The 42,658-nt window shown below is 61.0% G+C and carries 41 protein-coding genes and 2 pseudogenes (1 of these 43 running past the window's edge); 27 read left to right on the top strand and 16 right to left on the bottom strand.

The window, feature by feature from the left end; translation table 11 throughout:
• The first annotated feature begins 162 nt into the window (after positions 1–162).
• Complete coding sequence (locus L6963_RS09660; protein WP_237207490.1) at positions 163–774, top strand: GNAT family N-acetyltransferase; 612 nt, start codon at positions 163–165, stop codon at positions 772–774.
• A gap of 65 nt (positions 775–839) precedes the next feature.
• Positions 840–1,928, top strand: a complete 1,089-nt coding sequence (locus L6963_RS09655; protein WP_237207489.1) for a glutathione S-transferase family protein — start codon at positions 840–842, stop codon at positions 1,926–1,928.
• 47 nt (positions 1,929–1,975) lie between these two features.
• Here the strand turns inward: L6963_RS09655 and L6963_RS09650 are convergent, their stop codons facing one another.
• Together L6963_RS09650 and L6963_RS09645 are read right to left on the bottom strand one after the other, a co-directional pair.
• Complete coding sequence (locus L6963_RS09650; protein ID WP_237207488.1) at positions 1,976–3,862, bottom strand: hypothetical protein; 1,887 nt, start codon at positions 3,860–3,862, stop codon at positions 1,976–1,978.
• Positions 3,863–3,864: 2 nt separating this feature from the next.
• The gene (locus L6963_RS09645; protein WP_237207487.1) at positions 3,865–4,410 is read right to left on the bottom strand and encodes a hypothetical protein; all 546 of its coding nucleotides are present in this window, start codon (positions 4,408–4,410) and stop codon (positions 3,865–3,867) included.
• 266 nt (positions 4,411–4,676) lie between these two features.
• Here L6963_RS09645 and purB point away from each other — a divergent pair, with 266 nt between their 5' ends.
• Positions 4,677–6,110 carry an adenylosuccinate lyase gene (gene purB, locus L6963_RS09640; RefSeq protein WP_237207486.1) on the top strand — a complete coding sequence of 478 codons (1,434 nt, stop codon included), beginning with the start codon at positions 4,677–4,679 and terminating at the stop codon, positions 6,108–6,110.
• A 92-nt stretch (positions 6,111–6,202) separates the two neighbouring features.
• Positions 6,203–7,273, top strand: coding sequence for a hypothetical protein (locus L6963_RS09635; protein WP_237207485.1), 1,071 nt, complete (start codon positions 6,203–6,205; stop codon positions 7,271–7,273).
• Positions 7,274–7,352: 79 nt separating this feature from the next.
• On the opposite strand, the gene ypfJ is transcribed toward L6963_RS09635, so the two are convergent.
• Both ypfJ and L6963_RS09625 read right to left on the bottom strand, forming a co-directional pair.
• Positions 7,353–8,300: a KPN_02809 family neutral zinc metallopeptidase gene (gene ypfJ, locus L6963_RS09630; protein WP_237205207.1), complete on the bottom strand. Its 948-nt coding sequence runs from the start codon at positions 8,298–8,300 to the stop codon at positions 7,353–7,355.
• An 11-nt stretch (positions 8,301–8,311) separates the two neighbouring features.
• Positions 8,312–9,115 carry a di- and tripeptidase gene (locus L6963_RS09625; protein ID WP_237207484.1) on the bottom strand — a complete coding sequence of 268 codons (804 nt, stop codon included), beginning with the start codon at positions 9,113–9,115 and terminating at the stop codon, positions 8,312–8,314.
• 730 nt (positions 9,116–9,845) lie between these two features.
• Between L6963_RS09625 and L6963_RS09620 the strand changes: the two genes are divergently transcribed.
• A complete protein-coding gene (locus L6963_RS09620; protein WP_237207483.1) occupies positions 9,846–10,109 on the top strand; it encodes a hypothetical protein in 264 nt (87 codons plus the stop codon).
• Here the strand turns inward: L6963_RS09620 and L6963_RS09615 are convergent.
• The 5 genes from L6963_RS09615 to L6963_RS09595 form a co-directional block, all read right to left on the bottom strand.
• Entirely contained in the window at positions 10,106–10,915 is an 810-nt protein-coding gene (locus L6963_RS09615) for a spermidine synthase (protein ID WP_237207482.1), read from the bottom strand. The genes L6963_RS09620 and L6963_RS09615 overlap by 4 nt on opposite strands.
• Before the next feature lie 26 nt (positions 10,916–10,941).
• The gene (locus L6963_RS09610) at positions 10,942–11,886 is read right to left on the bottom strand and encodes a cation diffusion facilitator family transporter (RefSeq protein WP_237207481.1); all 945 of its coding nucleotides are present in this window, start codon (positions 11,884–11,886) and stop codon (positions 10,942–10,944) included.
• An 11-nt stretch (positions 11,887–11,897) separates the two neighbouring features.
• Positions 11,898–12,215: an acylphosphatase gene (locus tag L6963_RS09605; RefSeq protein WP_237207480.1), complete on the bottom strand. Its 318-nt coding sequence runs from the start codon at positions 12,213–12,215 to the stop codon at positions 11,898–11,900.
• 17 nt (positions 12,216–12,232) lie between these two features.
• The gene (locus L6963_RS09600; RefSeq protein ID WP_237207479.1) at positions 12,233–13,048 is read right to left on the bottom strand and encodes a carbon-nitrogen hydrolase family protein; all 816 of its coding nucleotides are present in this window, start codon (positions 13,046–13,048) and stop codon (positions 12,233–12,235) included.
• A 124-nt stretch (positions 13,049–13,172) separates the two neighbouring features.
• On the bottom strand, positions 13,173–13,844 hold the full coding sequence (locus L6963_RS09595) for a DsbA family protein (protein WP_237207478.1): 672 nt from the start codon (positions 13,842–13,844) through the stop codon (positions 13,173–13,175).
• Between the two features lie 223 nt (positions 13,845–14,067).
• On the opposite strand from L6963_RS09595, the gene pta reads away from it, so the two are divergent.
• The 3 genes from pta to L6963_RS09580 all read left to right on the top strand — a co-directional run bounded on the left by pta (position 14,068) and on the right by L6963_RS09580 (position 18,246).
• Complete coding sequence (gene pta / locus L6963_RS09590) at positions 14,068–16,179, top strand: phosphate acetyltransferase (protein ID WP_237196175.1); 2,112 nt, start codon at positions 14,068–14,070, stop codon at positions 16,177–16,179.
• Between the two features lie 19 nt (positions 16,180–16,198).
• Positions 16,199–17,335 carry an acetate/propionate family kinase gene (locus tag L6963_RS09585; protein WP_237207477.1) on the top strand — a complete coding sequence of 379 codons (1,137 nt, stop codon included), beginning with the start codon at positions 16,199–16,201 and terminating at the stop codon, positions 17,333–17,335.
• A 413-nt stretch (positions 17,336–17,748) separates the two neighbouring features.
• Positions 17,749–18,246, top strand: a complete 498-nt coding sequence (locus tag L6963_RS09580; RefSeq protein WP_237209129.1) for a hypothetical protein — start codon at positions 17,749–17,751, stop codon at positions 18,244–18,246.
• A gap of 111 nt (positions 18,247–18,357) precedes the next feature.
• Here L6963_RS09580 and L6963_RS09575 read toward each other — a convergent pair whose 3' ends face one another.
• Both L6963_RS09575 and relB read right to left on the bottom strand, forming a co-directional pair.
• Complete coding sequence (locus L6963_RS09575) at positions 18,358–18,627, bottom strand: type II toxin-antitoxin system RelE family toxin (protein WP_237198327.1); 270 nt, start codon at positions 18,625–18,627, stop codon at positions 18,358–18,360.
• Positions 18,624–18,869 carry a type II toxin-antitoxin system RelB family antitoxin gene (gene relB, locus L6963_RS09570; protein WP_237198326.1) on the bottom strand — a complete coding sequence of 82 codons (246 nt, stop codon included), beginning with the start codon at positions 18,867–18,869 and terminating at the stop codon, positions 18,624–18,626. The genes L6963_RS09575 and relB overlap by 4 nt, the downstream gene beginning before the upstream one ends.
• A gap of 341 nt (positions 18,870–19,210) precedes the next feature.
• Between relB and L6963_RS09565 the strand changes: the two genes are divergently transcribed.
• From L6963_RS09565 to L6963_RS09550, 5 genes and pseudogenes are all read left to right on the top strand, one after another.
• Entirely contained in the window at positions 19,211–19,702 is a 492-nt protein-coding gene (locus L6963_RS09565; RefSeq protein ID WP_237198325.1) for a hypothetical protein, read from the top strand.
• Between the two features lie 283 nt (positions 19,703–19,985).
• Positions 19,986–20,309: pseudogene (locus L6963_RS11925) on the top strand (transposase family protein); the annotation flags it as partial.
• Between the two features lie 79 nt (positions 20,310–20,388).
• Complete coding sequence (locus tag L6963_RS09560) at positions 20,389–20,811, top strand: hypothetical protein (RefSeq protein ID WP_237198324.1); 423 nt, start codon at positions 20,389–20,391, stop codon at positions 20,809–20,811.
• Positions 20,812–20,873: 62 nt separating this feature from the next.
• On the top strand, positions 20,874–22,325 hold the full coding sequence (locus tag L6963_RS09555; RefSeq protein ID WP_237207474.1) for a M48 family metallopeptidase: 1,452 nt from the start codon (positions 20,874–20,876) through the stop codon (positions 22,323–22,325).
• A gap of 201 nt (positions 22,326–22,526) precedes the next feature.
• Positions 22,527–23,498 carry a bile acid:sodium symporter family protein gene (locus tag L6963_RS09550; protein ID WP_237207473.1) on the top strand — a complete coding sequence of 324 codons (972 nt, stop codon included), beginning with the start codon at positions 22,527–22,529 and terminating at the stop codon, positions 23,496–23,498.
• Positions 23,499–23,560: 62 nt separating this feature from the next.
• Here L6963_RS09550 and L6963_RS09545 read toward each other — a convergent pair whose 3' ends face one another.
• Positions 23,561–24,520 (bottom strand): LysR family transcriptional regulator, encoded by a 960-nt coding sequence (locus tag L6963_RS09545; RefSeq protein WP_237207472.1) that lies wholly within the window; start codon positions 24,518–24,520, stop codon positions 23,561–23,563.
• A gap of 82 nt (positions 24,521–24,602) precedes the next feature.
• On the opposite strand from L6963_RS09545, the gene L6963_RS09540 reads away from it, so the two are divergent.
• Complete coding sequence (locus L6963_RS09540) at positions 24,603–25,322, top strand: LysE family translocator (RefSeq protein WP_237207471.1); 720 nt, start codon at positions 24,603–24,605, stop codon at positions 25,320–25,322.
• A gap of 114 nt (positions 25,323–25,436) precedes the next feature.
• On the opposite strand, the gene L6963_RS09535 is transcribed toward L6963_RS09540, so the two are convergent.
• On the bottom strand, positions 25,437–27,542 hold the full coding sequence (locus L6963_RS09535) for a glycoside hydrolase family 15 protein (protein ID WP_237207470.1): 2,106 nt from the start codon (positions 27,540–27,542) through the stop codon (positions 25,437–25,439).
• Positions 27,543–27,699: 157 nt separating this feature from the next.
• Between L6963_RS09535 and L6963_RS09530 the strand changes: the two genes are divergently transcribed.
• The 4 genes from L6963_RS09530 to L6963_RS09515 all read left to right on the top strand — a co-directional run bounded on the left by L6963_RS09530 (position 27,700) and on the right by L6963_RS09515 (position 31,615).
• A complete protein-coding gene (locus L6963_RS09530; RefSeq protein ID WP_237207469.1) occupies positions 27,700–28,047 on the top strand; it encodes a metal-sensitive transcriptional regulator in 348 nt (115 codons plus the stop codon).
• Positions 28,048–28,122: 75 nt separating this feature from the next.
• The gene (locus tag L6963_RS09525; protein WP_237207468.1) at positions 28,123–28,338 is read left to right on the top strand and encodes a heavy-metal-associated domain-containing protein; all 216 of its coding nucleotides are present in this window, start codon (positions 28,123–28,125) and stop codon (positions 28,336–28,338) included.
• A gap of 395 nt (positions 28,339–28,733) precedes the next feature.
• A complete protein-coding gene (locus L6963_RS09520) occupies positions 28,734–31,010 on the top strand; it encodes a heavy metal translocating P-type ATPase (RefSeq protein WP_237207467.1) in 2,277 nt (758 codons plus the stop codon).
• A 29-nt stretch (positions 31,011–31,039) separates the two neighbouring features.
• Positions 31,040–31,615, top strand: coding sequence for a YdhK family protein (locus L6963_RS09515; protein WP_237207466.1), 576 nt, complete (start codon positions 31,040–31,042; stop codon positions 31,613–31,615).
• Positions 31,616–31,712: 97 nt separating this feature from the next.
• On the opposite strand, the gene L6963_RS09510 is transcribed toward L6963_RS09515, so the two are convergent.
• Positions 31,713–32,720 (bottom strand): LLM class flavin-dependent oxidoreductase, encoded by a 1,008-nt coding sequence (locus L6963_RS09510; RefSeq protein WP_237207465.1) that lies wholly within the window; start codon positions 32,718–32,720, stop codon positions 31,713–31,715.
• A 135-nt stretch (positions 32,721–32,855) separates the two neighbouring features.
• Positions 32,856–33,815, bottom strand: coding sequence for a helix-turn-helix domain-containing protein (locus tag L6963_RS09505; protein WP_237209128.1), 960 nt, complete (start codon positions 33,813–33,815; stop codon positions 32,856–32,858).
• A gap of 141 nt (positions 33,816–33,956) precedes the next feature.
• Between L6963_RS09505 and L6963_RS09500 the strand changes: the two genes are divergently transcribed.
• The 8 genes and pseudogenes from L6963_RS09500 (at position 33,957) to L6963_RS09470 (ending at position 41,462) form a co-directional block, all read left to right on the top strand.
• Positions 33,957–35,372 carry an aldehyde dehydrogenase family protein gene (locus L6963_RS09500; RefSeq protein WP_237207463.1) on the top strand — a complete coding sequence of 472 codons (1,416 nt, stop codon included), beginning with the start codon at positions 33,957–33,959 and terminating at the stop codon, positions 35,370–35,372.
• A gap of 216 nt (positions 35,373–35,588) precedes the next feature.
• Entirely contained in the window at positions 35,589–36,914 is a 1,326-nt protein-coding gene (locus L6963_RS09495) for an MFS transporter (RefSeq protein ID WP_237207462.1), read from the top strand.
• 129 nt (positions 36,915–37,043) lie between these two features.
• A complete protein-coding gene (locus tag L6963_RS09490) occupies positions 37,044–38,252 on the top strand; it encodes a thiolase family protein (protein WP_237207461.1) in 1,209 nt (402 codons plus the stop codon).
• A complete protein-coding gene (locus tag L6963_RS09485; RefSeq protein WP_237207460.1) occupies positions 38,252–39,010 on the top strand; it encodes an enoyl-CoA hydratase/isomerase family protein in 759 nt (252 codons plus the stop codon). Before L6963_RS09490 ends, L6963_RS09485 begins: the two co-directional genes overlap by 1 nt.
• A 9-nt stretch (positions 39,011–39,019) precedes the next feature.
• Positions 39,020–39,886, top strand: coding sequence for a 3-hydroxyacyl-CoA dehydrogenase family protein (locus L6963_RS09480; RefSeq protein WP_237207459.1), 867 nt, complete (start codon positions 39,020–39,022; stop codon positions 39,884–39,886).
• A gap of 87 nt (positions 39,887–39,973) precedes the next feature.
• The gene (locus tag L6963_RS09475; protein WP_237189394.1) at positions 39,974–40,279 is read left to right on the top strand and encodes a helix-turn-helix domain-containing protein; all 306 of its coding nucleotides are present in this window, start codon (positions 39,974–39,976) and stop codon (positions 40,277–40,279) included.
• Positions 40,269–40,532, top strand: a pseudogene (locus L6963_RS11920) (HipA N-terminal domain-containing protein); the annotation flags it as partial. The gene L6963_RS09475 and the pseudogene L6963_RS11920, both read left to right, overlap by 11 nt.
• Positions 40,533–40,598: 66 nt before the next feature.
• Entirely contained in the window at positions 40,599–41,462 is an 864-nt protein-coding gene (locus L6963_RS09470) for a type II toxin-antitoxin system HipA family toxin (protein ID WP_237225460.1), read from the top strand.
• Between the two features lie 97 nt (positions 41,463–41,559).
• On the opposite strand, the gene L6963_RS09465 is transcribed toward L6963_RS09470, so the two are convergent.
• On the bottom strand, positions 41,560–41,988 hold the full coding sequence (locus tag L6963_RS09465) for a PaaI family thioesterase (RefSeq protein ID WP_237207457.1): 429 nt from the start codon (positions 41,986–41,988) through the stop codon (positions 41,560–41,562).
• Between the two features lie 130 nt (positions 41,989–42,118).
• Here L6963_RS09465 and paaZ point away from each other — a divergent pair, with 130 nt between their 5' ends.
• Positions 42,119–42,658, top strand: the beginning of a protein-coding gene (gene paaZ / locus L6963_RS09460; RefSeq protein WP_237207456.1) for a phenylacetic acid degradation bifunctional protein PaaZ. Its footprint extends 1,542 nt past the window's final position; the window shows 540 of its 2,082 coding nt (coding positions 1–540); the start codon lies at positions 42,119–42,121; its stop codon lies beyond the right edge, outside the window.

The following is a 42,658-nucleotide window of genomic DNA, read 5'->3' as shown; positions in this document are numbered from 1 at the left end:
ACACACGCAGACGACACTCCTGGTGCAACCTTCTAGCCCCCGATGACTTCGAAGCACTCACATCAGCTACACTGACCCAAGCAGCATAGCTAACCCCCGACGTGTCTACTTTCCAGGGGTCAGGCCCAGGGTAGTGACAGTGATGTGAAAGGACGGGTACGCATGGGTTTTGTAGCTGATGGCAGGTATGTGGTGGCGCCGGTGGGCGCTGAGGACGCAGAGAAGTATGTTGACCTGCAGTTACGGTGCCTGGCGGAGACCTATAACGGGCTGGTAGACCCCGGTTTTGGGGCCCGGCAGGCGGCTAACCGGGATGGCTGGCTGGAAGAGTTTGCTGAGAATATCGCAGCGCCCGGTGCCCGCGCCTTTTTTGCCTACGAGAATCCGGCATGGACGCCCGCCAGTGGTCTGAGCTGTGCGGTGGGAGGCGAGATTGATTGGGAGGCCCCGGTCGGTTTTGCGCTGTCCCGCCCCGGCCCCCTGGCCTGGGAGCTAGAGATTGGCCTACCCCCGGTTGATGAGGGGACGCGGGAGCTCACCCACCTTTATACTCTTGCATCGACTCACGGCACGGGCTTGGGGGCGGCTCTTTTTGATGCTGTTCTCTACCCTGATGAACCTGCCTACCTCTGGTACATCGTGGGCAATGAGCGGGCTCGGGAGTTTTATGGCCGCCGGGGCTTTGAGGACGAGGGGCTCCCCATTGACTGCGGTGGCGCCTGGGCTCACGCGCGAACAGCTCGTATGTACCGCGGGCTGACGCTGCCCTCTTAGGTAGAGCCTTCAGGACGCCCCACACGATGCTTTACTTTGAAAGTATTGTGTGGGAAAGTTCTTATATGAGCGCTACCGAACAGACAGAGCATTCAACCCGCGGCTCCTACGTGCACGCCGGGGAAGAATACAACCGCGATACCACCTACATTGAAGACCGCATTGTTGCAGACCCCGCCGCTACTGCCCAGCTTGACCCCAACCACCAACTCTGGCCAGTCAAGCCCGGTGCCTACCGCCTGGTAGCCGCCCGCGCCTGCCCCTGGGCTAACCGCACCCTGATCGTCCGCCGTCTGCTAGGTCTCGAAGATGCTCTCTCCATTGGCTTACCCGGCCCCACCCACGACGCCCGCTCCTGGACCTTTGACCTCGATGAAGACGGCAAGGACCCGGTACTGGGCATTGAGCGCCTGCAGCAGGCCTACTTTGCCCGCTTCCCCGACTACCCCCGCGGCATTACGGTGCCCGCCATTGTCGATATTGAATCAGGTGGCGTAATCACCAATAACTTCCCGCAGATTACCGAGGACTTCTCGAAGGAGTGGAAGGCCTACCACCGCGAGGGAGCCCCTGACCTCTGGCCCGCTGAGCTCGAAGAGGAAATGCGGGCGGTGATGAAGCGTATCTACACCGAAATCAACAACGGGGTGTACCGTTGCGGTTTTGCCGGTTCCCAGGAGTCCTACGAGGCAGCCTACGACCGCCTCTGGACGGCCCTAGACTGGGTTGAAGAGCGCCTGGCCACCCGCCGCTACCTCATGGGGGACCACATCACCGAAGCAGATGTGCGCCTCTTTACCACCCTGGTACGCTTTGACGCGGTCTACTACAGTCACTTCAAGTGCAACCGCCAGACCCTGACCTCCATGCCTAACCTCTGGGGCTACGCCCGCGACCTCTTCCAGACCCCCGGGTTTGGCGATACCGTGGACTTCCAGCAAATCAAAGAACACTATTTTATTGTTCACGAGGACATCAATCCCACCGGCATCGTGCCCGCCGGCCCTGACCTGGCCGGCTGGCTCACCCCGCACGGGCGTGAGGCGCTAGGCGGCTCCCCCTTCGATACGGACGCCGGCGCCACTGCCCCTGCCCCGGTACGGGAAGCCGAGCGGGTAGCGTCCGGCCATAACCCCCTCTACCCGGCAGCTTAAGCGCCCGCCGGTTCGTCCGTCTCGTAGCCTGGCTCCGCCCCGGTAGCTCACTCGGGCGGGGTCGAGCTGGCGGGCAAAAAGACTCTCACCCCCTCATCGATTGCTTCGTCACTGATGAGGTCACCCACCCCAGCTAGATTGGTCAGGTTGCGCACCTGCTGCTGGGCGGTGGGTTCATACACCCGGATACTGCTATCGGGCAGGGGCGCAGGCGGCCGCTCCCCCACCGCTGGCAGGGTGATGGTGGGGTTATAGAGCTGCACACCGCCAATTTCTACCTTGCGCAGCTGGGTATCGAGCCAGCGATCCCCCTTCTGTATCACCTCGGTATCTAAGGTGCGCAGGGCTGCGTCGGCATCCTGGTAGAGGTCAGAGGGGTTAATGCTGGAACTATTGATCAAGCGGTTGCCCAACCCTATTTTCTGAGCCCCCGCGTGCACAGCGTTACCAACTCCCGCTATAGCCATCTGTTCCTGTTCGGTGCGGGTGATGTCGGGCTTCTGGGTCGTGCCGGCGGTAATCGTCGTTTTTACCACGCTGTAGCCGCCCATCAAACCCTGCAGCTCGGGTATCACCCGCTCCGTACCGGGGTTTGCGCCCGCAATCTTCACGTAGTCCGCAGCCCCGTGAACCGAGGCATCTGCAGGTCTGTGCTGCATCACGGTAGACGCATCGGGCGCGTAGTCGGGGCGGTCACCCTGAAGGTAGGGGACGGGATCGCCCTTATACCGGGTATCAACGTGGGTCACCGAGGCAGGTACCTTGATCTCGTCCACCGGACTGCCCTGGGTGATGAGCCCCTTGACCCGGTAGCGGGAACCGAAGGACGTATTGGCCGCGAGCGCACCGGCAGCTAGCCCGCCCTGGCTGAACCCGGCCAGAATCACGCCGTTGCCCTCAGCCGCCCCTGCCTGTTCCAGGGCTCGCTCTACCTGGGTCATCAGGGCCGTGTACTGGTTAGGGGCCAGGTCGGAGCCATACCCCGAGGTAGCACTTCCGGCGGTACCGGCCCAGGTGTTTGTGCCCCCGCGCCAGGGTTGCAAGAAATCCTCGCGCTCGCTGTCGCCGTCTGTGCCGGGAATAGTGACCAGGTACTGGGTTTCACCGGTTTCTGGGTTGTGGAGGGTTTGAACCATGACATGGTCCCAGGCCCCCTGGTAGTGGGCGGCTTCAAAGAGCTCATCACCCCGGCTCTCTATGCCTTCCATGCGCTGGAAGTGCTCGGCGATTCCGCGGGCGCTCAGGGGTAGCTCCTGGCCGTAGTGCGTGGGGTGTGAGCGAGGGATGCTCTTACCGGGGTCTAGATTATCGACGCGCAGGCTGGGGCTGATGACGTCCGTCATGTCGCGGGTAGCCCGTAGGCGCCCGTTCGCACCCGTTACCTGCACCAGCTTATTAAGTCCCTTAGTCGTATCCTGCATGACCTTACGCCCATCGGGAGTAGTGCGAGCCAGCAAGAAGGCGTCCTTCGCGTAGACCACCGCCAGCACCGCTCCCCGCTTAACAACCAGCTTAAGCAGGTCAACCCGGTAGCCGAAGGCCGACTGGGTGCCACGCAGCACCGCCATGCCCAGGGTCTGAGCCTGATTCGTCTGGTTAATAACCCGATTGGCGAAGTCCTCCGCCTGCCGGTAGTTCTCAGCGGCGCTCTGCACGCCTCGGGCTAGGCCCCGCATACCCGCCACCATGGTGGTGAGCGTTAGGGTGCTGGTACCCAAGGACGCCAGGGCGCGGCTACCTGCCCCCGTCAGGTCGAGGGATGCCAAAAGAGCCACACGCGCAGTGAGACCACCCAGTTCCCGGCTCGCTTCTTCGTACCGCCCAGCCACGGCAGCAAGCTGGTGAGCTAGGGGCTCTAGCTCAGAGAACTCCACCGAGATACGGCCACCCGAAGGGCCTGCCCCCGGGGCACCAGAAACGTATGCTGCGACCACGCCTACCACCCCTCTCCTGCCAAAGTAGCGCTCACACGGGCAAGCAGAGGGTTACCCATAGCCGAAGTAAGAGCCCCCTGCAGGGCAGGTAGATTAGCCCGCTCGGCGTGCACAATAAAGTCGTCAAAGTCGATATCGTCCAGCACCGCCATACCCGCTAAGGCGGCATCAAAAGCAGCCCCGGCAGCACCGATAGCAGAAGCCACCAGCTCAAGCTCAGCAGCAACAGCCTCACCGGCCAACCGCACCTCCTGGGCACCGGCCTCCAACTCCCCCTGCAGAGCCCTAGCTGCACCCCCTTCTGCCTCCAAAGCCCCCTGAAAGGCACGGCCAGCCACAGAATCCCACTGCACCTGCCCCGCAGCTAAAGCCTGCCCAGAGGCCTGCCCGATGGCGTCCGCCTGCCCCAACACCTGCTGCGCCAGCGCAGCAGACCACTCCCGCACCCGCTGAGCCAAACCCAGTGCACCCGCGGACGCGCTCGCAGCTCCCTGACTTCCCAGGCCAACCCTGCCCGCAGCCGCGACAAGCTCATACACCGAAGGCATCGCTTTTCCTCCTCACTTCTTTCACGGGCGATTCCTTAGCCCACACCCTAAAAGCAGCACCCGGCGGGACACCAGCGTCCGCCCGCCTGTGGATAAGCCCCGCCCCGGCCGTCCGCGCACACCACCCCAAAATTGGTGCAGCCGTGACGCACAATGACGCAGTGAGTTCACACCCCTTGACGGCAGCCACCGCCTACCCGTAAAAGCCCATCTCACACCCCCGCTAAAACGTGCGCCACCCCACCTAGCCGTGAGAAACTAGAGACATGTCTCATCGCGAAAACTGCACCACCCTGCCCTCTGGCCGTCACTCCCTCACCGGCGCGGGTCTTGCCCTCGGCGCCCTCGACGGACGCTACAAGGCCGCCACCGAACCCTTGGTCGACTACCTCTCAGAAGCCGCCCTCAACCGCGACCGCATCCACGTTGAGGTCGAATGGTTCATCTACCTCTGCGACCACCAGGTACTGCCCGGTCTTGAGCCCCTCACCGACGAACAGCGCGCCGGCCTGCGCGCCATCGTCACCGACTTCACCGAAGAATCTGCCGCCGAGCTGGCAGAAATCGAAGCCGTCACCGTGCACGATGTGAAGGCCGTAGAATACTTCATCGCCCGCCGCCTCGAGCCCCTGGGCCTGGGCCATCTCAAGCCCCTGGTCCACTTCGGCTGCACTAGTGAAGACATCAACAACCTCTCCTACGCCCTGGGTATCAAGGACGCCGTCACCAACGTCTGGCTGCCCGCCGCCCGCGGCCTGGTTGAGCAGATCATGAAGCTGGCCGAAGAAGCCCGCGACGTGCCCATGCTTTCTCGCACCCACGGCCAGCCCGCCACCCCCTCAACCCTGGGCAAGGAACTGGCTGTTTTCGCCTACCGCCTCAACCGCCAGATCAAGCACGTTGAAAACGCTGAATTCCTGGGCAAGATCAACGGCGCAACCGGCACCTACTCCGCCCACGTCGTCTCTGTACCCACCGCCGACTGGCAGAAGATTTCAGAAGAGTTCGTCACCGGCCTGGGCCTGGACTGGAACCCCCTGACCACCCAGATCGAAAACCATGACTGGCAGGCTGAGCTCTACTCCTCCATCGCCCACTTCAACCAGGTGCTGCACAACCTCTGCACCGACGTGTGGAGCTACATCTCTATTCGCTTCTTCCGCCAGATTCCCGTAGCAGGCGCGACCGGCTCCTCCACCATGCCCCACAAGGTCAACCCCATCCGCTTCGAGAATGCCGAGGCCAACCTGGAAATCTCCAACGCCCTGCTGAACACCCTGGGGGCAACCCTGGTTCAGTCCCGCTGGCAGCGCGACCTGACCGATTCATCCTCCCAGCGCAACATCGGTGTGGCCTTCGGCCACTCCGTACTGGCTATCTCAAACGTGGTCAAGGGCCTGGAGCGCCTAGACATCGCTACCGACGTCATCGCCCAAGACCTCGACGAGAACTGGGAGGTGCTGGCCGAGGCGATTCAGATGGTCATGCGCGCCGAAGCAATCGCGGGCGTCCCCGGCATGGAGGACCCCTACGAGCGCCTCAAGGAGCTGACCCGCGGCCACCGCGTCGATGCCGCCCGCCTCAAGGAATTCGTCGCTGAACTCGGTCTGAGTGCGGACGCCGAAGCCCGGCTATCTGAGCTCACCCCGGCTACCTACATCGGTCTGGCTCCCTCTCTGCTAGAGCACGCCACCCGCTAAAGACTGACTCGCGCAGGTCACATAGAAAACCCCGTCATACCTGGCGGGGTTTTCTACTCCCCCGAGAGGCTTTCACTTTTAGGATAGAAGGTATGACCGAGAACTCCCGCCCCACAGACAGCTCACCCGAGCAGACCCCGCTGGCTGTGCGCCGCCTGCGCAAGCTCCGTGCCCGCTACCCCGACGCCACCCCCGCCGACCTAGCAGAGCGCCTAGGCGGAATCTTCGTGCGCGACTTCACCCTGGTCGGGTCAGCCCAGGCAGGGGCACAGGAGCTGACCCCCAACGTCCTCGGCAGCGTTACCCGCAACCGCCGCGTCGCCGGGATCACCCAAGCAGCCGCCCACCTGGGCGCGGTGCAGCAGGGCATGGCCACCTACAGCCGAGCCGCCAACAAGGGCATTAACACCACCGCCCACGTGGGCAGTGCCCAGGCCGTCAAAACCTACCTGCACGGCATGGCCCTGCTACACGGTCTTCACGTTGAAAGCAGCGACGAGGCCGCAACCGCTATCTTGGGAGCCGAAGTCAACGATATTCTCACCCAGATGCAGGAGGCCCCCCGCGATGGTGGAGCCACCCAGCAGATGAACATTCTGGGAGCCGTAGCCGCCATCGGCCTGCGCAACCCTCAGACCCTGCTGCTGGTCAAGGCAGGCGAACAGCTAGTCAAGGCAGGAGGCGCTGTTTTCGCTAGTCAGAAGATGCGCCGGGATTTTGCCCAGCAGATTATCGCCCAGGTAGACCAGAACCTGGGGGCAGCTCCCGACCAGCTACCTGCCAGTACCCTCACGGTCTTGAACAGCGGGCAGGACGCCGGCAGCCCGGCAGGCGGGTCGGAGCAGGGCAGCGGGGGCTCGGCACCCGCCGACGATGACGCTGACCTGCTAGAACTTTCCGCCGAAGAGGTCAGTGCCATTGAAGCACCTGAGCCGGTAGCGCCTTCTGCTCTGGAAGAGCCCGAGCCGGTCGAGCCCTCCCAGATTGAGGTACCCGAGCCGGTGACGGCGTCCGCCATTGAAGACCCGGCCCCGGTGGTGACCGAAACTCAGGTACGGCCCAGTACCGAAGCGGAGCTGGCGGCAGCCGACGGGGCAACCGCCAAGGGTGCCCGCCTAGCTGCCCGCGCGTTCGTCCGCGCCCGTTCTCGTTTCAAGGGTTAAAAGAAGGGACCAGATTCCTCCCGTATACCGTGTGGACGTTAGGTACTTTGGGAGGAATCTGGTCCCTACCTGCTACTAGCTAGGAGTTGAAGGGCTGGGCGCACGCTGCCATGGTGCCCTCGGTGTAGCCCTTGGTAAACCAGCTGACGCGCTGTTCTGACGAACCGTGGGTCCACAGGTCGGGGTTAACCTCTTGACCCGAAGAACGCTGAATCGCATCGTCACCAATGGCGCGGGCCGTATCGATGGCCTGCTGAATCTGGCTCTCGGTCAGGGGGTCCAGCAGGGCGTTTTCACCCTTATCAGCCTGGGAAGCCCAGACGCCGGCATAGCAGTCGGCCTGAACCTCAACCTGTACAGCGCCCGAATCAGCGCCCGGATCCTGGTAGTTGGAGTACTTCAGGGTGCCCATGGTCTGCTGAATGTGGTGGGCGAACTCGTGGGCGGTCACGTACATGACCGCAAAATCACCGTTCGACCCGCCCATAGCCTTGAGCTGGTCAAAGAAGGGAACCGACATATACACGGTCTGGTCAGCCGGGCAGTAGAAGGGGCCGGTCTGCGAGATATTGGCGGTACCGCAGCCGGTAGAGAGCTGGCCCTCCCCCAGCACCAGGTCGGGTGCGGTGTAGGAGATACCCGCCTCTGCTGGGAGCTTCTCTTCCCACACCATATCCAGACTCACGCCGGTCGCCAGAATACGGCAATCATCGTAGCGGTTGGCGTCCTCATAGGTCTGGCAGTGGTCGAAGTTCCCGGCGCCGGTAACCTGGTCCTGCTGGGCTTCGGTGCCGTACATGGAGTTAGAACTACCGCCAGTCAGGCCACCAAGGCTGCCCGAGGCAAAGAGGAAGATAGCACCAAGAACAAGCACGCCGGGAATACCGAACTTCCGAGCTACGCTACCCATGAGCATCATCATGAGCGGGTTCGCACCACCGCCACCACCGCCACCACCGGAGCGGCCGTTGCCGCCCGATGAGCCTCGCTGGGAGTAGTTGTTATTTAGGTTGTCGTTAAAACCCATGGCAGTTCTCTTTACTTCTCAAGCTGCGCGGTCTCACTCTGCGCACCCTCGGAGGTGCCGGCGTCCTCGCCCTTGCCACCCTCAAACTTGGGAGCCCGGTCGGAGTTAAGGGCATCGGGGAAGACAGCGGGCAGGGCACCGAAGGTCTGCTCGACCGACTTGACCACGTTCTTACCCAGGGCCAGGTTGGCACCGCCACCCACCACAGCACCAATACCAAACGGCAGGGCACGGCCGAGCAGGGCGCCAGACTGGCGGGTCAAGAAACGCTTAATGAACATATTGCGAATGGTGCGCTCAATGCTGAAGATCTTGCCGGAGTCCTTGGAGCCCATCATCATGCCCCACTTACGGGAGACACCGCCGGTCTTACCGGTGTGGGCCAGAATCGAGTTCATGAGCACGGAGCCGTCCTCACCCAGCATGATCGCCATGACCATGAGACGGGACTTTTCGGGATCATCAACGTGCACGCCGTGCAGCTCAGCCATAGCCTGCGCGTAGATAGCGGTGCGTTCCAGGTAGCCGCCCACCGCCAGGGCAGACAGGCCGACGGACGCCGCAGTACCCAGACCGGGCACGAAAGCGGTTGCGCCCACGGCGCCGCCACCAACGGTCACATCGCGCAGGTAGGCCTTTTCGAGGCGCTTGGCAATCTGGTCGGGGGTCTCGTTAGGGTGCTTCTCACGCATCTTCTTGAGCATGGAAACAATCAGGGGGCGCTGAACCTTCAGCACAGTGTCGACAGTGCGGGTAACTGCGGGCTTGGGCTGACCGTTAGCGTCGAAAGCGCTAGATGCGTTGAAGTTGAACATAGCTTTTAGTTTACCGGCAAACGGCCCTAAACACAGTGTGCTTGCTATCGTGTATGCCCTGGGCATGACAGGTTACGCAGCACCTCTAGGTGGTAACTGTGGCACCGGCCGCCACATGTGTGAGCGGCACCGTAACATTTGGCGGTCAGCGCCACCCCTACGGCAGGCAGCCACCTACACTGTTTGCAGTACCCCTCGCGAAAGAAGGCACCTGTGCAGGCAGTTCGTTCTCGTTTCACCGACTCCGATAAGACCACCGGCGTGCTTCTCGTGATCGGCTCCTGTATCTCTCTACAGATAGGCGCGGCTTTTGCGGTGCAGCTCTTCCCCCAGCTGGGTGCCTGGGGCGTCACTACCCTGCGGCTAGGGGTAGCTGCCCTAGTCATCTGCGCTCTTACCCGGCCCCGTTTCTGGGCCTGGGACCTACCCCAGTGGATTGCCGTGGCCCTACTCGGGGCATCTTTTGCCTTTATGAACGGGGCCTTCTACCACGCCATCGAGCTGCTGCCTTTGGGACTGGCGGTGTCTGTAGAATTTATCGGCCCGCTCGTGCTCGCAGCGGTGCTTTCCCGCCGTCTCATTGACGGGCTCTGGATCGGGCTAGCCACCATCGGTATGGCCCTCATCGGAGTTGAAAAGGCCTTCGGGGCCGAACATATCTCCACTCTAGGCCTGGCCTTTGCCCTGGTCGCAGGCTTTTTCTGGGCCTGCTATATTCTGGCGAGCTCCCGTGTGGGCAGGCTCATCGACGGGGCTGGCGGCCCTGCGCCGCCTGCCCAACAATGTCTTCTCTATTCTGCTCAGCCTGGAACCCGGCATCGCGGCTATCGGCGGCTGGCTGTTACTCTCCCAAGACACCGGGGCTCTGCGCTGGACGGCAATTCTACTGCTGACGGCAGCCTCCATGGGCATCACCATCACCTCACGCCCTCAGCGGGCAGCGGGCGAACCCGCTCCCGTCACCAGCACTATCGCTCAGGTAGACGCACCCTAGCCCAGCTTCCCCAGGAGCTCCACCAGCTCGTCAGTGCCCAGGGCGGACGCTGGGTGCGGCCCGGCGCCGACCAGGTAGGTCGCTGCGTCCTGGGTGAGGGCCACGTGGGAGCCCACCAGAATAAGGTTGCCCGCATGGCGGCCACCCAGCATGGTGGTATCAGCCAAACACCAGACGTGCTCAAAGACCTCTAATAGGGTTCGGGCCTGGGCCACGAAGAAGCTGAGACCGGCATCGTCGCCCACATTGACGGCCAGCAGGCCGCCCGCACTATCACCGGTTGCCGGGGCCAGGGCCTCGCGCAGGTCGGTGTAAAACTCGGTGGTGGTCAGGTGGGGCGGGGCCTCCCAGCCCGAGAAAATATCGAGAACGACCACATCCAGACCGCCCGGGGCGCCCAACTCATCCCTCAGCCGGGGAGCTGCCGCGGCGGCGTCCTCAATCAAAATTGTGCAGTTAGTACCCTCTGGCAGGGGTAGCTGCTCCATCACAAAACCGGGCAGCTCCCGCTCGATGTCAACAGCCAGCTGGGCTGAGCCGGGCCGGGTGGCCTGAATATAGCGCACCAGGGTCAGAGCCCCTGCCCCCAGGTGGGCAGCGGTGATGGGTGCCCCGGGCTCAGCCTGAAGATCAACCAGGTTGCCGATCCGGCGTAGGTACTCGTAGAAGATGAAGTCGGGGTGGGCTAGATCCACGTGGGACTGCTCTGCCCCGCCGATTTCAAGAATCCGGCCGGTCGCCGAGAAGCCGTCAGGGGCAACGGACGCGCTCAGGCCAGAAAAAGAAAGTTGAATGGTGCGTGACATGTTCTCTAGCCTAGCCCCTTTCCGGTCTAGTGCAGGTGCCGCAGGTCTTCGTCGGCAGCCAGGGAGCGCGGCTCCATCTGGAAGGTGGAGTGCTTGATCGACACCTCAAAATGCTCAGCCACACAGCTTTGCAGGTGCTTGAGAATCTCTACGGAGTGGCCCGAGGTGAAGCACTCGTCGTCGAGCACAATGTGGGCGGTGAGCACCGGCAGGTCGGAGGAAATCTGGCTGGCGTGTAGGTCGTGTACGGCAACCACGTGGGGCTGGCTTTCCAGGTGGCGGCGGACCTCATCGAGATCAAGCCCGCGCGGGGTCGATTCCAGCAGGACCGAGGTGGTTTCGCGGAAGAGCTTGACGGTGCGCGGAATAATGAGCAGGCCGATGAACATAGCGACCAGGGCGTCGGCCTGGTAGAAGCCGGTACGCCATATCACCAGGGCCGAGATAATGACGGCCACCGAACCCAGGGCGTCGTTGAGCACTTCGAGGAAGGCTGCGCGCATATTGAAGTTGGTGCGGTCACCACCGAGAAGCACGGCAATCATCACGATATTGCCCACCAGGCCAATGACGCCGAAAATCAGCACTTCACGGCCGGGTATGGGGGCAGGTTCCAGCAGGCGCTGCACCGCCTCGTAGAGCACAAAGAGCCCAACCCCGAGCAGCACAGCGGCCTGGAACATGGCTGAGAGCACCTCAACCCGGCGGAACCCCCAGGTGTGGCGCGAGGACGCCGGCAGGCGGGCCAGACGCGCGGCGGCCAGGGCAACACTGACCCCCAGGGCATCGGTGAAAACGTGGACCGTGTCAAAGAGCAGGGCCAGAGAACCGGTCAGCCAGGCTCCGGTCAACTGGAAGGCAACCAATGACCAGGCAATAACCACCACAATGATAAGGCGGCGCTCGTTAGCCCCGCTGCCGTGGGAATGCCCGTGGGCATGGCTGTGGGAGTGGCCGTGCGAGTGGCCCATGGTGTGCCTTCCTAGTAGATGCCGAACCCCTTATAGGAGCCAACCGGCTGGGTGATGTCAGAGTCAACATGATTAACCCTACCAGCGGTATCGCCGCCGGTCAGTTCGGCAAGGAGCTGCTCACAGGCGTCCGCGCTGCCCTGGGCGATAATCTCAACCGAGCCGTCGTCCATGTTTTTGGCGTAGCCCACCAGCCCCAGGGGCTTGGCGATACCGGCTACCCACCAGCGGAAGCCCACGCCCTGCACGTGCCCGTAGACGGTCGCCATGAGCTGGGCCTCAGCGGGTTCAGCGGGAGTTTTATCGGTGAAAATATCAAAGAAACCCATGTCAGAAGACCCTTTCTCTAGTAGTCCAGCTTGGCGTTCGCCAGTACGGGTAGAGCCTGGCGGGCCCGGTCTACCTCGGTGAGGTCAAGGTCAACCACCAGAATCTCGGGAGCTTCACCGGCCTCAGCGAGGGTGGCACCAAAGGGCGATACCACCCGGGAATAGCCCACGCCGGTCGGCTGGGTAATATCTGCCCGCGGGTCGGCGCTGGTAGGCGATGCCTGATCAACAGCCAGAACAAACATATTGGAATCTAGGGCACGGGCACTGGTGAGAATCTGCCACTGGCTCACCTTACCCTCACCCCCGGCCCAGGACGCCGCAACAATCGTCGCCTTAGCCCCAGCCCGGGAGTAGTCGGCAAAAAGCTTGGGGAAGCGCACGTCGTAACAGGTGGCCAGGCCAATTTTGGTGCCGTCCACGGTGACGGTCACCAGCTGTTCACCAGCCTTAACGCCCTCAGATTCCTTAAAACCAAAAGCGTCGTAGAGGTGCATCTTGGTGTAGACGGTCTCTACCCCATTCTGGTCGAAACAGTAGAGGTTGTTATAAACCCGCAGGTTCCATTCATCAGAGAGCTGCACCGGGGCGAAGCCGCCCGCCACAACGGTCACGTAGTTCTCGCGGGCAATGTTAGCGAGGGCGGTGCGGAAGGTTAGCTCGTGTTGGGCAGCGTCGTCGTAGAGGCGCCCGCCAAAACTCAGCATGGCTGCCTCGGGGAAGACCACCAGGCGGGCCCCGCGCTCTGCTGCGAGCGCCGTGTATTCACGGATCGTCTCGATATTGCGGGCAACGTCCTTGGTACTGAGCATCTGGGCGAGAGCTATCTTCATACCTTCAACTCTAGAGGGCGCAGCGGGCGGTGACCAGGCGTCCGCCCCGGTGAATGTAATCGAAACCTTCATATGCGCGTTCAAAGAACACGCACATGAAGGTTTCGGCTACCTACACGACTTCTTAGAGACCCGCCGCCTGCTTGAAGGCCGCCACCATGTCGGCGGTGCTGGTGCCTGAATCCACGTTCTCCAGTTTGGTTCCCTCCACCACGAAACTGGGGGTGCCCTTCACACCTGCGGCGACGCCGTCCTGGTACTCCTGCTCAATCAGGGCCAGGGCCTCTTCACTTGCCAGGTCAGACTCGAAACGGGCGCGGTCCAGGCCCAGCTCTTCGGCGTAGTCACCCATGAGGGTGGCGAACTGGGCGGTGTCGGTGATCTCCTTCCAGTCGGCCTGGTGGGTGTAGAGGTGATCAGCCATAGCCACGTAAGCCCCCTGGGCCTCAGCAGCCTGCACTGCCTGGGCTGCGGGAACCGCGTTGGCGTGCATCGACAGCGGGAAGTGACGCACCGTCACGTTCATGGTGCCCTCTAACTCGGCAGCGGCCTCACGGTACTTGGGGTCAGCCTTAGCGCAATAGGGGCACTGCAGATCGGTGTAGAGGGTCACCGTGGGGGCACCGTCGGTCACCGCGTTGAGCTGGTAACCGGCATCGGTGCGGACGCCCACCGCAGCTTCCCCGCTTGCGGCGGCAGAAGCGCTACCGGCAGTCTCGCTAGAACCACCACAGGCCACCAGACCTACAGCCGGAAGAAGGCTCACCAGGGCACGACGGGTTAGCTTCACAGACATAAGACTCTCCTCAAAAAAATACTGCTTCTCCCAGCCTAACCACCCACCCGCGCACCCCGCGGGCACACACTGTCAGCAAGCGTCCGCACCTCATGAGATACCACACAAACACACGCCGCGCCGCCCCTAAAGCCCACCCAAAGGAATAAACTCAGAAGTAAACATACGGTAGCCCCACAGCCACCGTAACCCACAAAACACAGCCACAAGGATGTAGACCCAGATGACCAACGGCATGTACATTTCCGCGATGAACCAGGGCTCAGGCAAGTCCCTCATCGCCATCGGCCTAATCGACTCCCTGCTCAAAGAAACCGACCGCGTCGGCTTCTTCCGCCCCGTCTTCAGCGGCGAAATCGAGTCACAAGACCCCCTCATCCGTCTGCTCCGCACCAAATACAACCTCAGCGACGACCAGGCCCGCGGCGGCGTCTCCCTCGAACGCTGCCGCGAACTGCTTGCCTCCGGCGACCACGAAGAGATGTCATCCATCGCCGTCTCCGTCTACTCCGACATGGCAAAGCACTGCGACGCTATCATCGTCGACGGCACCGACCTGCTCTCCCACAACGCAGCCACCGTCGAATTCGACCTCAACGCCCAGTTCGCCAAAGACCTCGGCACCCCCGTCATCGCCGTCGTCGGCGCCCAGGAATCCACCGTCTCAGACGTCGTCAACGCTGTTGACGTAGCCCGCACCGAACTCCACGCTGCCAAGGTCGACGTCCTGGCCGTCATGGTCAACCGTGCCCGCCCCGAACTGCGCGAAGAAATCCTCAAGAACGTCAAGCGCGGCCCCTCAAACCGCCCCGTCTACGTCCTACCCGAACTCCCCGAAATCTCACTCCCCACCGTCGCCGAAGTCGTCTACAACCTCGGCCTCAACCACGAGGGCATGAGCCAGGACTTCCTGGACCGCGACATCCACGACATCAAGATCGCGGCCATGACCGTCTCCAACTTCCTCTCCCAGTTCACCGACGGCGACTTCGTCATCGTCCCCGGCGACCGCTCCGACATCATGGTCGCAACCCTCGCCTCCGCCCTCGCCCCCAGCTTCCCCGCCCCCTCCGGCATGCTGCTGACCGGCGGCCTGGCCGCAGAACTCAAGGGCGACACCGCCATCGGCCAGCTGGTCGAAAAGGCCCCCTTCCCCGTCTTCACCACCCAGCTCGACACCTTCAAAGCCGGCCGGGCTGTCTCCATGGTGCGCGGCCAGCTGGCCCTCGGCCAGCCCCGCAAGATTGCAACCGCCCTGGGTGAATGGTTCCGCAACGTCGACGAAAAGGAACTCTTCGAGCGCCTCGAACTCGAACGCCCCGCCACCATGACCCCCCTGCGCTTCCTGCACAACCTCATCGAAAAGGCCCGCAGCGACCGCCGCTCCATCGTCCTGCCCGAGGGCTACGACCCCCGCATCCTGCGCGCGGCATCCATCATCGTCCGCCGCGACTTCTGCGACCTCACCCTCATCGGCAACCCCGAAAAAATCGCAGAAATCTGCCAGCGCGAATCCATCGACCTACCCATCGCAGAAGACGGCAAGCGCGGCGTCACCATCATCGACCTCGACAACAACGAATACACCGACGACTTCGCCGCCACCTACGCCGAACTGCGCGCCCACAAGGGCATGACCCTCGAAGGCGCCCAGAACCGCATGATGGACCCCTCCTACTTCGGCACCATGCTCGTACACAAGGGCATCGTCGACGGCATGGTCTCCGGCGCCGTAAACACCACCGCCAACACCATCCGCCCCTCCCTCGAATTCATCAAAACCCGCGAAGGCGTCAAGGTCGTCTCATCCGTCTTCCTCATGCTCATGGAAGACCGCGTGCTCGTCTTCGGCGACTGCGCCGTCAACCCCAACCCCAACTCCGAGCAGCTCGCCGACATCGCCAAGGCCTCAGCAGAGACCGCCCGCCAGTTCGGCGTCGACCCCAAGGTCGCCATGCTCTCCTACTCCACCGGCACCTCCGGCTCCGGCGCCGACGTCGACATCGTCATCGAAGCCACCGAAAAACTACGCGAATCCAACCCCGACTTCGCCTTCGAAGGCCCCATCCAGTTCGACGCCGCCTCCAACATGTCCATCGCCTCCTCCAAGCTCCCCGGCTCAGAGGTCGCAGGCCAGGCAACCGTGTTCATCTTCCCCGACCTGAACACCGGCAACAACACCTATAAGGCTGTGCAGCAGACCTCCGGCGCTGTAGCCGTCGGCCCCGTCCTGCAGGGCCTGCGCAAGCCCGTCAACGACCTCTCCCGCGGCGCTACCGTCGATGACATCATCAACACCGTAGCTATCACCGCGATCCAGGCACAGACCCTCTAACCTAAAGGAAAACACTTTCATGCTCGTACTCGTTATTAACTGCGGTTCCTCATCTGTGAAGTACCAGGTGCGTGACACCGCCGCTACCGGTGAAGAGAACCAGGTCATCGCTAAGGGCCTGGTTGAGAACATCGGCTCAGCTGACATTCCCGATCACACCGTAGCCCTGGACATCATGGCTAAGGCCCTGGTTGAGCCCCTGCACGGTAAGACCATCGACGCTATCGGCCACCGTGTTGTTCAGGGCGGCGACGTCTTCTCAGCACCCGTCGTCATCACCGAAGATGTCATCACCAAGATTGATGAACTCTCGCCCCTCGCACCCCTGCACAACCCCGCCCACGTCCTCGGCATCCGTGCAGCGCAGGAAACCTACCCCGGCGTCCCCATGGTCGCGGTCTTCGACAATGCCTTCCACTCCACCATGCCCGAGCACGTCTACCGCTACGCTGTTCCCGAAGAACTCGTTGAGAAGTACGGCGTGCGCCGCTACGGTGCCCACGGCACCAGCCACGACTACGTCACCGGCGTTGCCGCCGAGTTCCTGGGCATGGACCGTTCAGAGTTCAACGGCATTATCGCCCACCTGGGCAATGGTGCTTCTATCACCGCGGTTGAGGGCGGTAAGTGCCTGGACACCTCCATGGGCTACACCCCCCTGGCTGGTCTGGTCATGGGTACCCGCTCCGGCGACATCGACCCCTCAGTTCTGACCAACGTCATGCAGCGCGGCAACATCTCCCCCGAAAAGATGGACCACATTCTCAACAAGGAATCCGGCCTGCTCGCTATCGCTGGCAACAACGACATGCGCGCCGTGGTTGAGGCAATGGAAGCTGGAGACGAACGCGCCAAACTGGCCCTGGACATGACCTCCTACCGCCTGGCCAAGTACATTGGCGCCTACCATGTAGCTGTTGGTGGCGCTAAGGCCCTGGTCTTCACCGCCGGTATTGGTGAGAACTCCCACCAGTTCCGTGAGCTGGCTGTTGAGCGCCTCGGTGCCCTGGGCATCAAGCTGGATGCCGAAGCCAACAAGGTACGCGGCGACGAGCCCCGCATCATCTCCACCGAGGACTCAGCTATCCCCGTACTGGTCGTTCCCACCAACGAGGAAAAGGCTATCGCTGAGGCTACCGAGGCTCTGGTTGCCTAAGTCTTAGGGCCTCACCGCTGATAGGGCGGGGTTTCTTTCGAACTACGGTTCTTTACTGTGTTTCGAAGGAAACCCCGCTTTTTGTTTCTAGCTAGACAGCAAGACCCACCGGGCCAGGTCTCACGTAAGTTTCCCGTTGAAAAATGATTCAACTACTATTTTTCTCTTTAGGTGATGCGCCTTACAATTTTAGCTACATAGTTTTTATCCAACTCTAAGCTGAAGGCAAAGAAGGTTTCACGAAAAGTTCTTCGCATGAGCTCCGCAGAAAAGAGGCAGGCCTTGCTAACACCAGAAGAAAAAATAATCTCCTCAACCGATGGCTCAAAGCTAACCCACAACAACCCGCCAAAGAAGAGGTCTACACTCTCCTTGAAGAAAAATACGGTGCCTACCAGCTCCCCCTTGCCTATATGGAACCAGACGGCTACCACCGCGACACAGAAATACGAGCGGACACAGTAGATTCCCTATACACCATCACCCACCCCATCATGCTCAACACAATATCCTGGCCCCTAGACACTTACGAAACAGATAAAATATTCGACGGAGGCTATACTGAAACCGCAGAAGAAAGAGCTGAAATTGCAGAATGGAATATGCAGTTGCTCTTCGATCAAAGCAGCTCAGGTGTCCCTCTTGAATACCGCATTATTTCAACTCAACACGACTTGGGGCACAGAGTCTCGCTCATCCTCATGGCAGAAGATGGGCGTATCACTGATTATAAAATGTACGGCTCCCGTGGTATGGGCAATAGCCTAGATCGCTACCTTAGAGGCTGGATAGGCTTCCCAACCAAACGCCCACAAGACCCCGAAGAAGGCCCCTACATGAGACCCGGTGATATCAACGATGAGGTTTCCCTGCAGTATCTAGAGATCGCAGCTGAACAAGGGTTTATATAGAGCTGATGCCCTGGTTGTGCTTAAGCCTTATAAGCTCTAGAGCGCAGTAAAGGGCTGCAACCCAATGCACCGGGTTGCAGCCCTTTACTGTCTACTCTTTCAATCACGCGCTTACCGATAAACAGCAGAACGGTGCCCAACTTCCAAGGCCAAAAGGACCAAGGTACCCTGATCAATATCCAAAATCACTCGGTAGGAGCCTGCTCGATAGCGCCACAGCCCCGAATAGTTGCCGGTCAGGGCCTTACAGTGGCTCTGCGGGTGCTCAAAACCCTCTAGTTTTTCCAGTTCTTCTAAAATACGCTGGGCAACTGGCTTATCCAGCTTTTTCAGCTGTTTGAGAGCTCGAGGAGTTAGCTCTAGCCTCCAGGTGTTACTCACAGACCGAGCTCCGCGCGAGCTTCATCCAGGCTATATGTTTTCTGTTTACCTGCACGCACTGATTCAGCATCGGCCTTCAAGGTAAAGGCATGTTCTAATTCAGCCAGGTGTTCTTCTAACAAGGTGTTGATGTAGAAGGAAACAGGGCGATTAGTTTTGTGCGAGAGCGCTTCAAGGCGTTGGCGCACATCGTGAGAGGGGCGAAAGGTGAGCCCTTTCCGAGCCGTTGTTTCTACTGTCATGCTTCAATCGTATTACACGTCATACACAGATTTTAAGGGGTCACCCTAAAAGAAGACCCTGTACTTCGTTGCTAGCTAGACAGCAAGACCCACAGGCTAGGGTTACACCATCACGAAGAAGCAGCCGAACAATCTATTCAGTATTTTTAGATAGGTTCTTGCCTGGGTCCTAAACAAGGTATTAAAGTCAGAAGCACAAGAACTCCACTCTTGATCCCCAAGTCTCAGCCAAAGACGGCTGGCCAAGTACTCAAGGAGCATCCCATGAAAACCTTCTCCACACCTAATTGGAGGGAGAAATTTACAAGCTTCCGCACAAACCATTAAGGACAAAATAGCTTGTGGATATTAAAAATTATCGGCGGCGTGAATGCATCTATATAATCTTTCGTGAAGTTGATGAGATTGCCGCCGTATTTACCGAAATAAAAACTGTAGAAAAATATATTTCACTCCATAGAAAATATTTCCCGGGAGTTGATATAGACTTCATTCATGCTGGTACAAATATTAAAATTTATAATTTCTATCCTACGCAAAAGATGCGCTATTCAGGGAATGAGAACCAAGTCGAAAATTCCATCGCAGAACTACCCACTGACGAGCCATGTCTACCGCCCACCGAAAAAATTGATGGGTACATTCTAGTCCTTGAAGGATTCAAGCATATTATCTTAGGTGTTGCCAAAACATTGAAAATTGCGGATAGCTTCGCCGACGAATACTTGATTTCCTTTCCTGACCATACGATTGAATTTATTCAATATCAAAAAAACATGGTTTTTCAACCTATATGGAGAGAAGAGAATGGGAAGGTGAGATTTCTTTTTTAGAAACAGAGAGACTTATTCAAAAGTGGGCAGACACTCCACCCCCGCAAACTAGACAACGGCCCCACCAGCGGCAAAAATAAGAGGGTTAAATCTCTACAAATAACCTCAAGCCATACTGGAAGAACCGTTGCTACACCAGCGTACAAGCCCTTGAGAAGGTCCTCAAACCCCTAGAGGCACCCTTGGAAAAAAGCCTCAAGGCACCCGGTTCCTTGGTTATTGACGGCACTCTTGTACCTACCTGGAACTGGCGTGTCCCTTGTGAAAAACAAACTTCTCAGGCAAGCACAAACAGGCCGGGTTCAACCACCAGGTCATCCGCACCCTCGATGGCAGACTCTTAGACATCACTAACCCGTTGCCTGGGGCTAGGCATGATGCATATGCCTTCAAGGTTCACGGGCTAGATCAGCTGCTGGATTCCTCGACTCTGGCTGATAAGGGCTATGTGGGTCTGGGGTTAGTGACCCCGGCCAGGCGTAAGCCTGGTCAGAAGCTCAGCAAGGAGCAGAAGCGGAATAATCAGATGCTGAACCGGTTGCGGTCGGTGAGAAGGACGGGGTTCATTTTTAAACCCATGCTTGTACGGGCAGGCTGCCTACCCTAGAGTTGTAAGCGCAAGAACTTTCTCCTGATTCTCACGCCCAAGCCAAAGACGGCCGGCCAAGCACTCAAGGAAGTACGCTATGACAACAATGAGCATCAAGAGACTAGGAATCCTAGCGATACTCGGAACTCTCGCCCTCAGCGGGTGTGCCGCCCAAACCACTGCCACCGATGCAGCGGATAAAAGCGCTCAGGCCACCGCACCGGCCCTGCGCCAGTACGAACCAGTAGCCAACGAAGACGAGGCCCTGGCAGCCCTCAGCAACGAACAGTTCACCAACTACTACGACATCATCTGCAACAAATCATCTTTCAGAGACTTTTCAGAAATTAAAAAATCTCGCACAGAAACACCCCAAGAAAAAGAGGATAACTACGTCTACATCAACGATGCCCCAGATGTGGTTCGGCACATAAGCGACCAAAACAAAGGCCAAGTCTCCTCAGATAGCAGTGTAGAGAAACCCCAGCCCACTCGCTGCCAGCTACACCAGAGCACGTGACCTGCGCCCCCTTTTGCTAGTGTGGATACCAGAAGATATCACCCCACCTAGCAGGAACACCCATGAGCGAGAACGCCCCCGGCGACAACCAGCCCGGCAACCAGCCACCCCACCCCGGCGCAGCCCACCCACAGGCGTCCGGCCCGCACGCACCCCAACCCGGCCTGCACCAGCCCCTGCCCAACGACCTCAGCGACGGCTGGATACCCGAAGACACGCGCCAGCGGCCCCTCTCGCCCCTGCCCGCACCCAAGCTCTTCGGCTTCCAATCCCTGCTGCCCTTCAAGTTCCTCAATGCACTGCGCCACCCCGCAGAACTGCCCCTGGTCGTCATGGCCTACGCGCTCACCATCATGCTCTACGTGGGCGGCGGTATCTACCTCATCTACTCACTCTTCAGCAGCGTGCTGGGGGACGACTTCGTCAACTACCAAATCAGCAACCTGATTGGCCAACTCATCGCCATCGCCATCTACCTGCCCCTGGGCATCTTCTTCGTCCGCGGTGCCATGTACGGCCAGCTGCGCCTGAGCGGGGTGCGCATCACCCCCACCCAGTTCCCCGAGGCCTACCAGATGGTAGTTGAAGCCGCCCACGCCGCCGGTCTGCGCCGCGTACCCGACGCCTACGTCGTGCTCGGCAACGGCCAAATCAACGCCTTCGCCTCGGGCCACGGGCACCGCCGCTTCATCGCCGTCTACTCCGACCTCTTCGAAATCGGCGGGGCAGCCCGCAACCCCGAAGCCCTGCGCTTCATCATCGGGCACGAGGTAGGGCATATCGCCGCCGGTCACGTCAGCTACTTCCGCCTGATTTTCACCAGCTTCTTCATGCAGATTCCGATCCTCGGCAACCTGCTCTCCCGCACCCAGGAATACACCGCCGACAACTTCGGCTACCGCTACGCCCCCGACGGCGCCGAAACCACCACCACCGTACTCGCCGCCGGTAAGTACCTGATGAACGACGTGAACTTCCACGAACTGGCCAACCGGGCCGTCTACGAGCGCGGCTTCTTCACCTGGCTCGCCAACCTCACCACCACCCACCCGCCGGTGACCTGGCGCGCCCACGCCCTGCGCGACCGCACCGAACCCGGCCGTCTCATCTGGCGGCCCAAGAACAACCCGCCCTACCCGCTGTCCATGATTCCGGCGGCAGAGCCTGCCGAAGCCTGGGCCGACCCCCTACAGGCCACCGACCACCTGGCCACCTACCCCGAGCGGGCCGATAACCAGCACTGGGGTTCAGTCAACACCACCTACCGCCGCCCAGCCCAGTACCGCGACCGCACCGTGGGCGATATGCTCTACACCGGCTGGGTACCCCCGCAGTACCGCCAGCGCACCCCCTGGAACGGCTTCGGCGCCCCCTCACCGCAGGGCCCCCAGCAGGCACCTGGCCAGTCACCTGAGCAGCAGGGTCAGGACGCCGGTAGCGGCCCAGGTGCTACGCCTCGGGAAGGTGAGCGCCCGGCGTCCGCCCCGAGCAACCCGCCCACTGACCAGAGCTAACCCTCGACACGAAAACCCCACCCCAACCTATTGCCCACATCACAGGCATGGGTTAGGGTGGGGTTTATTAGCCCTCAACGAAGAAGGTGAGCCCCATGGGTTTTCTCTACGCTATCGCAGGTATTGTTGCCCTGGTTCTGGCCGCGCGCGGCGGCGCTAAGTGGTACGAGGCTGAAAAAGGCAAAGAGTAGAATGGGCTAAATGGCCCTACCCCAGAAATTGCGCTCCTGGTGCCCCGACCCGCTGATTACCCTAATTCTGCTCGCCGTTGCCCTGGCGATCGTCTTCCCGGCTCGCGGGGACTTCGCCGAGGGGTTCAGCGTCGCCACCAAAATCGCCATCGGCCTGCTCTTCTTCCTCTACGGTGCCCGACTCTCACCCCAAGAAGCCCTGCAGGGCCTGAAAAACTGGCGGCTCCACAGCACCATTCTGGGCTTTACCTACCTCATCTTCCCGCTCATCGGCCTAGCCCTCTACCCTGTGCAGGGCATTATTGGCCGGGAGCTCTACCTGGGTCTGCTCTTTATGACCCTGGTGCCATCCACCGTGCAGTCCTCGGTGGCTTTCACCTCTATCGCCAAGGGCAATGTGGCAGGGGCAATTGTTAGCGCGAGTGCCTCGAATATCGTGGGTGTGATAGCCACTCCCCTGCTGGTCATGCTGCTGATGCAGAGCGATCAACTCACCATCTCAGGCTCCGTTTTTGGTGATATCGCGCTCCAGCTGCTCTTACCCTTTGTGATGGGCCAGCTCCTGCGCCGCTGGGTGGGCGACATAGCTAAGAACAAGCTCACCAAGCACGTTGACCGTCTCTCCATTGCCATGGTGGTCTACGCGGCTTTTTCGGACGGCATTGTGCAGGGTATCTGGACCCGCATTAGCCCCTGGCAGATTCTGCTCCTGGTTCTTCTGTCTATTGCCCTGGTTGAGTTCCTGCTCTGGCTCAGCGGGGTTGTGGCCAAGAGGCTGGGCTTTAGCTACGGCGACCGGGTCGCAGTGCAGTTCTGTGGCTCGAAGAAGTCCCTAGCAACCGGCCTACCCATGGCAGCGGTAATTTTCGGGGGCGGAGCCGTGGGTGCCCTCATTCTGCCGCTCATGATTTTCCACCAGGTTCAGCTCATGATTTGCGCCGCCAAGGCCGCCCGCTGGGGCAGGCAGGTTCAAGCTTCATAGCGAAAATCATGGTGACTATCATGGTGAAAATGGCCATCATGGTTAGCAATGACGGCCGATTTTCACATTGAGGACGCCGGGTTCAGCTCCCGCAGAATATCGATGAGCAGGCGGGCGGCGGCGTCCTGCTCCGAACTTGCCCGAAGCACCGCAAAAACCCGGCGGCGGCCCAGCGGCTCGCTCACCCATAGGTTTCCGGTGCGGACCCCCTGCCGCCAGGGCTCAGCCCCGCTGGGAGCCGGGGCCTCTGACCGATAGAGGCCGTCAAGCACCAGATGGGGCAGCAGGGCTACCGCATAACCACCGTAGGCCGAGTGCAGCTGCCAGCTCAGGTCGGTTGAGATAAACCGCGGGCGGGGTGCGATATGGGCGTCGGCCAGATAGGCGTCCGACCAGGCCCTGAGCTCCGTTCCCGGAGGTTCCATACACCAGGGGGCGCTCTCAGCCCAGGCAAGAGAATCGAGCGGTTGCGGCGGCACCATAGCCGCCGGGGCCACCAGCACGATGGGGTCTTCCCAGAGCTCCCGCCGCACCAGGGTGACGGGGAGCTGCACCGGGCGTCCTTCGTATTCTTCGGCGATGACCAGGTCAAACTGGTGCCGGGCAAGCTCGGCGATAGAGCGCTGGGGCTCCAACTGGGTGAGCTCCAGGCTCAGGTGCGGGGCGCGCTCTTCAAGCAGTTCGAAAACCCGCGGCACCATGTAGCGGGCTGCCGAGTTGAAGGACGCCACCTTGAGGGTTCGTGGGGCCAGGCTGGTTTCGCTGGCCATGGCGTTGTGGGCGCGCTCCATGAGCGAGAGAATCTGCCCGGCATAGTCGGCAAGTTCCAGGCCGCGCGGGGTGAGCACCACGCCGCGGCCGGACTTCTCATAGAGCCGATGCCCCACCTCAGCCTGGAGTTTGGCCAGGTGGTTTGAGACGGTTGAGGGGTCGTAGCCCAGTACATCGGCGGCAGCTGCCAGGGAGCCCTGCTGGGCTAGCTCGTAGAAGATTTCGAGGCAGCGGGAGTCGTACACACTCACTCCAATTCATTGATAAATCCCATGAATACTGTTTGAACTCATGGAATTGAACCGGGTTTGCCCCTAGTCTACAGTGGTGCCCATGACCCTTACCCAGGCCCTGATCGGTTTCGCCGGCATCGCTTTTCTGATTACGATTATCCCGGCTACAGATACCGCCCTGGTGCTACGATCCTTCGTAGCCGGGGGCAAAAGAAGCGCCTATGCCTGCGTCTTTGGTATTACGGCTGGCCTGCTGATCTGGGGCGTCACCGCCGCCACCGGCCTGGCCGTGCTCATGGCCGCCGCGCCCCTCATCTTTGACCTCATTACCGTAGCGGGCGGCCTCTACCTGATCTACCTGGGCATCAAATTCCTGCTCAACCTCAGGCGCTGGGGGCAGGTGACCGCCCTCAAAACCGACCAAGCCGCCCTGGCCTCGTTGCCCGCACCTGCGGCGTCCTTACCCGGAGTTAACGGAGCGGACGCCCCCACCCCCGCTGGCGAACACAGGGTGGGTAAGGATTTTCTCGCCGGCTTCATTGCCAACATTCTCAACCCCAAAATCGCGGTCTTCTACATCGCCAGCGTGCCGCCCTTTATGGTCGCCAGCGTGCAACCCTTCATCATGGGAAGCCTACTAGCCCTCATCCACGGCGGCATTAACGTGCTCTGGTTTACCCTCATCATTTCGCTGGCCTCACTGGCCATGAAGTGGCTACTGCACCCGCGCGCCACCCTCGTCATCGACGGCATCGCGGGGTCAGTGCTCCTGGTGTTTGGTGTGCTGATCCTGGTGGAGGCGGCGCACAAGCTGCTCTAGGGCGCCCTGGACGGTGTGCATAACCAGAAAAGACCATCTAAATCAGAAAAACCCACCTGGTTCGTGGGTTTTTCTGATTTAGATGGTACCTACCCAGGGGTGGGCGGGGCCTGCCTATAACCCCAGCGCCTCCACCACGCGAATAAGGGAAATATGGGCCAGGGCCTGCGGGAAGTTGCCGGTCAGGCGCTGCTGGTCAAAGTCGTACTCGGAACTCATGAGCCCCAGGTCATTGGCGCAGGCCAGTACAGTATCGAGCAGGGCGCGGCCGTCCTCTTCCCGACCCGAGCGAATATACTGCTCTGCCAACCAGAGGGAGGAGATGAAGTGGGGGTTATCCTGCCCCTCAAAGCCGTCCTGGGAGTCGGAGTTGTCGTAGCGGTAAATCATGCCCGAGGGGTGAGCGATGGTCTGCTCAATCCGCTGAACGGTGGCCAGCATGCGGGGGTCATCCCAGTCAACCAGCCCAATTTGGGGTAGCTGCAGCAAGGAGGCGTCCACGGCTGTGCCACCGTAGGTGGAGACGAAGCAGCCCAGGTCGGCATTGAAGCCGCGGCTCAGGATGTCGTCGGCGACGGCGTCGCGGCAGTGTTCCCAGGTGGCGGCGTCCCCGTCGAGCCCGAAGTCACGCACGGCTGAGACACCGGCGTCGAAGGCTGCCCAGAGCATGGCCTGGGAGTGGGTGTAGACGGCGGGTTCACCGAAGGTTTCCCACATGGAGCGGTCGGTGTCGCCAATGCGTTCGGTGGCGGCATTCAGCAGAGCCTTCTGGATGGGCCAGGAAAGGTGGTCTTCCGCTACGCCCGCTTCGCGCAGGTTGGCGAAGGTGACGAGCACCTGCCCCAGGGCGTCCCCCTGGAACTGGTCACCCGACCCGTTGCCGCTTCTGACCGGCTGGGAGCCCTCATAGCCGGGCAGGGCAAGGCGGCGCTCGATGTCGTCCTTTTCACCGGCCAGGCCGTAGACCGCGTGAATGCGGCGCGGGTTGTTGGCCAGGGCACGCAGAATCCAGTTGCGCAGCTGGGCGGTTTCGCGTTCGTGGCCGTGGGTGAGGGTTACGTCCATGGCCATGGCAACATCGCGCAGCCAGGTGAAACGGAAGTCGTAGTTACGTTTACCCCCAAGCACCTCGGGCAGGGAGGTGGTCACAGAGGCAACCAGGGCACCGGTTTCACGGGAAATCAGGGCACGTAGAACCAGCAGGGACCGCAGGCGGGCTTCCCGGTAGCGGGCGTTGGCCTCTTCGCGGTGATCCTCGGCGGTGGGGGCAACAACCTGGCTCGCAGCCGTTTGGGCTAGCTCATGGTAGGTGGCTTCGTCGACCTCGGGGGCGGCGGTGTTGGAGCCGGTTTCAAGCAGAAGTGAGGAGGTCTTAGCTTCTTCCAGCTCTTCAACCTCGCGCACCGCCGAAATAGTAGCGGGCGCTTGCTCTGCCTGCTCAGATACGCGGACGCCGGTGGGCACCTGCCCGCCCTCGGGCATGTGGGCGGGGGCGGCGTCCTCATCTTCGGCCTCTGGCAGGGAGTCTGCGGGGCTGTAGAGGTCGGACCACTCCTGCCACTGCTCCTGGGTGTAGGTCAGGGCTGTGGGGTAGTCCACCGGGGCAGGCGGATTGTGGTTAGACGCAAAGTAAGACAAGGTGAAAGTGTAACTCTGACCAGCAGAAACAGTGAAGGTTTCGGCCTTAGATTCGGGGTCGCCCTCAGGCAGGGAATCACCCCGGAAGACCAGGGCATGGGGGCCAGCCATACCCACCAGCATGTCGGCGGACGGGTCGGGGGCGCCGGTGGCGTCCACCCCCTCGTAGCGGGTCACCCAGGGAACCGTCTTGCCGTAGTCAAAGCGCAGGGCGAGCTCGTGGTACATGGTGACATCACCGGTCAAGCCCTCCACGTTGCGCACGATCGTGGTGCCGCCCGAAAGCGGCATGAACTCGGTGACGCGCACCGACGCCTCCCCCACAAACCAGACGGTCTGCAGAATAAAGGTGTTCTCGCGGTAGGAGCGTTCGGTGCGGACTTCTTCGACCGGGGCGGGATTGACCGACTCAAGGGGGGCCAGCAGCCAGCGTCCGTGTTCCCGCTCCCCCAGAAGGGCGGCGAAGACCGCGCGGGAGTCAAAGCGCGGGGCGCAGAACCAGTCGATGGAGCCGCTTCGCGACACCAGCGCACCGGTATTCATATCTGAGAGCAGGGCGTAATCCTCGATGAAAGAAGCCATAGAACCAGTCTAACAGGGCGCTTAGTATCGACCGGCGGTGCTGAAGGTAATCGAAATTTTCATTAGCGCGTTCTTTTTCCGCACCTATGGCAATTGCGGTTACTTTCAAGAAACCACCCTCTTGTAAACATACCCCTAGGGGGTATATGCTTAAGGCATGAGCGAAGAACACTGCGCAACCCACCAGGCCAACCCGCACGAGGGGCACCAGCACGGCTACACCGCCGACAAGGACGCCTACCTCAAGCGTCTGCGCCGCATCGAGGGGCAGGTACGCGGCATCCAGCGCATGGTCGATGAGGACGTCTACTGCATCGACATCCTCACCCAAGTCTCTGCCATCAACAAGGCCCTGCACAGTGTCTCTATCCAGTTACTGGAAGATCACGTGCGGCACTGCGTCGTCGAAGCTGCCACCCAGGCAGAAACCACAGGCGACACCGCCCCGCTCGACGACAAAATCAGTGAGGCCATGGCAGCTATTACCCGCCTGATCAAGAGCTAAACCCGGCAGAAGCCCACCACTTCCCGCCACCCAAGTATGGGCGTCCGCGCCCCCTATCGAAGAAGGAGAAACCCCATGTCAGCAACCATCGTCAAGGCAACCGGCCTCACCTGCAACCACTGCGCCATGAGCGTGCGTGAAGAAATCGAAGAGATTGAGAACGTCACCGGCGTAGAGGTCGATGTGGTCAAGGGCGGCGAATCCACCGTCACCATCAACCACACCGGCGACCTGGACGCCGCCGCCGTCTCAGCCGCCATCAAAGAAGCCGGCTTCACCCCCGTCGGCTAATCTCCTAGCGGGCTGGGAAGGGCGGCTTTACCCACAGTGGGGCGGACGTACCCCTCTGCCGGCTCATTTTTCTTGGGCTCTGGAGGGCGGCTTTGCCCAGCGACCCTCTTGCTCCTCGCCTGGGGGCTCGTCGCAATTCACGCCAGCCCCGGAGCCAGCTGGGCGCTAGCCGCCCTCCGTCGCCCGCGGGTGCGGGCGCGCGTCGGCAGCCAACTGGCTGGGTCTGGCATGAATCGCGCGCGAGCTTGCGAGCCCGCGAGAAGGTTAGTTGGCAGAGACGCGCGTCCGCACCCCACAGGGAGAGGTGCTCGCCCCCTGGGCAAAGCCGCCCTCCAAAGCCCACGATAGGCACCCTGCAAGCACCGAACACAACAAACTAAGTGAAAGAAGGCGTCATGCCAACCCAATCCACCGCTGAGGTTTTCACCGGTGACACCCGCATCGTGAATCTGAATGTGGGGGGTATGACCTGCGCGTCCTGCGTGGGGCGGGTGGAGCGCAAGCTCAAGAAAATTGGAGTGGACCCCTCGGTTAACCTTCCGTTGGAAACCGCCCGTGTGGTTGCGCCTGCCTCGGTCACTGACCAGCAGCTGATTGAGACGATTGAGAAGGCCGGGTACACGGCGAGTTTGAAGCAGGACGCCGTCGAGCAGGTTGATGAGGCTGAGCAGGGGTCGCTCACTCCGCGTCTGTGGGTGGCAGCGGTCTTTACCCTGCCGGTGTTTTTGATATCTATGTTTGCTGCTTTCCAGTTCCCTCATTGGGGCTGGGTGGTTGCAGCCCTGACCCTGCCGGTGGCGACCTGGGCGGCTCTGCCTTTTCACCGCCCGGCCTGGACTAATCTTCGGCACGGTTCTTTCACCATGGACACCCTGATTTCCCTGGGTGTTATTGCTTCCTACGCTTTTTCACTCTGGCAGCTCCTTATCGATCCGGCTATGACCGCCCATGCCGGCCACGGGACGTCCGCCGGTGGGCACGGCATGGACCACATGCTCTACTTCGATGCCGCCGCCATGATTACCCTCTTCCTGCTGGCTGGCCGCACTATTGAACACCGCACCGCCCGGCGGTCGTCCCAGGCCCTGCGGGCCCTGCTGAATCTGGGGGCTAAATCGGCCACGGTGCTGCAGGGCGGGCGGGAAGTGCAGATTCCCGTCAAGGATCTGCTGCCCGGCGACAACTTTCTGGTGCGCCCCGGCGAGAAAATCGCGGTGGACGGCGAGGTTGTCGAAGGACGCTCGGCGGTGGACACCTCCCTGCTGACCGGTGAGTCTGTGCCGGTTGAGGTGGAAGTTGGGGACGCTGTTGTCGGGGCGACCGTCAATACGTCCGGATCCCTGACGGTGCGGGCAACCCGGGTGGGAGCCGATACCGTGCTGGCCCAGATGAGCCGCACCGTGGCCGAGGCCCAATCGACGAAGGCTCCTATCGCCCGCCTGGCAGATAGGGTATCTGCGGTTTTCGTTCCGATTGTCATCGGGCTGGCCCTGGCCACCCTGGCAGGATGGTTGTTGCTGACCGGCGACCTCAACGCCGCCTTTACCGCAGCCGTGTCGGTGCTGGTCATCGCCTGCCCCTGCGCCCTGGGTCTGGCCACCCCTACGGCCCTGCTGGCAGGCACCTCGCGCGGTTCCCAGCTAGGTATTCTGATTCGTTCAGCCCAGGTGCTCGAATCCACCAAGCACCTGCGCACCGTGGTGCTCGATAAGACCGGCACCGTCACCACCGGCGCCTTCACCCTGGCTGAGGTAACCCCCTTAGCGGGTTTTGAAGCCCAGGACGCCGGGCGTCTGCTGGCCCTGGCAGGGGCAGCTGAGAGCCGCTCTGAGCACCCCATTGCCCGGGCTATCACCCAGGCAGCCCAGGCTGCTGGAGCGGGTTCCTCTCTGCCTGAAGTCACCGCCTTTGAGTCAGCCCCCGGCGGGGGTGTGCGAGCCACCCTACTGGAAGAGGTTTCCTCGGGTGAAAGCCGAGAAATCACAGCCCTAGTGGGTCAGGCCAGCTTCTTGGCTGCCGAAGGTATCGAGCTGAGCGAAGCCCAAACCCACGCCCTACTGGCCGGGCAGGAGGCCGGACGCACCACCGTCGTCCTTGCTCTCAACGGGCAGCCCGCGGCCCTGCTGGCCCTGCAAGATACCCCCAAGCCGGGGGCGTCCGAAGCCCTGGCAGACCTCAAGGCCCTGGGGCTCACCCCGGTTCTACTGACCGGGGACGCCGAACCCGTCGCCCGTGCGGTAGCTGCCCGGGTGGGCATTGACTCCGCGAATGTTTATGCGGGAGTTAGCCCCTCCGATAAGCTGGCCACCATCACCCGCCTACAAGAGGGCGGGGTGGGGGTCGCCATGGTGGGCGACGGTGTGAATGACGCAGCCGCCCTGGCCAAGGCCGATGTAGGCGTGGCCATGGGGTCGGGCACCGACGTGGCTATGGAGGCTGCCGACATGACCATTGTGCGCAGCGACCTAAGCTCACTGCCGACAGCCATTCGACTCTCGCGGGCCACCTTGCGACTCATTAAGAGCAACCTCTTCTGGGCCTTTGCCTATAACACGGTGGCTATTCCGGTGGCAGCAGCCGGCCTGCTCAACCCCATGATTGCAGCAGCAGCCATGGCCTTCTCCTCAGTCTTCGTGGTACTCAACTCCACCCGACTGCTCCGCTTTTCCTAACACCCCAACCAACGCCCCAGGAGGCACCTATGAAAACCCTACCCACCCGCGTCCTCGCCCTCGCTGCCCTATCTCTGCTGGCTCTGACCGCCTGCGGGTCCAACGAGTCAAATGCTAAAAACGAGGCTGAGGCTCTGGTCTCGTCAGCTGCCGCAGCCCACGCTGATCACGCCAACCACCCGACAGATGGCGGGCCCGCACCTGCCGGTATCGCTGAAGCATCAGACCCCACCTACCCGGTTGGCACCGAGGTTGTTCTCGCCGCTGACCACATGAGTGGTATGGACGGGGCTACCGCCACCATCGTGGGCGCCTACCAGACCTACACCTACTCGGTGAACTACACCCCTACCGATGGCTCTGACCCCGTCACCGACCACAAGTGGGTTGTGCAGGAAGAACTGGCGGACGCCGGGAGTGAGCGCCTTTCCGACGGCGCCCCCGTGACCATCGAGGCTGAGCACATGACCGGCATGAGGGGAGCTGAGGGGACGGTTGAATCGTCCACCGATGAGACCGTTTATATGGTGGACTTTACTGCCGGTGGCATGACCATGAAGAACCATAAGTGGGTCACTGAATCCGAGATTGAAGGGGTCAAGTAACTCCTCATTCTCAAAGGGACCGCAAAACTTAAAAAGGACCGCATAATATGCGGTCCTTTTTTGGAAATGAGGTCCCCTTGCGAAGGGCAGGAAGGAGCTAGAGGGCGGGCTTAATATCGCGGACGATGGCCTCCAGCTGACGCAGGTTGAAGTCCACTCCCAGCATGTTGGGAATGGTCACCAGCAGGGTATCCGCCTCGGCCACGGCCTCGTCCTGAGCCAGCTCTTCGGCGATTTTGTCGGGCTCACCGATGTAGCTCTTGCCGAAGCGGGAGACGGCACCGTCCAGAATACCGACCTGGTCCTGCCCCTCAGCCTGGGCGCGCAGGCCGAAGTAGTAGTTACTCTGCTCATCAATAATCGGGATAATCGAGCGCGAGACCGAAGTGCGCGGGGTACCCTCGTGCCCGGCGTCCGCCCAAGCCTGCTTGAAGATACGTAGTTGCTCGGCCTGGAGCTGGTCAAAGGGCACACCGGTATCTTCCAACAGCAGGGTGGAGGACATAAGGTTCATGCCCTGTTCGCCGGTCCAGCGGGCAGTATCGCGAGTGCCAGCACCCCACCAGATACGACGGGGCAGGCCGGGTGACTGGGGCGTAATCGGATCAAGCTGGATGGGGTCAGAAACGCTCTGGGCGATTCCCTTCCCGGCAATAGCCTCGCGGAAGAGGGCGGTGTGACGGCGAGCCATGTCAGACTCGTCCTCCCCCTCGGCAGGTAGGTAGCCGAAGTGGGCAAAGCCCTTGTAGACGGTCTCGGGTGAGCCGCGGGAGATACCCAGCTGTAGGCGCTCGTTACCGGCAATCAGGTCAACCATGGCAGCCTGTTCTGCCATGTAGAGCGGGTTTTCGTAGCGCATGTCGATGACGCCGGTGCCCAGCTCGATGGTGGAGGTGCGGGCTGCTGCGGCGGCCAGCAGGGGGAAGGGGGACATCTGTTGCTGGGCGAAGTGGTGGACGCGGTAGAAGGCCCCGTCCAGCCCGATGTCTTCAGCGCCGACCGCTAAATCGATGGCTTGGTGGAGCATGTCGGCGCCGGTGCGGGTTTTGGAGCCGGGGTAGTCGCCGTAGTGGCCAAAGGAGAGGAAGCCGATTTTAGGTGCCACGGTCTTATGCCTTTCAGGTTAGTTTTCCTTACAGGCATTACTTTACCAGTAAAGCATTTCGAGCGATAGGGAGACGCCATCGGAAAAGTGCAAGTGCCCGTCACTTTTCATACGGCAGTTGCACTTTTCGACAGGCTAGCTAGCCAGCATTCTCGCCCGGTAGGCCGAGGGTGATTCACCGTATTCAGCTTTAAAGGCCTTACTCACGTGCGAGGGGTCAAACAGGGCATAGCGAGCACTGATAGTCTGCACCGAATCCCCGCGGTAAAGGGGGTTAGCCAAATCCTCTCGAATACATTCCAGGCGGCGGGTGCGGATGTAGGTAGAGACGGTCTGCTGATTGGCCGCAAACCTGCCATGCAGCTGCCGCAGAGAGATGTAAAGAGCGTCAGCAATTTTACCGGGACCCAGGTCGGGGTCGCCCAGATGCTCTTCAATATAGGCGACGGCCTGGTGAAAGAGCATATTGCCCGGCGAGCGCCCGGCTTCGTTTGACTCTGCTGCCATGACGGTAATCAGCATTTCGAGGGCTGAGCGTACGAGGGCCAGGGCGTGGGGGCCGCTGAGTTCGTCAAGGTTGGCTGCGAGCTGCTCAAAGAGGGGCACGGCGAACTTTCCGAGCCCTTGCTGGTCGGAGACGGGGGTAGCCGTAATGACCCCTACATAGTCGGCCCCCAGGTGCACGAAGTTTTGCGGGAAGAGCACAATGAGGCTGCGCTGCTGGCCGGGGTATTCGAGCTGGTAGGGGCGTTTGGTCACGTAGAGGGCCAGGTCGCCGGGGCGCAGGTGGCAGGTGCGCCCGTCCTGGGTGAGCACGGCTTCGCCGTCGAGCTGCAGGCTGAGTTTGCAGTAGCCGTTGTGTTCGGCGTCGTGCGCGTCGGGGGTGCGGGCGACACTGTGGGCAGGGGTGGTCATGTCGAAGAGTTCTACATCCCCCAGGGAGGCGGTGCGGACGTTGGCACTGAAGTTTTCGGGGTCATCACAGGTGATACGCAGGTCGCCGAAGCTTTCGCGCGCACCGGCACACCAGTCGGTGAAGCCGAGTTCTTGGTGCTGCCTGAAGCGGTAGGCTGCGCGGTTTTCTTCTTGGCTCACGTGGGCGTCCTCCTGCTGTCCTGCGGTCACATAAGTGGTCGGGCGCACACTGCGCCAAATACTGTGCACGGCTCGCCTAACGCGCATAAAACCGTGACTCACATCATAGATGTAACCGTTTTTAACAGCAAGGAGATGACAATGCTGTCACTACCCACATCCTACTCAGAACTGGTGAGCCGCGTGACCGTGGGCGGCACCCGCGAGGTTTTTGACCCGGCCACCGAAGAGCTTATCGGCCTGGCACCCGAGCAGGGCACCGACGTCCTTGACCAGCTTGTCGCCAAGGCGCGGGAGGCCCAGCCCGCCTGGGCAGCCCTCTCTCACGCCGAGCGCAGCGACTACCTCATGAAGATGGCGGACGCCATCGAGCAGGCCTCCGAGCCCCTGGCCGAACTGCTGTCGCGCGAGCAGGGTAAGCCCCTCAACGGCCCCAATGCTCGGTTTGAGCTGGGCGGTTGCGTAGCCTGGACTCGCGCCACCGCGTCCTTCGGCATGGAGGAAGAGACCCTGGTGGATGACGGCGAGACCCGCGCCGTGCTCAACTACCGCCCCATTGGCGTAGTGGGCGGCATCGGCCCCTGGAACTGGCCCCTCATGATTACCATTTGGCAGATTGCCCCGGCCCTGCGCATGGGTAACACCATTGTGCTCAAGCCGTCCGAGTACACCACCCTGAGCGTGCTGGCCCTGGTTGAGGTAATCAATACCGTGCTCCCCGAGGGCGTTGTGCAGATTATCCCGGCAACTCCCGAGGTAGGCGCTGCCATGACCACCCACCCGGGCATCGATAAGATTACCTTTACCGGCTCTACCGCTACCGGCAAGAAGATTGCCGCATCAACGGCCGATACCCTCAAGCGCCTCACCCTGGAACTGGGCGGCAATGACGCCGGTATCGTACTGGATGACGCCGACCCCAAGGCCATCGCCGAGGGGCTTTTCTGGGGCGCCTTTATCAACACCGGCCAGACCTGCGCGGCCCTCAAGCGCCTCTATGTACCCGACTCCCTCTACGACCAGGTCTGCGGCGAGCTGGTTGCCGTTGCCCAGAATATGCCTATGGGTGTAGGTCTTGATGAGCAGAACGTTCTGGGTCCCCTGCAGAACAAGGCCCAGTACGACATTGTTGCCAATCTAGTCCAGAAAGCTAAGGACGCCGGTGCGCGCGTCCTGCTGGGTGGTAACCCTGATGAAGGGGCCAAGGGCTTCTTCTACCCCACCACCCTGATTGCCGATATTGACAAGGACAACCCCCTGGTGGTTGAGGAGCAGTTTGGCCCGGCTCTGCCGATTATCCGCTACTCCACCCTGGAGGAAGCCCTCGAAGAGGCCAACAAGCTGAATGTGGGCCTGGGCGCCTCGGTCTGGTCATCAAATATTGAGCGAGCCCGGGAGGTTGCTGCCAAGGTTCAGGCCGGCACCGTCTGGATTAACAAGCACGGCGCGATTGACCCCCGCATCCCCTTCGGCGGCATCAAGGAGTCAGGTTACGGCGTGGAGTTTGGCGTCGAAGGCCTCAAGCACATGGGCCTGCCGCAGGTTATCTGCGAATAGCCCCACCCGCACCTGCCCCGCCCGGACGCACCCGGGTGGGGCAGGCGTCCTTAAGCCCCTGTGTGCGGGGCGAGTAAAAAATTACTGACCGAGCGTTAAAAAATTTCTCGCGCAGACCTATTGCACACCCCACATTTTCGTATATGATTTCAAACAAATGTGACCCCCACCTCAGGAGGGCGCATATCATCCACCCCCGCACACAAGGAGACACCGATGTCTTCACACATGGCAGCTAGCACCCGTCACCGGGTCAGCCGCGAAGAAAAGAAGGTGCTAGCAGGCACCCTCATCGGCACCACCATCGAATGGTACGACTTCTTCATCTACGCCCAGGCCGCAGGCCTGATTCTTGCCGCCCAGTACTTCACCCCCGAAGGTGAAGACAAGACCATCGCCCAGATCGTTTCGTGGGCGTCCCTGGGTATTAGCTTTATCTTCCGCCCGCTCGGCGCTATCGTCGCCGGCCACATCGGCGACAAGTTCGGCCGCCGCATCACCCTGGTGCTCACCCTCATCCTGATGGGTATCGCCACCGTCGGTATCGGTTTTGTGCCCACCTACGCCCAAATCGGCATCGCAGCGCCCATCATTATCGTGGTTCTGCGTATTCTCCAGGGCTTCTCAGCCGGCGGCGAATGGGGCGGCGCCGCCCTCATGTCGGTGGAGCACGCACCCCGCAACAAGCGCGGCTTCTTCGGAGCCTTCCCCCAGATCGGCGTGCCCCTGGGCATGATTCTGGCAACCCTGGTCAACCTCTTCCTCAACTCCATTTTGACCGAAGAGCAGTTCCTCAGCTTTGGCTGGCGTATCCCCTTCTGGTCGTCCATCATCCTGATTCTGGTGGGCTTCTACATCCGCCACTCCGTTGAAGAATCCCCCGTCTTCAAGGAGATGCAGAACCTCAAGAAGCGCGAATCAGCTCCGCTCAAGCAGCTCTTTAAGGGCAACACCAAAGAGGTTGTGCTGGCAGCCCTGATCTTCATCGCCAACAACGCAGCAGGCTACCTGGTTATCGCCTTCTTCATCTCCTACGGCGTGAAGGCCCTGGGCATGACCCGCGGCGACGCCATGACCGCCTCACTTATTGGTGGCCTGGGCTGGCTTACCTTCACCATGGTCGGCGGCTGGATGAGCGACAAGATTGGCCGCGTGCGCACCTTCCAGCTGGGTTACGGCTTTATGATTCTCTGGGCCGTACCCATGTGGTTCCTGATCGACAGTGGCAACGCTGCTCTCTTCACCCTGGCTATTTTCATCCTCACCATTGGCCTGGGCCCCTCCTACGGCCCCCAGTCGGCCATGTACGCCGAGATGTTCCCGGCCTCCGTGCGATTCTCGGGCATCTCGATTGGCTACGCCATCGGCGCGATTCTGGGTGGCGCTTTTGCCCCCATGATCGCTGAGATGATTCTGAAGCAGACCGGCCAGTCCTGGATGATTGGCGTCTACATCGCGGCCCTGGCTGTGGTGTCGGTGATTGCGGTCAGCATGGTACCCAAGAGCAACCAGGAGGTCGACCTTCACCCCGAAGAGGCATAAGCTCTCAGCCCCCGCCACCCCACCGGTGGCGGGGGTCTTTCTCTTGCCCTTGACCTACATCACTTAAAGTGAAAAGATTTAGTGAACGATTGGTCAGTTATTTCTTGGCTTTCTGACAAAGGAGTTTGAATGTCGCAGACACCCCAGGCTTATCTCGTAGGCGGCTCCCGCACCCCCGTGGGGCGTTACGGCGGGGCGCTGTCGTCCGTCCGCCCCGATGATCTCGCGGCCCTGGTGATTAAGGACGTCGTCGAGAAGGCCGGGCTTGACCCGGCGGCTATCGACGAGGTCATCTTGGGCAACGCCAACGGTGCCGGTGAAGAGAACCGTAACGTAGCCCGCCTGGCCTGGCTGCTCAACGACTACCCCGACACCGTCCCCGGCATCACCGTCAACCGCCTGTGTGCCTCGGGCATGAGCGCTATTACCCTGGCTGCGCAGATGATTAAGGCGGGTGAGGCCGATATCGTGATTGCCGGTGGCGTGGAGTCTATGTCCCGCGCCCCCTGGGTCATGGAAAAGCCCACCACCGCTTTTGCCAAGCCCGGCCAGAGCTTCGATACCTCTATCGGCTGGCGCTTCGTCAACCCCGTATTTGCTGAGCGCGACAAGTTCACCTACTCCATGCCAGAAACCGCAGAAGAGGTAGCCCGCGTCGATTCTATTTCCCGCGAAGACTGTGACGCCTTTGCCGTCCGCTCCCACGAGCGGGCCATCGCGGCCATTGAAGCCGGGCACTTTAAAGACGAAATCGTGCCCGTGGTGGTACGGGACCGCAAGGGCCGGGAAACCGTGGTTGATACGGACGAGGGCCCCCGCCCCGGCACCACCCCCGAGGTACTGGCCAAGCTGCGCCCGGTCGTCGCCGGTGGTTCTGTGGTGACGGCAGGTAATTCATCCTCCCTCAACGACGGGGCATCAGCCATTATTGTGGCCTCCGAAGAAGCCGTGAAGAAGTACGGGCTAACCCCGCGCGCCCGCGTTGTCACCGGCACGTCCGCCGGTCTAGCCCCCGAAATTATGGGTCTGGGCCCCGTACCCGCCACCGAAAAAGCCCTGGCCAGGGCCGGGTGGACGGTGGCAGACCTGGGGGCTGTGGAACTCAACGAGGCTTTTGCCTCCCAGTCTCTGGCATCCATGCGCCGCCTGGGCCTGAGCGAGGATACCGTCAACCGCGACGGCGGGGCGATTGCCCTGGGCCACCCGCTGGGCTCGTCCGGCTCCCGCATTGTCATTACCCTGCTGGGCCGCATGGAACGCGAGGGCGCCAGCAAGGGCCTGGCCACCATGTGCATTGGCGTGGGCCAGGGCGCTGCCCTGCTGGTGGAGGCCGTCTAATGTTTGAGCACTTCACCGCCCTCGCCGTTGAAGAGGGCGAGGACCGCCTGGTCGTCCGCATGAACCGCCCCGAGGTGCGCAACGCCATTGACGCCACCATGGTCGCCGAGCTCCACGAGGTCTGTGCCTACCTCGAGGTCACTCCCAAGATTCTGATCCTGACCGGCTGCGAGGTAAACGGGCGCGGGATTTTCGCCTCGGGCGCCGATATCGCCCAGCTGCGTGAGCGCCGCCGGGAGGACGCCCTGCGCGGGGTCAATTCGCAAATTTTTGACCGCATCCATAAGCTCCCCATGCCGGTGATTGCCGCCATTGACGGCTACGCCCTGGGTGGCGGTGCGGAGCTGGCCTATGCGGCTGACTTCCGCCTGGGCACCCCCTACATCAAGATGGGCCAGCCCGAAACCAACCTGGGTATTATCGCCGCCGCCGGCGCCCTCTGGCGCCTCAAGGAGCTGGTGGGCGAGCCGGTGGCTCTTGAGATTCTCATGGCCGGTCGAATCCTGTCTGCCGAGGAGGCACTTGAGCTGCACCTGGTGACCGAGCTGCATGAGCCGTCCGCCCTGCTCCCCGCGGCCCACGCCCTGGCAGACCGTATTGGAGCCCAGGACCCGCTGGCGGTGCGCGTAACCAAGCGGGTCTTTGCGGCCCCGCGCGAGGCCCACCCCCATATTGATGAGTTGGCCCAGGCGATTCTGTTTGAGTCCCAGGCCAAGTTTGACCGTATGCAGGCTTTTCTTGATCGGAAGAAGAAGTAGAGGTAAGTGATGACTGAAGTTCACGAGTTGAAGGTTCCTGCCCGCGTGGGCGTGCTGGGCGGCGGACGCATGGGCGCGGGTATTGCCCATGCCTTCCTGCTGGCCGGGGCCCAAGTTGTGGTGGTTGAGCGGGACGCCCAGGCGGCCGAAGCTGCCCGCGAGCGCGTGGAGCGCGATTTGGCTAAGTCGCTGGAGCGCGGGGCTTTTGACGGTAATTTTGATGAGCTGACCGAGCGGTTTGCGGTGTCGGTGGATTACGGTGATTTTGCCGACCGCCAGCTGGTGGTTGAGGCTGTGCCCGAGAACTGGGATGTGAAGGTAGGCGCCCTGCGAGCTGTGGAGGAGCAGTTGGGTGAGGACGCCTGGTTGGCGTCGAATACCTCGTCGCTGTCGATTGATGGGTTGGCGGAGTCTTTGGAGCGCCCCGGTCACTTTATTGGCCTGCATTTCTTTAACCCGGTGCCGGCGTCCAAGCTGGTGGAGGTGGTGCAGTCCAAGCATTCGTCTGCCGAGCTGAAGGAGGCTGCCCGCCTCTGGGTTGAGGGGCTGGGCAAGACCCCGGTGGTGGTCAATGACGCCCCCGGTTTCGCCTCCTCACGTCTGGGTGTGGCGATTGCCCTTGAGGCTATCCGCATGGTTGAGGAGGGAGTGGCTAGCCCTGAGGATATTGATAACGCTATGGTGCTGGGCTACAAGTTCCCCATTGGCCCGCTGGCTTTGACCGATGTGGTGGGGCTGGACGTCCGCCTCGGCATTGCTGAGTATCTTGAGTCGCAGCTGGGTGAGCGGTTTGCCCCGCCGCAGCTCATGCGCGATATGGTGGCCCGCGGGGAGCTGGGCCGTAAGAGCGGCAAGGGTTTCTACGACTACAGCTAGGCCAGCCTACCCATACAACAAACAGAAGCTTTTCTTTCACTATGGAGCTTATACTGAAAGAAAAGCTTCTGTTTAAGGGAGGTCTCAGTGGGATATATTCCCCTACCCGTCCGCCGGGCACAGCGCACCATGGGCGAAAATCTAACTACCCAGCGTAAACTTCTGGGTCTTACCGCCCAAATGGTCGCAGAACGAGCAGGAACCACGGTAGTAACCTTACGAAAGATTGAGTCGGGTCAGCCCGTTCGCTCCGACATTCTGCTCACGGTCTTGAAAGTCTTGGGCATGCTCGATGGAGTTGTTACCGCAACCGATCCTTATCTCACCGACGTGGGCAAGCTCCGAGCCAACGAGAAGCTCCCCAAGGTGGTAAGGCGGCGCAATGAACCCTAAAGTCACCGTTACAACCCTTATCGGCACTCAAGAAGTAGTCGCCGGGCACCTTTATCCCGCGTATCGAAACGGGGTCTTTTCGTACACCACAGATTACATTGCTCACCCGCGTGCTTTTGCGCTAGCACCTTCCCTGCCCCTCGTAGCAGGCCCACAGGCCTTTGACGGGCTAGGGCCTTTTTCTGATAGTGCCCCCGACCGCTGGGGGCGTAAGCTTCTGCAGCGAGCAGCAGGTAAGACTAGTCTTGGGGAATACGACTACCTTCTCGGGGTAAATGACGCCAGCAGACAGGGGGCTACGCGTTTTTGGCTTGAAGGAGTGGCCCAAGCAGCAGATGGAACAGGCGTTCCGGCTGAGGTGGATTTACCCCAGCTCCTATCAACGGCAGATGCTGTGGAACAGAACTTTACTGATATTCCAGATATACAGACCCGTCGGCTTTTTCGGGCAACCGGTTCTCTAGGCGGGGCTCGCCCCAAGGCGAATGTGAAGATTAACGGTCAGCTATGGCTGGCTAAGTTCCCTAAGCCTATCGGGGACGACTGGGACATCATGGGGTGGGAGTTTACGGCACGCTCTCTACAGGAGAAAGTTGGCATTACTGTACCGCAGGGGCGAACCCTAACCATTACAGACGGGGCTGAAAATCCCCGGCGGATTTACCTCCAAAGACGTTTTGACCGTACCCCTCAGGGGGCACGCATTCCCTATATTTCTGCTATGACCGCCCTCGAAGCCCAGGACGGCGATGGTGGCGACTGGGTTGATTTGCTGGAGTTCGCACGTGAGCATGGGGCCAATACAGGGGAGTTGTGGCGGCGTCTCGCTTTCGGCTACCTCTTGGGCAATACCGATGATCATCTACGAAACCACGGGTTCCTGCATGTCTCTGGGGCTTGGTCCTTAGCTCCTAGCTTTGACGTTAATCCAACACCCGATGAGGCTTTTCATCAGCTGTCACTGTACGGCTCTGAGGATTACGCCCTGCATGATGTTCTTCACCGGGAGATCCTTAGTCTTTGTGGGTTAACCGAAGCTACGGCGGAGCAGTGGTTGCGGACGGCGTACTCGGTTCTTGAGGGGGCTGTCTCAGAAGCCAGAAAGAACGGTTTAGATGCCCACAGCCTGAGCATCATGGAGCCGCGCTTTGCACAGTCTCTTGAAGAACTTAGGGATTTCTAGGCCCGCCCACCCCGGTAGGTACCAGTTAAATCAGAAAAACCCACGAACTAGGTGGGTTTTTCTGGTTTAAATGGTACCCACCCAACTGAGGTGGTACCTACTTGATGAAGTTGGTGATACGCAGGGTGCACAGGCGCGCGCCCGTATCTTCGTGGGTAATAATCACTTCGTGGGTGGTCAGGGAACGGCCCAGGTGAATGGCGGACGCCGTCGCCCGCACGGTGCCGGTTTTTGAGGATTTGTGGTGGGTGGCGTTCACGTCCACGCCCACCGCAACCTTGCCCATGGATGAGGCATGAATGACTGCGGCCCAGGAGCCTACGGCCTCCCCCAGGGCCAGCATGGCACCCCCGTGCAGCAGGCCCAGGGACTGACGGTTGCCCTCCACCGGCATGGTGGCCACCACGCGCTCGGCAGACTCTTCGAGCACCTGTACGCCCATCTTTTCGTCTAGCTCACCCAGGGTAATTTTCCAGAGTTCGACCTGCCCGTCAGCCTCCTGGCCGGGGCCTACCTGCTCGCCCATGAGCGTCCTTTCCGCCCTGTCCTCAAGGGGTGCAAGGCTTTTCTTCACCTGTGATGTGAACTATAGTTTATACCAATAACTGAACGCTCGGTCACTTATTTCCGGGCGTCCCAACAGTAAGGATTTCTCAATGACGAGCACCCCCACCCTAGTTCCCAGCTTCATCAAGGGCTCCTGGTGGGCCCCGGAAAACCCCAGCTCAACCCAGGACGTCCTCCACGCCATCACCGGCGAGCCTATCTACCGGGTCTCCACCGAGGGAATCGACACCGCAGGGGCCATTGACTACGCCCGCACCACCGGCCAGGCCAACCTGGGTAAGCTCACCTTCCACGAACGCGCCCTCATCATCAAGCAGTTGGCCCAGTATCTGACCGACCACAAGGCCGAGCTCTACGAGCTTTCCTTCGCCACCGGCGCCACCCAGCGCGACCACTACATCGACGTGGACGGCGGTATCGGCACCCTCTTCACCTTCTCCTCCAAGGGCCGCCGCGAGCTGCCCAACTCCCGCGTCATCATCGACGGCAACGTTGAGCAGCTCTCCCGCGACGGCTCCTTCATCGGTGAGCACATCTACACCACCCTGCCCGGGGTGGCCGTTGAGATTAACGCCTTTAACTTCCCCATCTGGGGCATGTTGGAGAAGTTCGCCCCGGCCTTTATCGCC

The organism is Rothia nasimurium (assembly GCF_928392795.1).
Classification (GTDB): domain Bacteria; phylum Actinomycetota; class Actinomycetes; order Actinomycetales; family Micrococcaceae; genus Rothia; species Rothia nasimurium_F.
This window is presented reverse-complemented; position numbering and strand designations above follow the sequence as displayed.

Excerpts from the sequence above, each read along its gene's own strand:
- L6963_RS09480 (WP_237207459.1), top strand. The coding sequence starts at position 39,020 with ATGACTGAAGTTCACGAGTTGAAGGTTCCTGCCCGCGTGGGCGTGCTG.
- L6963_RS09625 (WP_237207484.1), bottom strand. The coding sequence starts at position 9,115 with ATGTTCAACTTCAACGCATCTAGCGCTTTCGACGCTAACGGTCAGCCC.
- L6963_RS09580 (WP_237209129.1), top strand. The coding sequence starts at position 17,749 with ATGGAACCAGACGGCTACCACCGCGACACAGAAATACGAGCGGACACA.
- L6963_RS09585 (WP_237207477.1), top strand. The coding sequence starts at position 16,199 with ATGCTCGTACTCGTTATTAACTGCGGTTCCTCATCTGTGAAGTACCAG.
- L6963_RS09595 (WP_237207478.1), bottom strand. The coding sequence starts at position 13,844 with ATGTCTGTGAAGCTAACCCGTCGTGCCCTGGTGAGCCTTCTTCCGGCT.
- L6963_RS09655 (WP_237207489.1), top strand. The coding sequence starts at position 840 with ATGAGCGCTACCGAACAGACAGAGCATTCAACCCGCGGCTCCTACGTG.
- relB (WP_237198326.1), bottom strand. The coding sequence starts at position 18,869 with ATGACAGTAGAAACAACGGCTCGGAAAGGGCTCACCTTTCGCCCCTCT.
- L6963_RS09520 (WP_237207467.1), top strand. The coding sequence starts at position 28,734 with ATGCCAACCCAATCCACCGCTGAGGTTTTCACCGGTGACACCCGCATC.
- L6963_RS09660 (WP_237207490.1), top strand. The coding sequence starts at position 163 with ATGGGTTTTGTAGCTGATGGCAGGTATGTGGTGGCGCCGGTGGGCGCT.
- pta (WP_237196175.1), top strand. The coding sequence starts at position 14,068 with ATGACCAACGGCATGTACATTTCCGCGATGAACCAGGGCTCAGGCAAG.
- L6963_RS09605 (WP_237207480.1), bottom strand. The coding sequence starts at position 12,215 with ATGGGTTTCTTTGATATTTTCACCGATAAAACTCCCGCTGAACCCGCT.
- L6963_RS09530 (WP_237207469.1), top strand. The coding sequence starts at position 27,700 with ATGAGCGAAGAACACTGCGCAACCCACCAGGCCAACCCGCACGAGGGG.
- L6963_RS09555 (WP_237207474.1), top strand. The coding sequence starts at position 20,874 with ATGAGCGAGAACGCCCCCGGCGACAACCAGCCCGGCAACCAGCCACCC.
- L6963_RS09645 (WP_237207487.1), bottom strand. The coding sequence starts at position 4,410 with ATGCCTTCGGTGTATGAGCTTGTCGCGGCTGCGGGCAGGGTTGGCCTG.
- L6963_RS09515 (WP_237207466.1), top strand. The coding sequence starts at position 31,040 with ATGAAAACCCTACCCACCCGCGTCCTCGCCCTCGCTGCCCTATCTCTG.
- L6963_RS09500 (WP_237207463.1), top strand. The coding sequence starts at position 33,957 with ATGCTGTCACTACCCACATCCTACTCAGAACTGGTGAGCCGCGTGACC.
- L6963_RS09615 (WP_237207482.1), bottom strand. The coding sequence starts at position 10,915 with ATGTCACGCACCATTCAACTTTCTTTTTCTGGCCTGAGCGCGTCCGTT.
- L6963_RS09550 (WP_237207473.1), top strand. The coding sequence starts at position 22,527 with ATGGCCCTACCCCAGAAATTGCGCTCCTGGTGCCCCGACCCGCTGATT.
- L6963_RS09535 (WP_237207470.1), bottom strand. The coding sequence starts at position 27,542 with ATGGCTTCTTTCATCGAGGATTACGCCCTGCTCTCAGATATGAATACC.
- ypfJ (WP_237205207.1), bottom strand. The coding sequence starts at position 8,300 with ATGGGTTTTAACGACAACCTAAATAACAACTACTCCCAGCGAGGCTCA.
- L6963_RS09525 (WP_237207468.1), top strand. The coding sequence starts at position 28,123 with ATGTCAGCAACCATCGTCAAGGCAACCGGCCTCACCTGCAACCACTGC.
- L6963_RS09600 (WP_237207479.1), bottom strand. The coding sequence starts at position 13,048 with ATGAAGATAGCTCTCGCCCAGATGCTCAGTACCAAGGACGTTGCCCGC.
- L6963_RS09495 (WP_237207462.1), top strand. The coding sequence starts at position 35,589 with ATGTCTTCACACATGGCAGCTAGCACCCGTCACCGGGTCAGCCGCGAA.
- L6963_RS09560 (WP_237198324.1), top strand. The coding sequence starts at position 20,389 with ATGACAACAATGAGCATCAAGAGACTAGGAATCCTAGCGATACTCGGA.
- L6963_RS09485 (WP_237207460.1), top strand. The coding sequence starts at position 38,252 with ATGTTTGAGCACTTCACCGCCCTCGCCGTTGAAGAGGGCGAGGACCGC.
- L6963_RS09540 (WP_237207471.1), top strand. The coding sequence starts at position 24,603 with ATGACCCTTACCCAGGCCCTGATCGGTTTCGCCGGCATCGCTTTTCTG.
- L6963_RS09465 (WP_237207457.1), bottom strand. The coding sequence starts at position 41,988 with ATGGGCGAGCAGGTAGGCCCCGGCCAGGAGGCTGACGGGCAGGTCGAA.
- purB (WP_237207486.1), top strand. The coding sequence starts at position 4,677 with ATGTCTCATCGCGAAAACTGCACCACCCTGCCCTCTGGCCGTCACTCC.
- L6963_RS09610 (WP_237207481.1), bottom strand. The coding sequence starts at position 11,886 with ATGGGCCACTCGCACGGCCACTCCCACAGCCATGCCCACGGGCATTCC.
- L6963_RS09490 (WP_237207461.1), top strand. The coding sequence starts at position 37,044 with ATGTCGCAGACACCCCAGGCTTATCTCGTAGGCGGCTCCCGCACCCCC.
- L6963_RS09635 (WP_237207485.1), top strand. The coding sequence starts at position 6,203 with ATGACCGAGAACTCCCGCCCCACAGACAGCTCACCCGAGCAGACCCCG.